At 63.8% G+C, this 57,671-nt stretch carries 47 protein-coding genes (1 of these 47 only partly in view); 19 read left to right on the top strand and 28 right to left on the bottom strand.

What is annotated here, in order from left to right:
- The first annotated feature begins 325 nt into the window (after positions 1-325).
- The 3 genes from NGM99_RS11330 to NGM99_RS11320 all read left to right on the top strand — a co-directional run bounded on the left by NGM99_RS11330 (position 326) and on the right by NGM99_RS11320 (position 6,239).
- Positions 326-538, top strand: coding sequence for a hypothetical protein (locus tag NGM99_RS11330; protein WP_252818965.1), 213 nt, complete (start codon positions 326-328; stop codon positions 536-538).
- A gap of 822 nt (positions 539-1,360) precedes the next feature.
- On the top strand, positions 1,361-5,869 hold the full coding sequence (locus NGM99_RS11325) for a PAS domain-containing protein (protein ID WP_252818963.1): 4,509 nt from the start codon (positions 1,361-1,363) through the stop codon (positions 5,867-5,869).
- A complete protein-coding gene (locus NGM99_RS11320) occupies positions 5,862-6,239 on the top strand; it encodes a response regulator (protein ID WP_252818961.1) in 378 nt (125 codons plus the stop codon). The genes NGM99_RS11325 and NGM99_RS11320 overlap by 8 nt, the downstream gene beginning before the upstream one ends.
- A gap of 96 nt (positions 6,240-6,335) precedes the next feature.
- Here the strand turns inward: NGM99_RS11320 and NGM99_RS11315 are convergent, their stop codons facing one another.
- The 10 genes from NGM99_RS11315 to NGM99_RS11270 all read right to left on the bottom strand — a co-directional run bounded on the left by NGM99_RS11315 (position 6,336) and on the right by NGM99_RS11270 (position 16,463).
- On the bottom strand, positions 6,336-7,019 hold the full coding sequence (locus NGM99_RS11315) for an HWE histidine kinase domain-containing protein (protein ID WP_252818960.1): 684 nt from the start codon (positions 7,017-7,019) through the stop codon (positions 6,336-6,338).
- A gap of 16 nt (positions 7,020-7,035) precedes the next feature.
- Positions 7,036-7,794 (bottom strand): Crp/Fnr family transcriptional regulator, encoded by a 759-nt coding sequence (locus NGM99_RS11310; RefSeq protein ID WP_252818958.1) that lies wholly within the window; start codon positions 7,792-7,794, stop codon positions 7,036-7,038.
- A gap of 467 nt (positions 7,795-8,261) precedes the next feature.
- Positions 8,262-9,071 carry an ABC transporter ATP-binding protein gene (locus tag NGM99_RS11305; protein ID WP_252818956.1) on the bottom strand — a complete coding sequence of 270 codons (810 nt, stop codon included), beginning with the start codon at positions 9,069-9,071 and terminating at the stop codon, positions 8,262-8,264.
- Entirely contained in the window at positions 9,068-9,868 is an 801-nt protein-coding gene (locus NGM99_RS11300; protein WP_252818954.1) for an ABC transporter permease, read from the bottom strand. Before NGM99_RS11300 ends, NGM99_RS11305 begins: the two co-directional genes overlap by 4 nt.
- Entirely contained in the window at positions 9,865-10,710 is an 846-nt protein-coding gene (locus NGM99_RS11295; protein ID WP_252818952.1) for a sulfurtransferase, read from the bottom strand. The genes NGM99_RS11300 and NGM99_RS11295 overlap by 4 nt, the downstream gene beginning before the upstream one ends.
- A 12-nt stretch (positions 10,711-10,722) precedes the next feature.
- Positions 10,723-12,138 (bottom strand): NtaA/DmoA family FMN-dependent monooxygenase, encoded by a 1,416-nt coding sequence (locus tag NGM99_RS11290; protein ID WP_252818950.1) that lies wholly within the window; start codon positions 12,136-12,138, stop codon positions 10,723-10,725.
- A 28-nt stretch (positions 12,139-12,166) separates the two neighbouring features.
- Positions 12,167-13,141, bottom strand: a complete 975-nt coding sequence (locus tag NGM99_RS11285; protein WP_252818948.1) for an ABC transporter substrate-binding protein — start codon at positions 13,139-13,141, stop codon at positions 12,167-12,169.
- A 263-nt stretch (positions 13,142-13,404) separates the two neighbouring features.
- Complete coding sequence (gene amaB / locus NGM99_RS11280) at positions 13,405-14,958, bottom strand: L-piperidine-6-carboxylate dehydrogenase (RefSeq protein ID WP_252818947.1); 1,554 nt, start codon at positions 14,956-14,958, stop codon at positions 13,405-13,407.
- A gap of 36 nt (positions 14,959-14,994) precedes the next feature.
- Complete coding sequence (locus NGM99_RS11275) at positions 14,995-16,287, bottom strand: NAD(P)/FAD-dependent oxidoreductase (RefSeq protein ID WP_252818945.1); 1,293 nt, start codon at positions 16,285-16,287, stop codon at positions 14,995-14,997.
- On the bottom strand, positions 16,281-16,463 hold the full coding sequence (locus tag NGM99_RS11270; protein WP_252818943.1) for a hypothetical protein: 183 nt from the start codon (positions 16,461-16,463) through the stop codon (positions 16,281-16,283). The genes NGM99_RS11275 and NGM99_RS11270 overlap by 7 nt, the downstream gene beginning before the upstream one ends.
- A gap of 157 nt (positions 16,464-16,620) precedes the next feature.
- On the opposite strand from NGM99_RS11270, the gene NGM99_RS11265 reads away from it, so the two are divergent.
- Positions 16,621-16,788 carry a hypothetical protein gene (locus NGM99_RS11265; RefSeq protein WP_252818941.1) on the top strand — a complete coding sequence of 56 codons (168 nt, stop codon included), beginning with the start codon at positions 16,621-16,623 and terminating at the stop codon, positions 16,786-16,788.
- On the opposite strand, the gene msuE is transcribed toward NGM99_RS11265, so the two are convergent.
- The 6 genes from msuE to NGM99_RS11235 form a co-directional block, all read right to left on the bottom strand.
- On the bottom strand, positions 16,769-17,323 hold the full coding sequence (gene msuE, locus NGM99_RS11260) for an FMN reductase (protein ID WP_252819205.1): 555 nt from the start codon (positions 17,321-17,323) through the stop codon (positions 16,769-16,771). The two genes, NGM99_RS11265 and msuE, sit on opposite strands and share 20 nt — an antisense overlap.
- Before the next feature lie 235 nt (positions 17,324-17,558).
- A complete protein-coding gene (locus tag NGM99_RS11255; RefSeq protein WP_252818938.1) occupies positions 17,559-18,215 on the bottom strand; it encodes a methionine ABC transporter permease in 657 nt (218 codons plus the stop codon).
- On the bottom strand, positions 18,196-19,302 hold the full coding sequence (locus NGM99_RS11250; protein WP_252818936.1) for a methionine ABC transporter ATP-binding protein: 1,107 nt from the start codon (positions 19,300-19,302) through the stop codon (positions 18,196-18,198). The genes NGM99_RS11255 and NGM99_RS11250 overlap by 20 nt, the downstream gene beginning before the upstream one ends.
- Positions 19,303-19,375: 73 nt before the next feature.
- Positions 19,376-20,227, bottom strand: a complete 852-nt coding sequence (locus NGM99_RS11245) for a MetQ/NlpA family lipoprotein (RefSeq protein ID WP_252818934.1) — start codon at positions 20,225-20,227, stop codon at positions 19,376-19,378.
- Positions 20,228-20,418: 191 nt separating this feature from the next.
- Positions 20,419-21,750, bottom strand: a complete 1,332-nt coding sequence (locus NGM99_RS11240; protein ID WP_252818933.1) for an LLM class flavin-dependent oxidoreductase — start codon at positions 21,748-21,750, stop codon at positions 20,419-20,421.
- 92 nt (positions 21,751-21,842) lie between these two features.
- Positions 21,843-22,481 (bottom strand): alpha/beta hydrolase, encoded by a 639-nt coding sequence (locus NGM99_RS11235; RefSeq protein ID WP_252818931.1) that lies wholly within the window; start codon positions 22,479-22,481, stop codon positions 21,843-21,845.
- Positions 22,482-22,883: 402 nt separating this feature from the next.
- Here NGM99_RS11235 and tauA point away from each other — a divergent pair, with 402 nt between their 5' ends.
- The 3 genes from tauA (at position 22,884) to NGM99_RS11220 (ending at position 25,650) form a co-directional block, all read left to right on the top strand.
- The gene (gene tauA / locus NGM99_RS11230) at positions 22,884-23,897 is read left to right on the top strand and encodes a taurine ABC transporter substrate-binding protein (RefSeq protein WP_252818929.1); all 1,014 of its coding nucleotides are present in this window, start codon (positions 22,884-22,886) and stop codon (positions 23,895-23,897) included.
- 71 nt (positions 23,898-23,968) lie between these two features.
- The gene (locus NGM99_RS11225; RefSeq protein ID WP_252818928.1) at positions 23,969-24,757 is read left to right on the top strand and encodes a taurine ABC transporter ATP-binding protein; all 789 of its coding nucleotides are present in this window, start codon (positions 23,969-23,971) and stop codon (positions 24,755-24,757) included.
- Positions 24,754-25,650, top strand: coding sequence for an ABC transporter permease subunit (locus tag NGM99_RS11220; RefSeq protein ID WP_252818926.1), 897 nt, complete (start codon positions 24,754-24,756; stop codon positions 25,648-25,650). The genes NGM99_RS11225 and NGM99_RS11220 overlap by 4 nt, the downstream gene beginning before the upstream one ends.
- A 94-nt stretch (positions 25,651-25,744) precedes the next feature.
- On the opposite strand, the gene NGM99_RS11215 is transcribed toward NGM99_RS11220, so the two are convergent.
- From NGM99_RS11215 to NGM99_RS11205, 3 genes are all read right to left on the bottom strand, one after another.
- Positions 25,745-26,359 carry a trimeric intracellular cation channel family protein gene (locus NGM99_RS11215; protein WP_252818925.1) on the bottom strand — a complete coding sequence of 205 codons (615 nt, stop codon included), beginning with the start codon at positions 26,357-26,359 and terminating at the stop codon, positions 25,745-25,747.
- A gap of 84 nt (positions 26,360-26,443) precedes the next feature.
- On the bottom strand, positions 26,444-27,994 hold the full coding sequence (locus NGM99_RS11210; protein WP_252818923.1) for a cryptochrome/photolyase family protein: 1,551 nt from the start codon (positions 27,992-27,994) through the stop codon (positions 26,444-26,446).
- Between the two features lie 13 nt (positions 27,995-28,007).
- Positions 28,008-28,907 (bottom strand): NAD-dependent epimerase/dehydratase family protein, encoded by a 900-nt coding sequence (locus NGM99_RS11205; protein ID WP_252818922.1) that lies wholly within the window; start codon positions 28,905-28,907, stop codon positions 28,008-28,010.
- Between the two features lie 177 nt (positions 28,908-29,084).
- Here NGM99_RS11205 and NGM99_RS11200 point away from each other — a divergent pair, with 177 nt between their 5' ends.
- The 6 genes from NGM99_RS11200 (at position 29,085) to NGM99_RS11175 (ending at position 35,638) form a co-directional block, all read left to right on the top strand.
- Entirely contained in the window at positions 29,085-30,020 is a 936-nt protein-coding gene (locus NGM99_RS11200) for a LysR family transcriptional regulator (RefSeq protein WP_252818920.1), read from the top strand.
- Between the two features lie 118 nt (positions 30,021-30,138).
- The gene (locus NGM99_RS11195; protein WP_435371423.1) at positions 30,139-31,311 is read left to right on the top strand and encodes an ABC transporter substrate-binding protein; all 1,173 of its coding nucleotides are present in this window, start codon (positions 30,139-30,141) and stop codon (positions 31,309-31,311) included.
- A 124-nt stretch (positions 31,312-31,435) separates the two neighbouring features.
- Positions 31,436-32,425, top strand: a complete 990-nt coding sequence (locus NGM99_RS11190; RefSeq protein WP_252818919.1) for an ABC transporter ATP-binding protein — start codon at positions 31,436-31,438, stop codon at positions 32,423-32,425.
- On the top strand, positions 32,422-33,378 hold the full coding sequence (locus NGM99_RS11185) for an ABC transporter permease (protein WP_252818916.1): 957 nt from the start codon (positions 32,422-32,424) through the stop codon (positions 33,376-33,378). The genes NGM99_RS11190 and NGM99_RS11185 overlap by 4 nt, the downstream gene beginning before the upstream one ends.
- Positions 33,368-34,180, top strand: coding sequence for an ABC transporter permease (locus tag NGM99_RS11180; RefSeq protein WP_252818913.1), 813 nt, complete (start codon positions 33,368-33,370; stop codon positions 34,178-34,180). Before NGM99_RS11185 ends, NGM99_RS11180 begins: the two co-directional genes overlap by 11 nt.
- 18 nt (positions 34,181-34,198) lie before the next feature.
- The gene (locus NGM99_RS11175) at positions 34,199-35,638 is read left to right on the top strand and encodes a gamma-aminobutyraldehyde dehydrogenase (RefSeq protein WP_252818911.1); all 1,440 of its coding nucleotides are present in this window, start codon (positions 34,199-34,201) and stop codon (positions 35,636-35,638) included.
- Between the two features lie 115 nt (positions 35,639-35,753).
- On the opposite strand, the gene NGM99_RS11170 is transcribed toward NGM99_RS11175, so the two are convergent.
- The 5 genes from NGM99_RS11170 to NGM99_RS11150 form a co-directional block, all read right to left on the bottom strand.
- Positions 35,754-37,046, bottom strand: a complete 1,293-nt coding sequence (locus NGM99_RS11170; RefSeq protein WP_252818909.1) for an amidohydrolase family protein — start codon at positions 37,044-37,046, stop codon at positions 35,754-35,756.
- Between the two features lie 16 nt (positions 37,047-37,062).
- Positions 37,063-38,001, bottom strand: coding sequence for an ABC transporter permease (locus tag NGM99_RS11165; protein ID WP_252818908.1), 939 nt, complete (start codon positions 37,999-38,001; stop codon positions 37,063-37,065).
- A 163-nt stretch (positions 38,002-38,164) separates the two neighbouring features.
- Positions 38,165-39,229 carry an ABC transporter permease gene (locus NGM99_RS11160; RefSeq protein WP_252818906.1) on the bottom strand — a complete coding sequence of 355 codons (1,065 nt, stop codon included), beginning with the start codon at positions 39,227-39,229 and terminating at the stop codon, positions 38,165-38,167.
- A 10-nt stretch (positions 39,230-39,239) separates the two neighbouring features.
- The gene (locus tag NGM99_RS11155) at positions 39,240-40,784 is read right to left on the bottom strand and encodes an ABC transporter ATP-binding protein (RefSeq protein ID WP_252818905.1); all 1,545 of its coding nucleotides are present in this window, start codon (positions 40,782-40,784) and stop codon (positions 39,240-39,242) included.
- Positions 40,785-40,844: 60 nt separating this feature from the next.
- Positions 40,845-41,855 carry a BMP family protein gene (locus NGM99_RS11150; RefSeq protein ID WP_252818904.1) on the bottom strand — a complete coding sequence of 337 codons (1,011 nt, stop codon included), beginning with the start codon at positions 41,853-41,855 and terminating at the stop codon, positions 40,845-40,847.
- A gap of 336 nt (positions 41,856-42,191) precedes the next feature.
- On the opposite strand from NGM99_RS11150, the gene NGM99_RS11145 reads away from it, so the two are divergent.
- On the top strand, positions 42,192-43,208 hold the full coding sequence (locus tag NGM99_RS11145; RefSeq protein ID WP_252818902.1) for an LLM class flavin-dependent oxidoreductase: 1,017 nt from the start codon (positions 42,192-42,194) through the stop codon (positions 43,206-43,208).
- A gap of 68 nt (positions 43,209-43,276) precedes the next feature.
- Here NGM99_RS11145 and NGM99_RS11140 read toward each other — a convergent pair whose 3' ends face one another.
- Positions 43,277-44,818 (bottom strand): cation:proton antiporter, encoded by a 1,542-nt coding sequence (locus NGM99_RS11140; protein ID WP_252818901.1) that lies wholly within the window; start codon positions 44,816-44,818, stop codon positions 43,277-43,279.
- Between the two features lie 26 nt (positions 44,819-44,844).
- Positions 44,845-46,071, bottom strand: coding sequence for a flavin monoamine oxidase family protein (locus tag NGM99_RS11135; protein WP_252818899.1), 1,227 nt, complete (start codon positions 46,069-46,071; stop codon positions 44,845-44,847).
- Positions 46,072-46,427: 356 nt separating this feature from the next.
- Between NGM99_RS11135 and NGM99_RS11130 the strand changes: the two genes are divergently transcribed.
- The 3 genes from NGM99_RS11130 to NGM99_RS11120 all read left to right on the top strand — a co-directional run bounded on the left by NGM99_RS11130 (position 46,428) and on the right by NGM99_RS11120 (position 51,225).
- Positions 46,428-47,735 carry an efflux RND transporter periplasmic adaptor subunit gene (locus NGM99_RS11130; RefSeq protein ID WP_252818897.1) on the top strand — a complete coding sequence of 436 codons (1,308 nt, stop codon included), beginning with the start codon at positions 46,428-46,430 and terminating at the stop codon, positions 47,733-47,735.
- Positions 47,735-50,881 carry an efflux RND transporter permease subunit gene (locus tag NGM99_RS11125; protein ID WP_252818896.1) on the top strand — a complete coding sequence of 1,049 codons (3,147 nt, stop codon included), beginning with the start codon at positions 47,735-47,737 and terminating at the stop codon, positions 50,879-50,881. Before NGM99_RS11130 ends, NGM99_RS11125 begins: the two co-directional genes overlap by 1 nt.
- 74 nt (positions 50,882-50,955) lie before the next feature.
- Complete coding sequence (locus NGM99_RS11120; RefSeq protein WP_252818894.1) at positions 50,956-51,225, top strand: hypothetical protein; 270 nt, start codon at positions 50,956-50,958, stop codon at positions 51,223-51,225.
- Between the two features lie 36 nt (positions 51,226-51,261).
- On the opposite strand, the gene treS is transcribed toward NGM99_RS11120, so the two are convergent.
- Positions 51,262-53,328, bottom strand: coding sequence for a maltose alpha-D-glucosyltransferase (gene treS, locus NGM99_RS11115; RefSeq protein ID WP_252818893.1), 2,067 nt, complete (start codon positions 53,326-53,328; stop codon positions 51,262-51,264).
- A gap of 151 nt (positions 53,329-53,479) precedes the next feature.
- Between treS and NGM99_RS11110 the strand changes: the two genes are divergently transcribed.
- Positions 53,480-55,480, top strand: coding sequence for an alpha-1,4-glucan--maltose-1-phosphate maltosyltransferase (locus NGM99_RS11110; protein WP_252818891.1), 2,001 nt, complete (start codon positions 53,480-53,482; stop codon positions 55,478-55,480).
- On the top strand, positions 55,480-57,009 hold the full coding sequence (locus NGM99_RS11105; RefSeq protein WP_252818890.1) for a putative maltokinase: 1,530 nt from the start codon (positions 55,480-55,482) through the stop codon (positions 57,007-57,009). The genes NGM99_RS11110 and NGM99_RS11105 overlap by 1 nt, the downstream gene beginning before the upstream one ends.
- A gap of 15 nt (positions 57,010-57,024) precedes the next feature.
- Here NGM99_RS11105 and NGM99_RS11100 read toward each other — a convergent pair whose 3' ends face one another.
- On the bottom strand, positions 57,025-57,671 hold the 3' portion of the coding sequence (locus NGM99_RS11100; RefSeq protein ID WP_252818889.1) for a DUF1684 domain-containing protein. Its footprint extends 136 nt past the window's final position; 647 of the gene's 783 nt are visible here — the last part of the coding sequence; its start codon lies beyond the right edge, outside the window; the stop codon is at positions 57,025-57,027.

Raw genomic sequence — 57,671 nt, 5'->3', positions numbered from 1 at the left:
TCAAGGTAAAGACACCCAAACCGACCAGAGTCAGGTTTTCACGTGTCCGCTTCGTCATCTGCCTGCACCTCTCCGAGCAATGTCTCGTTTCGAGACACGCTTCGGACCGGCTGCAAGTTTCATACAAAGCGTGAAGAGGGGCTTGTTGCAGCAAGGCTGGGGAAGGGGACGTTGACTACCGGCCATCTCACGTCGAGGCTGCCAAATTCGTCGCGAAGTGAAAACTCGTTTCGCCGCGAACCAAGCTGATGCGTCCTTGATCTATGTTGTGGCGCGATCACCGGGCCATGCGACCTTGCGGCTGAGAGTGGGAAGGAGGGAACCCATGGCAAGCAGACAGATTCCCGCTCACCTGGAAGACGCACAGGATCAGGTGCCTGAATATCTGCGTCGATCGATCGGTGTCTCACCATTCCAACAGCGAAGCCGCAAGGATGAGATCCTGCGCCTATCCGGCATGGGGCGTGGTCTGACGGAGATAGCCGCTCTGCTGAAGTGCACCTATGCCGAAATCACCGATGTTCTCGACGCACCCTAAGTGCATAGGTCGAAAGGACGTAGGATATTCGCAAGAGATCGAGCCTTTCCACGCGCCTCATATTGCGGAATGAAACGTTACGCCTTCCACACCCGAGACCGATCCTCGCGATGCGGCTTGCTAACGGAGCCGCGTCGGCCGGCGAGCCGAAAGCAGGTTGTCTTGTCGAGGTGAGCAATGGCCTGCACGGCAGGTCGCGTTCCTTATCGAGACCCCTTGACGCCGAAATCACATGCCATCCGGAAGCCAATTCCAGGGCCTGCGCCGCCATCATGGAATGATCCGACCCTGGGCTCTTGCCTGTCGCTTTCTTCCTTACGGCGAATAACGGCACAGTCTTGCGGCCAGCGCCCTCTTGAGCCGATTAGATGGGATCGAAATTCGATCCTTGAGTTCGGTCACCCTATTGCGGCCGACAAGGTTGTTCCGACCCTCGTCACGAGCGTGGGGTGCCCTTGCATGACGCCCCTTCCGGTCTGGAAACCTGTCGCGGTTTCAGGACGCGGCAGTGCGGGACGCCGAACATCCCCGTCAAGATGACGCGTTTATGAGAGATCCCAGAAGAAGATCAGCGATCCTGGTCATCAACTCCGAACTTGCGGTGGGCTCGTCATCCAGCGACACTGAGCAAGACGGATCGTCGCCGGCGTCGTTCGGAGACGGCTCTACACCGTGCGATCTTGGTGTCGGTGTCTTGATGAATGTTGGTGCGGCGACACCGTGATCGTGCTCTCCGCCAAAGGCGGAGCCGTCCGCATCTGGCTGAATTGGACGGTCGAGCGCTGTCGATGATTCCAGAATCCGCTTCTGATGGGAAGGGTGATGGCGAGCAGCGAAGCATGGCCGATCGGCGATGGAGAGATGGCTCGCCGCGTACGCGGGCAGGATTGGTCAGCGACCCCGCTCGGGAGCGTTGGAACTTGGCCGCAATGCCTGAAGACGATTGTCGATCTCTCGCTCGCATCCCGCCAGGCGATGATGCTTGCCTGGGGACCGGAGCGCATCCTTTTCTATAACAATGCCTGCGCCGCTATCCTGGGAGACTATCATCCACACGCGCTCGGCATGCCGCTCGATATGGCGTGGCCCAGCCTGTGGAACGAGATCAAGCGGCTCGCCGAGAGGATCCAGGCTGGCGAGGCCATCGCCTTCGATGCCCTGCCGCTGGTGACGACGCGGGATGGGCATAGTGAGGGAGGTTGGTGGACCTTCTCCTTCTCGCCATTGCGCGACGAAAGCGGCGCAGTCGCCGGCCTTTTGGGCGTTGTGGTCGATGCCTCTGATAAGCTCCGCGCCGACCGGGCGGAAGCGACACTGCGTGTGCGCGAAGCGGACTTGGAGCGGGTGCAGCGCATCGGCGAGGTTGGCGGGCTCGACATCGATATCGCCGACAACATGACCAGCTGGCGGTCGCCCGAATATCTGCGCCTCCACGGATTGCCGCCGACCCCGCGGCAGGAAACGCACGAGAAGTGGCGCGAGCGGGTGCATCCTGCGGACCGCGCGAATGCCGAAGCACAATTGCGCGTTGCGTTGAACGGCGACGGGACGAGCTACGACAGCGAATATCGCATCATTCGCCCATCGGATGGCGCGGTCCGCTGGATCCGCGCGCGTGCCGACATCACGAGAGACACGGACGGCAAGGCGGTGCGGCTGGTCGGTGCTCACCTCGACATCACCGATCAGAAACGCGCAAACGAGGTGTTGCGACAGAGTGAGAGGCGGCAGGCGTTTCTCCTGGAGCTGAGCGACAGGCTACAACCCCTCAGCGATCCCGGCGCGGTTGCGGAGGCAGCCTGCCGGGTTCTGGTCGAAGAATTGCAGGCGAGCCGCGCTCAGTATGCGGCGATCGTCGACGACCTTCCGGGCGCGGAGATTGCCGAACTGCGCGGAGAATCCGTCCGCTTCGGATCGCCGATGGTCCGCCGCTTCCCGGTGAAGGTCTATGGCGACAGGCTGGCAGGCCTGATCCGTTCCGGCCACACGGTGGTGCTGACCGAGGTCGCGCATGATCCCAGGATATCGGAAGAAGAAAAGGAATTCCTGCGAAGTACCGGGTTGCAAGCGGCGATCACCGTGCCGCGCGTCAAAGCTGGCCGGCTGGTTATGACGCTCAGCGTGCATGACAGGCGCAGGCGCGAGTGGACCGCGCAGGACGTCTCGCTCGTTGAGGATGCCGCCGAGCGCATCTGGACTGCTGTCGAGCGCGCCCGGGCCGAGGCGGCCCTGCGCGAGAGCGAGGCAAGACACCGCCTTTTGATCGACAGCTGGACCCAGACGATGTGGGAAACCGATGCCGATGGCGTGATCACTGCCGACAGCCCAAGCTGGCGTGCCTATACCGGGCAGACTTTCGAACAGTGGCGTGGCGAAGGATGGTTGGATGCCATCCATCCCGATGATCGCGCCTATGCCGAGCGACGATGGCGCGAGGCAATCGCCGCTCGCGAGCCGGTCAACGCGGAATTCCGTCTTCGGTCCCCAGATGGCGGATGGCACTGGACGAACATTCTCGCAGCGCCAGTGCTCGATGCAAGCGGCAAGGTCGAGAAGTGGGCCGGGATGAATATCAACATCGACGCCCGCAAGCATGCCGAGGCGGCTTTACGCGCAAGCGAAGAGAAATATCGTGCCCTCTTTGAATCCATGGACGAGGCGTATGCGGTCGTTGAGATGCTCAAGGACGACGCCGGCCATTGGGTGGATTTTCGCTTTCTTGATGCGAATCCCGCCTTCATGGAACACACATCAATGCCTTACCCTGTCGGCAAGACAGCGACAGAACTGCTTGGGACGCCCAATCAGCGCTGGACTGAGCTTTACGGCAAGGCGCTGGATACGGGGGAGCCGATCCGTATCGAGGAAACGGAGCATATGCTTGGCCGTACCTTTGACCTGAACATCTTCACGTTAGATCGAGACGGCAACCGCGTTGCGATCCTCTTCACCAACATAACCCGCCGCAAGCAGATCGAAGCGGCTCTTCGTGAAAGCGAGGAGCAGTTCCGCACCTTGGCCGACACGGCGCCTGCACTGATCTGGCGCAACGATGCCAAGGGAGAGAACCTGTTCATCAATCGCAACTTTCTCGACTTTACCGGCAAGTCCGCGGATGAGATCCGTGGCGGTGGCTGGCAGAGGCTATTCCATCCCGACGAAGCCCCGGCCCACGTGGCCGACTATCTCGCGGCCGTCCAAGCCGAGCGGGCGTGGCAAAAAACCAGTCGCATCGAACGCCATGATGGGACTTGGCGCTGGTTCGAGAACCATGCGCGGCCGCTTCTGGACGCCAATAAGAACTACGCTGGCCATGTCGGCGCTTCCATCGATATTACGGACCGGGTCGAAGCCGAGCGGGAACTGCGGGAACTTCAGGAACGGCAGGCCTTTCTGCTCAAGCTCAGCGACGCTCTGCGCCTGATCCCCGACGCGTACGACGTTCAAACGACCACCACGCGGCTGGTGGCGGAGCACCTCGGTGTCGACCGTACGATGTATGCCGAAGTCGAGGGCGAACATGGCACCGAGGCGGGAAGGATACGCGTCCAGTTCGTCCGCCAATCGGCTGACGATCAGCCGCTCGTCGCCAGATTCCCGGACCGCTTTACCTTCGACCCGTTCGGCGCGCACACGATGGCTGCCCGCTATCGCGGCGAACCGCTTGTGGTCAGGGACGTCGATCGCGATCCGGCTTTTGGCGCGGCAGAGCGAGCCGCGTGGCAAAAGGCCGGTGTGCGCGCCGCCATCGTCGCGCCCCTTGCCAAGGGCGGGCGGCTCATGGCCGAGTTCGGCGTGCATTGCATCGAGGCGCGAGACTGGTCCGACGATGAGGTGGTGCTCGTCCAGGAGGTCGCCGAGCGCACTTGGGCAGCGGCCGAGCGGGCGCGTGCGGAGGTGGCGCTGCGTGGGAGCGAGGAGCGTTTTCGCCAGTTCGGTAAGGCTTCGCAGGATGTGCTGTGGATTAGGGATGCCGAGACACTGTCCTGGGAGTACCTGACGCCGGCTTTCGAAACGATCTACGGCCTGTCGCGGGAGGACGCGCTGACGGGCAATAATTTCCGTAACTGGGCCGAGCTGATCGTGCCGGATGACCGGGAACGCGCTCTCGACATGATCCGAAAGGTCGGGGGTGGCGAGCGCGTTTCGTTCGAGTACCGGATCCGGCGGCCGGTCGATGGGCAGGTGCGCTGGCTGCGCAACACCGATTTTCCGATCTATGACGGCACGGGCCGCATCATCCGCATCTGCGGCATCGGGCGCGACATCACCGAAAGCAAGGCGGTCGAAGCACGGTTGATCGAAAGCGAGGGGCGCCTGCGCAGCGCGATGGATGTCGCGCAGGTCGGCTTGTGGGACTGGAACATGCGGACGGGCGAAATCGATTGGTCTGCGGAGCACTTCCGCATGGAAGGCTACCCTGTCAACGGCGTCACGCCGAGCTACGAGACGTGGGCCGCGCCCATTCATCCAGAGGATCGTGCCGAAACCGAAGCCGCGCTTCATCGTGCCATGGAAACGCGTGAGGAATATGTACGTGAGTTCCGCGTGCTCCATCCCGATGGATCGGTCCACTGGCTGAACGCCCGAGGACGCTTCTTCTACGATACCCAGAACCAGCCGATCCGCATGATCGGTGCCATGGTCGAGACCACGGCGCGCCGCGAGAGCGAGGACCGCATGGCGGTTCTCGTTGCCGAGCTTCAGCACCGTACGAAGAACCTGATGGGCGTGGTGCGTGCGGTCAGCGAACAGATGTTGCGGACTAGCGAAAACCTTTCCGACTTCGCGCCGCGGTTTCGCGACCGGATGGCGGCCCTGACCCGTGTGCAGAACCTCCTGTCGCGCCTAAGCGGGGAAAATCGCATCACCTTCGACGAACTGATCCGGACGGAGATCGAGGCGCTCGGGCCCTTGGCGAAGGAAAAGGGGCGCGTAACGCTGAACGGGCCGGGCGGCGTACTCCTGCGCTCGTCGACCGTGCAGACCTTCGCGCTGGCACTTCACGAGCTTGCGACCAATGCCGTGAAGTATGGCGCGCTCAAAGAGCAGAACGGTGAAATAAGCGGTCGGCTGAGCGTCGAATGGAGCCTCGGCCGGGAGGCGGGCCAGCCCTGGCTCTATGTCGATTGGCGCGAGCATGGCGTGGCGATGCCACCCAAGGATGCTCCTGCTCAAGGTGGCGGCGCGGGACGGCAATTGATCGAGCGTGCCTTGCCTTACCAACTGGGCGCCAGAACAACATACGTCATGGAAGACGACGGCGTTCGCTGTACGATCGCGCTCGCCGTTTCGGAAAAATCCGCAGGAAAGGCAGAAGACGATGACTGAACCATCGCTTCGTGGCTCGCGCGTCCTCATTGTCGAGGACGAATACTTTCTTGCCCAGGAACTCCGCCGCATGCTCGTCGAGGAGGGCCTCACCGTCGTCGGCCCTGTTGCCTCGGTCTCGGACGCGCTCGCTCTGATCGACAAGGAGCCCAGCCTCGATGCGGCCGTTCTCGACATCAATCTCGGCGGCGAATGGAGCTATCCCGTGGCGGAAAAGCTCGACCGCCGCGGCATCCCCTTCCTGTTCAGCACGGGCTACAACGAAAGCGACCTGCCATCATGCTGGCAGCATGTTCGCCGGGTGGAGAAGGGCATGGACGATCACCTGCTGGTGGCAAGCGTCGAGGATATCCTGAAGATCAGAGCATAGTGCGAATGCCAGGGCCGCACGATTTCGAGGACCCATGCCGACGGCGCTTGCCCGGTGTCACGCCTGCCCCGTGTCTCGGTGGCGTTCCGAGACCTTTCATGGGTGTTCGGCGGCGTGGCCGATACGTTCGGTCAGCGGGAACTCGACCGTGCACCGAAGCCCGTCTGGCTCGAAAGTGAGCGTGGTTCTGGCCTTCAACTCGTGGGCGAGCATGTTCTGCAGCACTTCCGTTCCAAAACCGCGATGCGCCGGTGCCTGAAGCCGCTTCGTCCCGCGTTCTTTCCAGACAAGTCTAAGCTGGGGAGAGTTTCCGTTTCCGGAGACGTGCCAGGTCACATCCACTTTGCCGTCCTTGCCGACGAGCGCACCGTGCTCCACCGCGTTGACGGCCAGTTCATGCACGGCCAGCGACATGACTTGCGTGGCGCGCGGTTGCAGGAGAACATTCGGACCCGACAGCGTCACCTGCTCGCCTTCCGATGCGTCGTAGTGGTGAAGCTCTTCCGCGATGATGCGGTGGAGTTCGACTTCGCCGAGATCGTCGATGGCGCGCTGCGCCCGCATCAGCGCTTCCATCCGGTCTTCCAGATGGGCGACATAGGCGGTGACGTCCTCCTTGGCCTTGCCGGACTGCCGGATCACCGCGCGCAGCATGGCGAGCGTGTTGCGCAGCCGGTGCCGCAATTCACCCGGTGCATCGCCTTTATCGAGCAGACGTCGCAGCCTTGCATTGTCCGCTTCGAGTTCTGCCAGGCGCGATTGCACTGTTTCTTCGATCATGGCGTCTCTCATTCGCCTATCGCTCCACCGCAGAGGGAGCGCTCCACGCCCCGTCATGCAGTGGCTGACCATTGAAACGAAGATAGGCGGGATCGAAAAGCGAAAACTCCTTGAGAGCATTCAAATCGAGGAGATCGAGCCGCCGATGGCGCAGGTTCACGAACCCGAGCGACCGGAGTTCCCGCAGCGACCGGTTCACATGCACCGCGGACAAGCCCAGAGCGTCGCCGAGTTCCTGCTGGGTGACCGGCAAGGAGAAACCCGTTCTGTCCGCCAAGCCGACAACCGCAAGGCGCATGTGAAGTTCGCAGAACAGGTGACCCAACCGCTCCACGGCCTGCCGACGGCCGAGGCTGACCACGTGCTCGTGCTGAAGTTCCATGGCAGCGAGCGCATCCCACCACAGCGCCTGCTCGATCGAAGAGTTCTCCTGCGCCATGGCGCGCAGCTCGTCAGGCCGCAGACGCGCATAGGTGACGGGCGTCAGGGCCGTGATGGAATGGTTCATGAATGGCGGAAGGATTCCGAACGGCTCGCAAAGATCGCCCGGCAGGAAGAAGGCGATGATCTGCCTTTGCCCGTTCTCCAGGATCTTGTCGCGGCAAGCCCAGCCTTTGAGGATAAGCGTGAGCGAGCCCGGACGATCGCCCTCGCTGTAGATGTCATGCCGCGCCTCGGCATAGTGCAGCGATCGAGACAGGCCCATCAAAAGGATCTCGTCCTCGGTGGACAACTGTGCGCCTTGGCGCAACTTTCGAACGAATGGGCTCGTCATGCCTATGGTCTGCACCGCCAGTCCAGGAAGCGCGTGGAGAAAGATAGGTTTGTTTCACCTCCGCTCACGCATCCTGCAGGCTCCATCACCGCCCAGATTATGCACTAACATTTATCAGTGGGGTCGAACCTAACCCGCGATAATTCTCTGATTTCGCAAGCCATCGCGGAAATGCTTGAGTCCCGTCAAAGGTCAGCGCGTTGCTTTTCGGACCAGCGGGGCACTCCCGATGCCGAGCGCCATCGCGCCTCATGGCCTGGATTGACGGCACCAGACGCCTGAAATGCACGCGTTTCAACGAAATGAAACGCCTCGAACGCATTCGGCCAGGCTACTAGCCCGAACCAAGCGGAAGATGGCCGAAAGGAGCGATCGGAGAAAGTCCGCCAATTCTCCGTTGCACGAGGCTATCCCGGTGCCACGCGTTCGAGCGTCATCTTGCTTTCGGTTTCGATGATGCAAGACGTTCAGTGTCCTGCGTCGAGCTCCGACCAAATGGCGTCCACAAGATCGGCGAAGCGGGCGTCTTTACGAAGCTGCTTAGGGTCACGCGGGCGGGGCAGGTCGACCGCTATGTCGCGGACGATGTGTCCCGGTCGCGGGGACATCACCAGCACACGGTCGGACAGCGTGACGGCCTCCTCGATATCGTGAGTGACGAAAATCACCGAGCGCTTGTATTCCGACCACACGCGCAGGAGTTCGCGACCCATGGCGATCTTGGTCTGGGCATCGAGCGCCCCGAAGGGCTCATCGAGAAGGTAGATGTGCGGCTCGAAGGCAAGCAAGCGGCCGAGTGCAACCCGCTGGCGCATGCCACCCGAGAGCTGGTGCGGCCGGTGCTTCTCGAAGCCTGAAAGGCGCAGGAAACCGATCAGTTCCGCCACGCGCGCATCGCGCCGCTCATGCGCAATGTTGGCGAGCTCGGCACCGATGCGGATATTGTCGGCCACGCTCGCCCACGGCAGAAGCGTGTCGCGCTGGAACATGAAGCCGATGCGCTCGCGGTTCTCCTCCAGGCTGCGGCCATTGATCCGCACCGTGCCCTTCTCATGGGCGAGAAGCCCCGAAAGCACGCGCAGGACCGTGGATTTGCCGCAGCCCGACGGACCGACGATCGACACGAACTCGCCTTTACCGACTGCGAAACTCGCCTCCGAGACGACCGGGATCCTGCCGCCTTCAGGCGTAGGATAGGCGACATCCACGCCTTCGAACCCGATCTTGGGCTTGGTCGGTGCCGCGTCATGATGGAGGTGGCGGGCGACGGCATTCATGCCGCTCTCCATCCGCTGATCCTTTTTTCAAGCCGCGCGACCAGAAGGTTGCCTCCCGCCGCGATCGCGGTGAGCGCAACGAGCCCGGCAAAGACGCCGGTTGTGTCGAGCCGGCCGGCAGAGTTCTCGATATACCAGCCCAGACCCGCGCTCGAGCCGATCAGTTCCGCCACCACGGCCCCGATCAGCGACAGGCCGATGCCGATGCGCAAGGACGCGATCACCCATGGCGCGAGCCAGGGCAGGATCACCTTGCTCAGCATCAGGGCGCGCGGCGCGCGCATGGTTCGGAAAAGATCCACCAGATCGCGATCGATGGTCTTCAAACCCTCATGGATGTTGAGCATGAAGATGAAGATCACGGTCGAGAACGCCATCATGACCTTGGAAAACAGGTCGATGCCGAACCAGATGATGAAAAGCGGCGCGAGTGCGACCCGCGGCAGGCTGTAAAGTGCCATGATGAAAGGCTCAGCCACCTCGTTCGCATATTTGTAGCGCGCCATGGCGATGCCGATCGGCACGCCCACGGCAAAGGCCAGGGCCAAACCCAGCGCGGCCTCGGTCAAGGTGCGTTGCATGTGAACGAAAAGCTCGCCACTCAGCGCCAGCGTCCAAAGCCGTTCACCGACAGCCGAGGGGCTCGAGATCCAGATCTCGCTAACCCCGAGATGCCCAGCCGACTCCCAAGCAGCAAGGATCAGAACCAAGACCAGCAGCCGGTCGCGCGCGAGTTTCAAGGAGCGGCGCGTGCCCGAAGCAGGCAAGGCCGGTGCGGTTTGCGCAAGATCGGTCATTGGCCGTTTGCTCCGACGCCGGTTTCCCTTGGACGCGCCGGATCGGCACTCCATGCCGACCATGAGCCTGGGAAAAGGCTCGCCTCGATCCCGATCGCAGCGAGTGCTGCGATCTGATGGGACGCCGCGACGCCGCCACCGCAATAAACCCCGACGGGCTTCGACCCATCGACACCGAGCGCGGCGAAGCGAGCTTTCAAAGTGTCTGCGCTGGCATAGGCGCCATTCTCGGGATCGATGTTGCCGGAAGTCGGGATGTTGATCGCTCCCGGAATGTGGCCGGCGGCAAAGAACGCCGCATCGCGAGCATCGATCAGCACGCCGTTGCGCACGAAGCCTGCGGCGTCATCGGCGCTGAAATGCGGCAGGCGACCGGATGACAGAACCACGTCCCCCCGCGCAGAAAGCGGCACTGCGGTTTCGAGCGCATGGCCGCGCGCCGTCCATGCGTGCAGCCCGCCGTCGAGCAGCCTCGCCTGATCGAGCCCGGCCCAGCGCAGCGTCCACCAGCCGCGCGCGGCTTGCCGGTTGCGATTGTCGTCGTAAAGGACGACGAGGCTGTCCGAGCGTATGCCCCAGCGGCGCGCATCGTGCTGGAGCCGCTCGATCGGCGGCAAGGGCCGCTTGCCGCTGAAGCCCTCGGGACGGCCGGTCAGTTCGTGGACGAAATCGACTGCGACCGCCCCCGGCAGGTGTCCTGCGAGATAGGCCGTGCGCGGATCATAGGCCTTATCCTGGCTGAAACGGATATCCAGCAGAACAACGGAACTGCTTTCGAGGCGCGCCTCGAGCTCTTCCGCCGTGATCAGAACGGAAGTGCGGCTTTGAGCTTGATCCGGCATCGCAGCGCTCCGTCAGGCTACGCCCGCCGCGCGGGCAGGGGTGTGAAGCGACGGCGTGGGTTTGGGCGATGCGCCGGCCTCCCTTGCCTTGCGCGCTAGCGCATTGGCCGGTTTCGGGAGACCGAATAGGCCGCGAAAGGTACGCTCCTCATACTCCTGACGCAACAGCCCGCGCCGTTGCAATTCCGGCACCACGAGCTCCACGAAGAGTTCGGCTGTGCCCGGCAGGTAGGGCGGAAACAGGATGAAGCCGTCTGTGGCGCGTTCGGTGAACCATTCCTCGAACACATCGGCGATCGTCCTGGCATCGCCCACGATTTCGGCCCCACCACCGGAACGGCGGAAATAGAGGTAAAGGTCGCGCACGGTGAGCCTGTCGGTCCCGAAGCTGTTCTTGGCCTGGGCCAGGATGCGCCGTGCGCCTTCCATGGGCGTTCCGATCTGTGCCTCGATTTCGTCGAGCGGCGTCTGCTGGCTTAAGCCGGCAAGATCGAGACCGATCGCGGTTCCCAGCGGCGTCAGATTGTCGTCGGTGACGGAAAGGTCCTGAATTTCCCGATACTTGCGATGGGCGGCTTCCTTGGTCCGCCCGACATAGACGGCGATGCCGCTGACCAGAGCCTGACTGTCCGGGTCGCGCCCGAACTTCGCAAGCCGTCCCTTGATGTCGGCATAGTAGGCCTTGGCCGCATCGAGGTGGAGCGCGGTGCCGAAGCGCACATCGGCGAATTCCGCGCCGAAATCCTTGGATCGCTCGGATGCGCCGGCAGTGAGAAGCGGGATCTGTCCCTGCGGCGGGCGCTCGATGTTGAGCGGCCCTGCCACCTGGAAGTGCTCGCCGCGGTAATTCAGGCGGTGCACCTTTGCGGCATCCACGAAGAGCCCGCTGGCCTTGTCGCCGACCAGCGCATCGTCTTCCCAAGAGTCCCATAGGCCCTTGAGGATCTGCACGAACTCGTGTGCATTGTCGAAGCGGTGATCGGTGCCCCAGTGCTCGGAACGGCCGAAATTGAGTGCGGCTTCCGGATCACGGCCGGTGACGATGTTGAGCGCGAGCCGCCCGCCGCTCAGGTGATCGACCGTGGCCGTCGCACGCGCCACGTTGAACGGGTCCGAATAGGTCGTGTTCACCGTGGTCACCACGCCGATGCGGCTGGTGACGGCCGCAACCCAGGCCGCGAGCGTCAGCGCCTCGGGACGCGTGACGAGATTGGGGTGCAGTGCCTGCGTTTCGGGCAGGCCGACGACGCGGTCGCCGATGAAGAAGAAGTCGAGTTTCCCTTTTTCGGCCAGCAGCGCCATATCGCGCATGAAGACAGGGTCGAAGGTGCTGTCGGCGCGCGCTTCGGGCAGGCGCCATCCGGCTGGGTGAAAGCCGGTGGCCCAGATCGAAAAGCCCAGCCGCAAATGTCTGCGTTCCGCAGTCATGGCATCGTCTCCATTGCGTGCGGGAAAGTCAGTTGAGGTAGGTGCCGGGATTGGCCGTCGCGAAATCGACCGTCGTCAGATCCGGGTCGATGACTGCGAGATCCTTCTGTAGACGCGCATAGGACGCCTCACTGAAGCGACCGCTTGCGACCAGCGAGCGCGACAGGCCTTCCGCAACCTTGCCTGCGATCTCATCGGACAGGTCGGGATAAATCTCCTTGAGCGCGGCAACGGTGGTCGCGCGGTCTTCGATCACCAGTTTCTGCGCCTTGAGCGTCGCCTCCGCGACGGCCTGAGCGATCTTCGGGTTCTCTTTCACGTATGAATCCAGCGCGAGAAGCGCGAGGCCGGGAATCTCCTGGGTTCGCCAATCATAAACGATGCGATAGCCCTGGCCGCTGAGCCGGATCGCGTCGAGATTGCCGAACATGCCGGCATCGATGCGGCCCGTGTCGAGGGCGGCTTTTTGCGCCGCACCGACGCCCGCGCCCAACACCTCGATGTCGCTGCCGACCGCGAGGCCGTTTTCATGCGCTTCGAGGCGAATGAGATTTTCGGTGAGGCTGCCCGCCGATGTGATGCCGACGCGTTTCCCCTTGAGGTCGGCAAAGCTCTTGACCGGTGAGGCTTCGGGCACGAGCAGAGCATAAGTATGCGTGCCTTGCAGTGCGAACGCGACAGCCGCATCCACGCCGCGTGTCTTCAACCGGATCACGTGTTCGGGGGCCGCGATCGCATACTGGATGCCGCCGCCCACCAGTGCCTGGATGCTCGGCGCACCACCTTTGAAATTGACGATCTCGGCGTCGATTCCAGCTTCTTTGTAGAAGCCCTTGTCGATTGCGATCTTCACCGCGAGCGAGTTGTCACTGAGTGCGCCCGGTGTGCCGAACACCACGCGCTCCTGCGCCCATGCGCCCGCCGCCGAGACGCCAAGCACGAGGGAGACGGCAAGTCCGTGAAAAAGAGATGGCAGCGCGCGCGGCTTCGCGAACTTGAACATGAGTTGCTCCGATCCAGAATAGCGCTGAGGCTATTTCCAACGGACCGAAGCCGACAGGAATAATCTGCCATTGTCTGGGCAGATGGTGAATTTTGGTTCGATGAGCCGCCGTGAATGCAAACAGCGCGGTCGGGGACCACTGATCACAGCCGGAAACCGGCATCCCATTGAGCGCTATGCATTTGGTGGCTCCCCGGCACGCGTGCCGCGGCTTCCTTGATGAGGAAAGCCTGCGTCGTGTCGTGTGGGTGCGTTCATGGTTCTTACGCCACGTCGAACTTGACGCCTTGGGCGAGCGGCAGGGTGCGGCCGTAATTCACCGTATTGGTGGCGCGGCGCATATAGGCCTTCCAGGCATCAGAGCCCGATTCACGACCCCCGCCCGTTTCCTTCTCGCCGCCGAACGCGCCGCCGATCTCGGCACCCGAGGGCCCGATATTGACGTTGGCGATGCCGCAATCCGAACCGCGCACGGACAGGAAGGTTTCGGCTTCGCGCAGGTCGTTGGTGAAGATCGAGGAAGACAGGCCCTGCGGCACGTCGTTCTGCAGATGGAGCGCCTCGTCGAAGCCCTTGTAGCGGATCACGTAAAGGATGGGTGCGAATGTTTCCTCGCTCACCGGACCGGTCTGGGCGGGCATCTCGACCAAGGCAGGGCGGGCATAGAAGGCGTCGGCCGCACCCTCGACCTCGACACGCTCGCCGCCCGTCACCGTGCCGCCTGAAGCTTTAGCGGCTTCCAGCGCGGCCTGCATGCCCTCGAAGGCCTTTGCATCGATCAGCGGGCCGACGAGGTTGCCGTCGAGCGGGTTGCCGACGCTGACGGATTGGTAGGCGCTCTTCAAACGGGGCACGAACTGCTGGTAGATGCTTTCATGCACGAACAGGCGGCGCAAAGTGGTGCAGCGCTGACCGGCCGTGCCCATGGCGGCGAAGGCGACGCCGCGCAGGGTCAGGTCGAGATCGGCGGACGGGGCGACGATCGCGGCATTGTTGCCGCCAAGCTCGAGAAGCGCGCGGCCGAAGCGTGCGGCAACACGAGGCCCCACCGCCCGGCCCATGGCGGTGGAACCAGTGGCGGACACGAGCGGCACAAGCGGATGATCGACCAGGGTCTCGCCGACATCGCGCCCGGCAATGAGAAGGGTCGAGAGACCATCGGGCGCTTCCCCACCCTCAGTGCGGAAGCGGGCAAGCGCACGCTCGAACAGCTTCTGCGTGGCGAGCGACACGAGCGGGGTCTTTTCTGACGGTTTCCAAGCGGTCGCATTGCCGCAAACGAGCGCGAGAGCCGCGTTCCACGACCATACGGCCACAGGAAAGTTGAAGGCCGAGATGATGCCGACCACGCCCAGCGGATGCCAGGTTTCCATCATCCGATGCTCGGCCCGCTCGGTGGCAATCGTCAGGCCATAGAGCTGGCGTGACAGGCCGACCGCGAAGTCGCAGATATCGATCATCTCCTGCACTTCGCCCAAGCCTTCCGACGGGATCTTGCCGACCTCGATCGAAACGAGGCGACCGAGCGCTTCCTTCTCGGCGCGCAGTTCCTCGCCGAGCAGGCGTACCAGTTCGCCGCGCTTGGGCGCCGGAACCAGACGCCAGGCGAGAAAGGCCTTGTGGGCCGCTTCGATCGCTGATGCAGCATCCGACGCGCTGATCGTCTTCACGGCCGCCAGTGTTTCGCCGGTTACCGGCGAGCGCACGGAAAGATCGCCGCCCGATAGCGAGGCGGCGTCCAGGCCAAGGCTCGACAGGATCGCGGCCGCCTCGTCCTTGAGCGTTTTCCCGGTGCTCGCCGTGTGGTGGATGTTCATCTTGGATCCTTTCAGAATAAGGGAAACGCAAAGCGCTCAGATGCGCGACGACAAATGCGCCACTTGCGCGCCGACCTCGTAATAGGCTTCGCGCACGCTGCGGAAACTCTGAGCCTTGGGCTCTGTGATGGCCAAAGGCATGTCATCCTCACCGATCTCGCCTGCGATCAGTTGGGCCAGCGCCTTCCCGAACACCGTGCCCGGCCCGATGCCGCGCCCGTTATAGCCCGAGAAGGACACGACGCGATCCGCCAGCCGGTGAAAGCGCGGCACGGCGTCGGTCGTCATGCCGATCTTGCCATGCCATTCGGATTCGAGGGCCACACCGGCAAGCTGTGGGAAGAGCCGTTTGAGCGAGCGGCGCACCCATCTTTTGTGGATAGCGGCACCGCTGCCGCGCAGCGCACCCACGCTGCCGAAGACGAGCCGCCCTTGTCTGTCGAAGCGGAAGGAGGACAAGACATCTTTGGTGTCCCAGCAGCCCTGCCGCTCAGGCAGGATCGAGCCGCGCAGATTATCGGACAAGGGCACGGTCGCCATCTGGAAATAGGGCAGGTGCACGATCTCCTCGCGGATGGCGGGCCACGGTGCCCCTTTGTCCGCCGAGGTATAGGCGTTGGTAGCGACCACGATCCAGCGGGCCCTCACCGAGCCCTTCGGTGTTGTGACGCGCCAGTTCTCGCCGGATCGTTCGTATCCGGTCACCGGCGATCCGGTGTGGACCGTGGCCCCTGCTGCCGTCGCAGCAGTGGCGAGCCCGCGCACATAAGCGAGCGGCTGGATCGTGCCCGCGCGACGATCAAGCAGCGCCGACGTGTAGTGGGCCGCACCGACCTTTCGCTGTGTCGACGCGCGGTCGAGCAGTTCCACATCGGCCCCGCGCGCCTGCCACTGCCGCGCGCGCTCGGCGAGTTCCGCGGCGCCCTTCGCGCCCACTCCCAGATGCAGCGTTCCGGTGCGTGTCGCTTCGCACTGGATGCCGTGCTTTTCGATCAGCTCGAACACCACGCGGGGCGCATCACCGAGCATGCTCAGAAGACGCTCGCCATGGGTCGCGCCCAGCACGTTCGGCAGCTCGTCGGGCATCACCCAAAGCCCGGCATTGACGAGGCCCACATTGCGGCCCGAGCCGCCGAAGCCGATTTCGGCGGCTTCAAGCACTGTGGCGCGAACCCCGCGTTCGGCCAGATGCAGCGCCGTCGATAGCCCGGTGAAGCCCGCGCCCACCACCACCACATCGGCCGTCACATCGCCGCTCAATGCCACGGTTGCGGGTGCTGCCGGTGCGGTGCGCTCCCAAAGGCCATGCGAGCGGGGATCGTTCAGCATGGCGCATGTCCTGCGGCGGAACGGTGTCCGAGAAGCGCCTCGACCGGATGGCGTGGTCGAAAGCCGGCGAAGCGTTTCGTCTGGCAGTAGTATGAGAAGCCCATGGCAAGCACCCTGCGGGCATCCGTCTTTTTGATCGGCTTGCGCCAACCCATGTCGAACAGTTCGCGCGACATAGCCTCATGCTCCGTCTGATAACCGAACGCTTCAGCTATGCCGCAGCAATCGACAGAAGGAAACTACGCTTCGAGTTCAGATGTCGCCCAGCCTAGGCGACGTTTCGCAATCCTATGGTCGAATTTCTATCCCTTCGGCATAGTCGATCATGCCGCATTGGACGGTCTTTACGAGCCGGGCAGGACCTATGGCGCGTTTGCGGGGCAAGGGCTTCTGGGCACGATCGACTCCTGTTCCGGCGAGATCACATGGCCAGGCGGCGCATGGCTGACCCATGCCGCCGTGATGCCTGTCGTGCCCGACCTCAGGCCGCGTCGCGTTTGATGGCGGGACGTCCGAGCGCGAGCCCTGCTTCCGTGACAGCCTGGGCGATGCGGGCCTGGATGATGGGCGAGGCCAGCTTGCCGTCAACATAGTCACGCTCGGATACGAAGGTCGCGGTCGGCAGCACGAGCGCTTCGAAGAACCCGAACAGCGGGCGCAACTGGTGCTCGACCACCAGCGCATGGCGTTCGCCGCCGCCGGTGGCCAGGATCAACACCGGCTTGCCGCGCAGGGCATTGGGGTCGAGCAGGTCGAAGAAGTGCTTGAAGAGCCCGGTATAGGAGCCTTTGTAGGTGGGGGAGCCGACAACCAGGAGATCGGCCTGGGTCACCGCATCGAGAACCATCTTGGCCTGTGCGTCGAGCTCGCCCGCCCAGCGAGCTGATCCAAACGACGGCCCGAGATCGGCCACGTCGAAGCTTTGAGCCCGCAAGCCATATTGCCCGCCCACTTCGCTCGCGACACTTTCCACCAGCGCCCGCGTCTTGGACGGTTGCGTAAAGTTGCCCGAAAAGCCGACGACCTTGCCTGTCATGTCACTCAAACCCGTATTCTCTTTCATGTCGGTACCGAGCATGTCGCAAGGTGGAAGCGGGGGAAAGAAACCCGAAGCGAGGTCTGAAACCTCAACCGGAACAGTTTCGCGCCGAAACGGCCGAGAGGCGAAAAATAAGCTCCGTAACGGCGCTGCCATGCATGGGAACGACGCCAGATCACAGAATGCGTAGCCAAGCTTTCACTCCTTCCGCGCTGTTTCGCTGTCCTGTTTGTCATGCGCGGTGGTCAAGCCGTGCCGTGATGCGGTCGCCGAGCCACTGGATTCCACAGACCATGACGATCAGAACGGCGACGACGGCGATCATCACGCCGGTCTCGAAGCGCTGATAGCCGTAGCGGATGGCGAGGTCGCCCAGGCCCCCGGCGCCGATGGCGCCCGCCATGGCGGAGGCGCCGACCAGCGTCACGAGCGTCACCGTGAAGCCCGACACGATGCCGGGCAGCGCTTCGGGCACCAGAACCTCGCGGATGATCGTCCAGCGATTGCCACCCATGGCGCGCGCGGCCTCGATCAGCCCGCGATCGACCTCGCGCAGGGAAACTTCGGCGATGCGCGCATAATAGGGGGTGGCGGCGATCGCGAGCGGCACGATGGCCGCATTGGTGCCGAGCGAGGTGCCGACGATCAGCCGCGTCACCGGAATGAGGGCGACGAGCAGGATGATGAAGGGCACCGAACGAAAGGCGTTGATGACCGCGCCCAACACCCGGTTGATCCAGAGATTTTCCGCGATGCCGCCGCGGTCGGTGATAACGAGTGCCAAGCCGAGCGGCAGGCCGGCGAGGAGTGAGATGAGCCCGGAGGCTCCCGTCATCAGCAATGTTTCCCAGGTGGAGCGCCAAAGCAGTTCAAGCATGATCGGCGACATGGCCGAGGACCTCCATCTGTGCGCCGCGTCGCTGCAGGAATTGAGTGGCGCGCTGAAGCGCACCGGCGTCTGAACCTTCAAGGCGCAGGAAAAGCGTGCCGACCGGCTCGTCCTGAATCGTGTCGATACCGCCATGAACGAGCTGCACGCCAAGGCCCGTTTCGCGTGCGAGATCGCCGATCAGACTGCCGCGGGCGGTATCACCTGCCACATCCACGCGCAGGAGAGCATCGCCTGGCCCGTCCGCCGAGAGCATATTCGCGAGGCTCTCGGGCAGTTGAGGGCGGATGGTGGAGAGAAGTCGCCGGGTGACCGCCGATTGCGGCTGGGCGAAGACATGCCATACCGCACCCTCCTCGACGATCCTGCCTCCTTCGATCACCGCCACGCGGTCGGCTACCGAGCGCACCACTTCCATCTCATGGGTGATGAGCAGGATGGTGAGACCGAGCTGGCGGTTGATGTCCTTCAGAAGTGCCAGGATCGACTGCGTGGTTTCGGGATCGAGAGCCGATGTCGCCTCGTCCGACAGGAGCAGGGCAGGCTTGGCGGCAAGCGCACGCGCGATGCCCACACGCTGCTTCTGCCCGCCCGACAGCTGGTTGGGGAACTGGTTGCGCTTTTCGGCCAGGCCCACCAGGTCGAGGAGTTCGCCCGCGCGGCGCAGGCGCTCACTCTTCGGCACGCCCGCGATCTTGAGCGGCAGTGCGACATTGGCCTCGACGGTCTTGGCGGATAACAGGTTGAAATGCTGGAAGATCATGCCGATGCGCCGACGCAAAGGCTGCAATTGGCGCTCGCGCAGGCGCGCGATCTCGCGCCCCTCGATGAAAACCTCGCCGCTGTCGGGGCGTTCCAGGCCATTCAAGCAGCGGATCAGCGTGGACTTGCCCGCGCCCGACCGGCCGATCAGGCCGAGCACCTCGCCTTTGTGGATCGTGAGCGACACGCCATCGAGCGCCGGCGTCTCGCCGAAGCGACGGCGGACATCGACCAGGCGCACCACGGCGTCGGTCGCGGAGGACTCGGTCGCTGAAAGTCGAGAGGGCGTGGATCGGGCCAAGGGAAGCGGACTGTGTTGGTTCATCGTGTGTGGCTCATAGCAAAAGTCCGCGCATCGGGCGATGCGCGGACCCTTTCGGTTGCTGAACGGCGAATGCTCAATAGGCGCTGATGCCCGTGCCCTTGTAGACGCGATCGAACTCGGCCTTCACCGTGTCGTTCTGGTAAGACGACACCAGAGTCTTTACCCAGGGCGCGTTCTCATTGCCTTCCTTGACCGCGATGAAGTTGCGGTAAGGGTTGTCGGCGACCGGTTCCTGCGCGACGCGGTCATCGGCCGACAGGCCGCTCTTCAGCGCCCAATCGGTGTTGACCACTGCTGCATCGAGATCGGTGATGGAACGGCCGACCACGCCGGCGTCGAGTTCCTTGATCTCGAGCTTCTTGGGGTTCTCGGTCACGTCCGCAAGGGTCGCCAGAATGCCGGTACCATCCTTGAGCTTGATCAGCCCTTCGTTCTGCAGCACGCGCAGCGCACGGCCTTCGTTGGACGGGTCGTTCGGCACGCCGACCACGGCACCCTCGGGCAGGTCGGCGACGGTCTTGTGCTTCTTGGAATAAAGGCCGATCGGCCAAACGCCGGTATAGCCGACAGCCTTGATGTGATAGCCCTGCGACTTGATCTGGGCATCGAGATAGGGCTGGTGCTGGAAGGCGTTGGCATCGATCTCGCCGCGCTCGAGGGCCTCGTTGGGCTGGGTATAGTCGTTGAACACCACGGTCTCGATCGCGAGGCCCTTCGCCTTGGCTTGGTCGACAACCACGCGCCACACGTCTTCGTCCTCACCGCTTATGATGCCGACCTTGATCGAGGACTTGTCCTGCGCCTGCGCGCTCAACGGCGCGGCGAAGTTCGTCAAGGCGAGTGCCGAGGCGAACAACGCTGCGAGGCCTGCGCGCCGCGTGATCGTGGAGAACCGGGTTTTGAAGCCAATCGGTGTGTCGGTCATGATAGGAGTGCCGTTGTTTCGAATTGAGCAGGCCGTGCGGTTCGCTTGGGCCTTTTGCCTAAAGATGAGGCAAGTCGTGCGGAATTGCGAAGCTGTTTGGTTTGCGCCCTTCGGAGAAAGTTAGAAAATTATTCTAATGTTCAAAAGGCAGTTGAGAGAGGCGTATGCGGCCCTTGTGGGCAAGGCCTATCTCAAGCCGTCTCGAAGAAGCGGTTGGCGGGGCGCTCAAGGCCCAGATTCTCGCGCAGGGTCTTTCCCTCGTATTCAGTGCGGAAAAGGTTTCGGCGCTGAAGCTCCGGCACGAGCTTTTTGACCACGTCATCGAGGCCCGCAGGCAGGTCGGGAAACATCACGTTGAAGCCGTCCGAGCCTTCCGCGAAAAGCCACTCCTCCATCTGGTCGGCGATCGTCTCGGCCGTGCCGACGAAAGCGAGACCGGCATAGCCGCCAAGCCGCTGGGCGAGCTGGCGGACGGTGAGGTTCTCTGCTCGCGCCAGTTGGTAGACGCGCTCGCGTCCGCTCTTGCTTTGATTGGTTTCAGGTGTCTCGGGCAGGGGTGCATCGGGATCGAACTTCGAGGCATCGTGCCCGAGCGCGACCGAAAGCGAGGCGATGGCGCTCTCGTAGTGAACGAGACTGTCGAGCTTGGCCCGTTTGGCTTTGGCTTCCTCCACCGTGTCGCCTACCACGATAAACGCACCCGGCAGGATCTTGATCGCATCGCGCGAGCGACCGAGCTTTTCCGCGCGCGCCTTCACGTCGGCGAAGAATTCCTGTCCGGCCTTCAGCGTGTTGTGGGCGGCAAAGATCACTTCCGCCGTTTCCGCCGCCAGTTGCCGGCCTGCCTCGGACGCGCCCGCCTGCACGATCACCGGCCAGCCCTGAACGGGGCGCGCGATGTTGAGCGGCCCGCGCACGGAAAGATGCTCGCCTTTATGGTCGAGCACATGCATCCTGGCGGGGTCGAAATATTCTCCGCTTTCGCGGTCGCGGGTGAAGGCGTCGTCGGCGAAACTGTCCCACAGACCGGTGACGACATCGTAGAATTCGCGCGCACGGCGGTAGCGCTCGTCGTGATCAACATGCTCGTCGAGCCCGAAATTCAGCGCCGCGTCAGGGTTCGAGGTGGTGACGATGTTCCAGCCAGCGCGGCCCTGGCTCAGATGGTCGAGCGAGGCGAAGCGGCGGGCGATGTGGTAGGGCGCGTCGAAGGTCGTGGAAGCGGTGGCGATCAGGCCGATATGCTCCGTCACGGCGGCAAGTGCGGAGAGCAGCGTGAAGGGCTCGAACGAGGTCACCGTATGCGAGCGTCGCAACGCCTCGATCGGCATGTTTAGCACGGCCAGATGGTCGGCCATGAAGAAGGCATCGAACTTCGCTGCCTCGAGTTTCTGCGCAAAGCTCTTCAGGTGTGCGAAGTTGAAGTTGGCATCGGGATAGGCCCCAGGATACCGCCACGCGCCCGTGTGAAGGCTGACGGGACGCATGAAGGCACCCAGGCGAAGCTTGCGGTCATGGTTCATGGGGGGCTTTCGGATGGTGGCGCGGCCGGAAGAGGCTCGATGTGTGGCGGCACGCGCAGCACTTCAAGGCCGGCAAAAAACGTGCCGTAAGGTCATGCCGAAGCAGCCCGCAACGTTTCTCCCGATACGGCACCATTCTGCCCCCGCAACGGCGCGTGAAAAGCAATCGGCTCTTCGCAGAGGCGTCCGTGCAACCCTTCCGCGAGAACGAACCCGTCTTCCCAGCGCCCGAAACCGCTGGCAATGTTGATGTGGCCCGCCTCGCCCAGATCGAAAAACGCCGAGCCCCATCGAAGAGCCTGCGCCTCTGCCGCTTCGAACGCCATGAATGGGTCGTTGCGGCTGGCGACCAGGATCGAGGCAAACGGCAATGCGAGCTCATGGGCGGAGGCGAACTCGCGCGTTTCGGGGAAGCGGTCGGACAGGGTCTCAGGATCGGCCGGCGCCACGAGCAGGGCGCCGCTCACATGCGCAGCGGCAGGACGGCCGGCAAGGGCCGCGACCAGCGAGCAGCCGAGGCTATGCGCCACGAGCACCACGCCCGGCGGTGTCGCCTCGAGGCGTGCTTCGAGGGCGTGCAGCCAATCGGCCAGGCGGGGCTCCGACCAGTTTTCCTGCTCGACCGTCTCGGCCCCTGCGACCTCGCTCGCCCAGATATGCTGCCAGTGACCTTCGGGCGACCCATTGAGGCCCGGAACGATCAAAGTATGAATGTTCAAGGTATCAGTCACGATGCCTTTCCACTTCACCGAATGGTCGAAGACTAGAGATTTGCGTGATGCAGGAAAAAGAACGTTCTGCCGAAATTATGGCGCATAGGAGAAAGCTGGACCTCACTGCTGACACACGGGGAATCGCCGTGCTTTGCAAGCTCTGCTGCGGCCCGGCTGAGCTCGGCGTGTAAGGCGAGGCGAACATGGGGCCCACGCATCGCACACTGGACAATGGCGATGCATCTTCGTGCCATGCTCGACCCGCCCGCAGTCGAACGCTGGAATGCCGGCCCGTCACCTTCGGCTTTCTCGGGCAAGGATATTCTCTCCTTTGCCTCAAGATTGGCAAAACCTCGCTCCCCTCGCGTCATGCGCTGGCCGAACATCCGGATGTTAGAAAAATTTTCCGGGGTGACCACGATGACCAAACTGACGCGACGAATCCTGCTCCTGAGTTCCGTGGCCTTCGCCGGCTTCGCCACGCTCAGCCCTTCCATGGCCGAAGACCTCAAGATCACGGTCGGTTACCAGACGGTGGTCGAACCATCCAAGGTGCCGCAGGCCGATGGCGCTTACGAGAAGGCGGCCAAGGCCACCATCGACTGGCGCAAGTTCGACTCGGGCGCCGAAGTGATTGCCGCAGTCGCATCCGGCGCGCTCGACATCGGTTATGTCGGCTCGAGCCCCCTAGCGGCGGCAGCCAGCCGGGAATTGCCGATCCAGACGATTTTCGTGGTCGGCCTGATCGGGGAATCCGAGGCGCTGGTCGTGCGCAACGGCGCGGGCATCGAGAAGGTGGCTGACCTTGCGGGCAAGAAGGTCGCGGTGCCTTTCGTGTCCACCACCCATTACAGCCTGCTTGCTGCCCTCAAGCATGAGAAGGTCGATCCGGGCAGCGTGCAGATCCTCAACCTGCGCCCGCCGGAGATCGCAGCCGCCTTCGAGCGTGGCGACATCGACGCGGCCTATGTCTGGGATCCGGCGCTCGGCAAGGCCAAGGAAACCGGCAAGGTGATCCTGGATTCCGCCACCGTCGCCGAATGGGGCGCGCCCACTTTTGATGCCTGGATCGTGCGCAACGAGTTCGCGCAAGAGCATCCCGAGGCCGTGCGTGATTTCGTGAAGGTCACGGGCGAGGCCTATGCCCAGTATAATGCCGACCCGGCCAAATGGAGCGCGGACTCGGCCGAAGCCGGCAAGATCGCCAAGCTGACGGGCGCCAAGCAGGAAGAGGTGCCGGCACTTCTGAAGGGTTACGTCTATCCGTCGCTTGCGGATCAGGCTTCCACCAAGTTCCTGGGCGGCGATACGGTGAAGGCCATCGCGGCGACCTCCGCCTTTCTCAAGGAGCAGGGGAAAGTCGATACGGTGCTGTCCGACTACGGGCCGTATGTGACGACCAAGTTCGTTTCCGAAGCGCTCAGCTCGAACTGATACCGAGCGAAGACACCATGGCCCGCCCCGTCTTCGATGGGGCGGGTTTTCCCTGAACAAGGCCACTTCCCATGTCACTGCTCGAATTGGATCATGTGAGCGTGCGCTACCAGAACGCCGTGCGGGACGCCGTGGCGGATGCTTCGCTACGCCTGTCTTCCGGGGATTTCTTGGTTCTCACCGGCCGCTCGGGCTGTGGCAAGACCACATTGCTGAACGTTGCCGCGGGCTTCGTCTCGCCGAGTTCGGGCATGGCGCGGGTGGATGGCCAGCCGATCGCCGCGCCGGGTGCGGACCGTGCGGTGGTATTTCAGAGCGACGCCCTTTTCCCCTGGGCGAGCGTGCGCGAGAACGTCGCCTTCGCGCTTCGCATGAAAGGCGTGCCACGCCGTGAACGCGATAGGCGTGCCGATGCGCTGCTTGCCCGCGTCAAGCTTTCCGGCTTTGGCGATAAACCGGTCTGGGAATTGTCGGGCGGCATGCGCCAGCGGGTGGGGTTGGCGCGCGCACTGGCTGCCGAGCCGCGCTTCCTTCTGATGGACGAGCCGCTCGGCGCGCTCGATGCGCTGACCCGCGAACGCATGCAGACGCTGCTTCTCGACATCTGGGCCGAAAGCGGCACCGGCATCCTGATGGTCACGCACGGCATCGAGGAGGCGCTGCTGCTCGGCACGGAAGTGATCGTGATGACACCCAACCCCGACACAGGCCAGCAAGGGCGGATCACGCGTCGCATCCCCGTTTCCTTCGGCCGTCGCTATCGCGCGGGCGAGCCGGTGCGTGCGATCCGCGCCGATCCCGCTTTCGCTGCAGCGCGCGCGGAACTCGCCGACGCCATTTTCGAAGGGGAACTGCAATGAGCCTCTTCACCCAGAGCATTTCCCCTGAAACGCTTTCGGTCGCCACTTTGGCACGCATCGAAAGCCAGGGCGGGATCGACCCCTTCGCGAGCCCCAGCCATCCCCCACGTGTCTCTGCGCCCAGCTTCCGCCTGCCCGCACGTGCGATCAGCGCCATCACTCTTCTGGCGCTGATCGCGCTCTGGTGGCTCGCCGCGCAGTACAAAATCGTATCGCCGGTCTTCCTGCCCGGACCGGAAGCCGTTTTCCGCAAATTCATCACTGTTGCACGCGATGGTTTCGTCGACGCGACGCTGTTTCAACACCTTCTGATCAGCCTGGGACGCGTCTTTGCTGCCCTTGCCGCAACGCTTCTGATCGGCGTGCCGGTGGGTCTTCTGATCGGGCTTTCGACAGTCGGGCGCGGGGTCTTCGATCCCTTGCTCGAATTCCTGCGTCCCCTGCCGCCGCTCGCCTACCTGCCTTTGGTGGTGATCTGGTTCGGCATCGGCGAGCCGTCAAAAGTGTTGGTGATCGGGCTTGCGATGCTCGCGCCCATCGCGCTCTCCACGGCGGCGGGCGTGCGTGCCGTCAACGAGGAGCGTATCCGTGCCGCCCGTGCGCTGGGGGCCTCGCGTCTGCGCACGGTTCTCCATGTCACGATCCCCAGCGCCCTGCCGCAGATATTCACCGGCCTGCGCATCGCGCTGGGCGCTGGCTGGAGCACGCTGGTCGCGGCCGAACTGGTCGCGGCGACACGAGGGCTCGGCTTCATGATCCAGTCGGCCGCGCAGTTTCTTGTCACCGATGTGGTGCTGGTGGGCATCTTCACCATCGCACTCGTGGCGTTCGCGCTCGAATGGGCGATCCGCACACTGGATCGCCGACTGGTGCCATGGAGCGGACGGGACTGATCGATGTCTCAACCGCCAATTCTCGTCAGTGAATGGCGAGCCGGATCGATGATAGAGAAATGTTTCGCGAGGCCTTGTTGGCGCCTCTACCCCTTCAGCGCTCATAGTGCGGAAGGGCGAGGCCGCGGGTAATGGCCAGCGCCCGCACGACGAAAGCCAGCGCAAAGGCGACCATCGCAGCGATCGCGGCTGGAACCCCCAGCGAAAGCAGGATCACGAACGAGCCGGAGCCGGCTGCAACGGCAGTGACATAGATTTCGGGCCGGATCACGATCGAAGGCACGCCAGCCAGCACATCGCGGAAAATGCCGCCGAGACACGCGGTGATCACGCCCATCACGGCGGAAGGCAAAGCGGGCACGCCATATTCCAAAGCCTTCGCCGCGCCGTACACGCCATAGGCACAGATGCCGATCGCGTCGAACCATTCGAGCGCGCGCTCCGCCCACCAGCCGCGCGGGGTGCACCAGACGACGAGTGCTGCGCCGAGGCAGACCACGAGCGGCACCGGGTTTGCGATCCAGAAGACCGGCGCGCCGATGAAGAGGTCGCGCACCGTTCCGCCACCGACGCCTGTTGCGACCGCGAAGAAAGCGAAGGTCACCATGGTTTGACGCGCCCCGGCGGCCACCAGTGATCCGGAAATCGCGAAGACTGCGGTCGCGAGCAGGTCGAGGATCTGGAGGGTCGGGATCGGAAGTGGTGGCATGAACGCACTCTGGCCTCTGGGCAGAGCCCCACATGGCATTGCCGACGTTTCGAGTCGATCCATAGCTGGATCGAGTGGCGTCGCTCAGTAGTCTCCTGAAACAGGCAGAGCATCGAGAAACCGCTGGGCGTCCTGACGCATGGCGGCAAGCTTCCCGGCATCCATGCGCTTCATCGTCGAAAGCGTCTGCGTCATGCGCGGGTTGGTTTCGAAGCGGGTGGCATGGCGCGCCACGAAGTCCCAATAAAGGGCGTTGAAGGGACAGGCATCCGGGCCGCTGCGGCTCTTCACGTCATAGCGGCAGTTCCGGCAATAGTCCGACATGCGGTTGATGTAGTTGCCCGACGCGACATAGGGCTTGGTGGCGAAGAGGCCGTTATCGGCATAAAGGATCATGCCGACCACATTGGGCATCTCCACCCATTCATAGGCGTCGTGATAGACCACGAGATACCATTCCTGCACCGCGCGCGGGTCGAAGCCGCCGAGCAAACAGAAATTGCCGAGCACCATCAGGCGCTGGATGTGGTGGGCATAGGCGTTGCGGCGGGTGTCACCGATGCACTGGCGCAAACAGTTGAGATCTGTCTCGCCGCTCCAAAAGAAGTCCGGTAGCGGCCGCTTGGCATCGAGCGCGTTGCGGTCGCCATAACCGGGCATCTCGCGCCAATAGATGCCGCGCACGAATTCGCGCCATCCGATGATTTGGCGGATGAAGCCTTCGGCCGCATTGAGCGGTGCATGGCCTTGGCGAAAAGCGTGTTCGGCCGCCTCGCAGCATTCGGCCGGGTCGAGCAGCCCGCAATTGATGAGCGCCGACAAGTGCGAGTGGAAAAGCAGCGGCGCGCCTTCGCGCATCGCATCCTGATAGGTGCCGAAGTCAGGCAGCGCCTTGGCCACGAACCAGCGCAGATAGCCATGGGCCTGCCTGCGCGTGACGGGGTAGTCGAAGTCTTCGAGCGAGCCGAAATGATTGCCGAAGCGCCGTGACACGAGAGCGAGCACGTCCTTCGTGATTTCATCGGGCTCGTAGAAGGGGCGTTCGGGCGGCTCGACATCCTTTGGCAGTGTCTTGCGATTCTCGTGATCGAAGTTCCACCGCCCACCCTCGGGCGTGCCGTTGGACCGCATCAGATAACCCGTACGCCGCCGCATGCGCCGATAAAAATCTTCCATCAGAAGCGGCTGGCTTTCGCCTGTCGCATCACCTGCCATCATGGCGAACTCATCATGCGAGCAGAGAAAGCGCGTATCGGCGCGGATCTCGACCGGCACGCTGAGCGCATTCTGCCAGCCGAGAAGCATCTGCTGCACGCGCCACTCGCCGGCTTCGGTGACGACGACACCTCCGACCACGTGTCGCTTCAAGGCGCGTTCGAGCTCGCCCGAGAAGCTGCCGGTGTTGTCGGGGTCATCGAGCTTCACGTAATCGACAATGATGCCCGCCTGACGCATGTCGCCGGCGAAATGGCGCATGGCCGAAAACAGGAAGGCGATCTTGCGCTGGTGATGACGGACATAGGTGGTCTCATCCGCCACCTCCGCCATCAGCACCACGTCGCCACGCTTGAGATCGGAAAGGCTGGAGATATGGCGCGACAGCTGGTCGCCCAGGATCAAGCGCAGGCGTGCCAAGGAACCAGCCCTGTCAGCCGAGGCGCTTCACCTCCTCGCGCCAGTCATGTTCCTGCCTGAAGCCCAGCACGTCGCGGATCTTGCGGTTGGAGAGTGGCGCTTCCCATTCACCCATCGGACGGGTGATCGGCACTTCCGGGCACCAGCGCTTGAGGAACTCTTCCGTTGGCTCGTCGGCCGTGATCGTATCGTTGGTGGCGTTGAAGACCTCAAAGCCCAGGCCGTCCTTTTCGAGGCACAGATGCACGATCTGGCCGAGATCGCGCGCATCGATCACGCTCCATGCATTGCGCTTGCGCGACATCGGGTCGGCGAGAAAGCCGGGGAAGCGGTGATACTCGTCGGGCTCGATCACATTGCCGATGCGCAAGGCATAGATGTCCGCACCGTAGCGCGCGGCAAAGGCACGCGCGGTGTTTTCGTTGACCTGCTTGGACAGACCATAGGAATCCATCGGGTCGATCGGGTAGTCTTCCTCGAGCGGAAAGCGATGGAAGTCGCGGTCGCCTTCCGCGAAGCAGACGCCATAGGTGGTCTCGCTCGACGCGACGATCACCTTGCTGATGCCGAGCTTCACTGCCGCTTCGATCACGTTGTAGGTGCTCATCACATTGATGCGGAAGGTTTCGTTGTCAGGCTTGATGAGAACGCGCGGCACGGCGGCGAAATGCACCACGGCATCGACGGGTGCCGGCGGGTGGCCTTTCTCGAAGCCCTCGAAGCCGAAATGCGTGGTGAGCGCATTGAAGACCTGCGCGCCGTCCGCGAGATCCGCGTAAAGCGTGTTGACGCCTTCGCAGTCGAGCGGGGCCAGATCGACGTTCAGGACTTCGTGCCCCTTGGCTTTCAGCCACGGTACGACATGCCGCCCGGCTTTGCCCGACCCACCCGTGAACACGATCCGCTTCGGCATACTGTTTTCTCCAACACCGGAAGTGCCGATCTAGGGCCGGCCTCGCATGGGGAAAGGCAGGGCGCACCTCATACGTCGTCGTCGCGGCAAGACCGGTATGCGTCGAGGCCGCGCCGAACTTGCGAATGGCGGTGCCTGCCGTCTTTCTGTTTGCTCGTGGCACCGCTACACACCCTCATGGCCTTCACGCTTCGCCAGCTTCAGTTCTTTATCGCGGTTGCCGAGCGCGGCACGGTTTCGGGCGCGGCGCAGGGGCTCTCGATCTCGCAGTCTTCGGTGACGGAGGCTATCAAGGAACTCGAAGCCGATCTTGGGGTGAAGCTCTTCGAGCGACGGTCGCGCGGGCTGGAACTGACCCATCAGGGCCACCAGTTCCAGCGCCATGCGACCAAGATCTTGGCCGGCGTTTCGGACGCAAGGCGGACCTTCCACGATGATGCTCCAAAGCCCGGCGCGCGGCTGCATCTGGGGGTGACCTCGCTTGTCGCCGGCTACGTGCTGTCCGATCTGCTCGCCCGGTTTCGCCGTGCCTATCCCGCGGTGGAAGTCTCGGCCATCGAGGACAATGGCGACTATCTCGAACATCTCTTGGTCGGCGGCGAACTGGATGTGGCCGTGATGGTGCTGTCCACCTTGCGCGACCGGATGGCGCTGGAAGCCGAAGTGCTCGACGTTTCGCCCTATCGGCTCTGGCTGCCGCTCGGCCATCCGCTGACGCAGGAAACGGCGGTGGAGATCGCGGCCGTTGCGCGCGAGCCTCTGGTGATGCTGACCATCGACGAGATCGAGGAAAACACCGGCAAGGTCCTGGCGGCACTCGGCGCGCGGCCCCATGTGGCGTTCCGGACCCGCTCCGTGGAGGCCGTGCGCAGCCTTGTGGCGACGGGCGCGGGCGTGGCCCTTCTGCCCGAACTCGTTTACCGCCCCTGGTCGCTCGAAGGCGACCGCATCGAGCGCCGCCCGGTATCCGGCCCGCTGCCCGCCGTCGAGGTCGGCATGGTTTGGCGGCGCGGGTCGGGATTGGCGCCTGCCGCGCGCGACTTCATCGATGTCGCGCAATCGCGTGCCCGCGCGCTGGCGGCGGAGAACGGTCGGCGTTCTGATATCGGTTGAGCCGATATCGCTATTCGACCGAATGCGTTTGCCGAAACCACCATTTGTTGCAACCTTGCTGCCCGGGAACAGCACTGACCGTGAACCACGCGGCAGGCCAACAAACGGGAGCACGGGCATGGGACTCTTCTGCGGAACCACTTTGCGCGCGGGCACTGCCTTGCTGATGGCGGGTGCCTTTGCCACGCAGGCCCTCGCGCAGGACGCGATCACCGCGATCGGCAAGGGCGAGGGACAGGTCAACATCGTCGCCTGGGCCGGCTATATCGAGCGGGGCGAGACCGACAAGAACTATGACTGGGTTTCCGGTTTCGAGAAGGAAACCGGCTGCAAGGTCAATGTGAAGACAGCGGCCACTTCCGACGAGATGGTGGCGCTGATGAACGAGGGCGGCTTCGACCTCGTCACCGCATCGGGCGATGCCTCGCTGCGCCTTGTCGCCGGCAAGCGCGTTCAGCCGATCAACACCGATCTCATCAAGAGCTGGTCCACCGTCGACGACCGTCTCAAGGACGCACCCTGGTTCACGGTGGAGGGAAAGCATTACGGCGTGCCCTACCAGTGGGGGCCGAATGTGTTGATGTACAACACGGAGGTCTTCAAGGAAGCGCCGAAAAGCTGGAGCGTGGTGTTCGAAGAAACGAACCTGCCCGATGGCAAGACCAACAAGGGCCGCGTGCAGGCCTATGACGGCCCGATCCATATCGCCGACGCCGCCAACTATCTGATGGCGCACAAGCCGGAACTCGGCATCAAGGATCCCTATGAGCTGAACGAGGACCAGTACAAGGCGGCCCTCGACCTGCTCCGCGCCCAGCGCCTGCTCGTCGGCCGCTACTGGCACGATGCGATGATCCAGGTGGACGACTTCAAGAACGAGGGTGTCGTGGCCTCGGGCTCATGGCCGTTCCAGGTGAACCTGCTCGCCTCGGAGAAGCAGCCGGTGGCGTCCACGATTCCAGAGGAGGGCGCGACGGGCTGGGCCGACACGACGATGCTGGCGACCGATGCCGCCAATCCGAACTGCGCCTATATGTGGATGGAGCACTCGCTGTCGCCCAAGGTGCAGGGCGATCTCGCCTCGTGGTTCGGCTCCAACCCCGCCGTGCCCGCCGCCTGCAAGGGCAATGCGCTCCTGACCGACGAAGGCTGCAAGACCAACGGCTTCGAGAACTTCGACAAGATCAAGTTCTGGCGCACGCCGGTTTCCAAATGTGCCTCGCAAAACGACCAGTGCGTGCCGTATTACCGTTGGGTGTCGGACTATATCGGCGTGATTGGCGGTCGCTGACGTAGCTGGACCGAGCCCAAAGGCGTCGCGACCGAGGTGGCGATGCCCATAATCAGCCGACAAGCCCTGTTCGGGGTCGATCAAGCCGTCGATCTCCCCGACAGCGGACGCGCGAGACAACGCCATGACCGCAGCCGTATCCTTTCAGAACGTTTCGCGCCATTTCGGGACGGTGCGCGCGGTCGATGACGTGTCCCTCGACGTGCGCCCCGGCGAGTTCTTCGCCATGCTTGGCCCTTCGGGCTCGGGAAAGACCACCTGTCTTCGCCTGATCGCCGGGTTCGAGCGGCCGACCGGAGGCACGGTGTCGATCTTCGGTGAGCGCATGGACACCGTGCCGCCCTATCGCCGGCCGGTGAACACGGTCTTTCAGGACTATGCGCTCTTTCCGCATCTCGATGTGCTCGGCAACGTCGCCTATGGGCTGATGGTGAAGGGTGTGAACCGCGCCACGCGCGAGGCCAGGGCGCGTGAGGCTCTGGCGCTGGTGCGGCTCGACGGGTTCGGTGCGCGCCGCCCGGCCCAGCTTTCGGGCGGCCAGCGCCAGCGCGTGGCGCTGGCCCGCGCACTCGTGAACGAGCCCAAGGTCCTGCTTCTGGACGAGCCGCTCGGCGCGCTCGATCTGAAGCTGCGCGAAAGCATGCAGGAGGAACTGAAGCTTCTTCAGCGCAGTCTGGGCCTCACCTTCGTTTTCGTCACCCACGACCAGGGCGAGGCACTGTCCATGGCCGACCGCGTGGCCGTCTTCAACGAGGGCCGCATCGTGCAGGCGGGCACGCCGGAAGAGATCTACGAGCGCCCCGCCACGCGCTTCGTCGCCGATTTCGTGGGCTCCTCCAATGTGCTCGCGCCGCCGCTGGTGGAAAGTCTCACCGGCCAGCACCGCTTCGCCTCGTTGCGTCCCGAAAAGATCGTGCTCAGTGGCGCGGGTGCGATCGCGGGCGAAGTCAGGAGCCATGCCTTCCTGGGCGCCACGCGCCGCCTTCTGGTTCAAACGCCCCAAGGTGCGCTCCATGTGACGCTGCCCTCGGGCGCTGCCCTGCCGCCGGTCGGAACCAGCGTCACCCTCCACTGGTCGCCTGCCGACCTCCATCTCATGGAAGATGCGCGGTGAGCACGGCCGCACTTTCCACTCTTGCAAGCGCCCGCGGAACTGGCGGCTTCACCGGCGCATTGTCTGATCTGTTCTGGCGGCGGCCGCGCTTTCTGCTTTTCCTTCTGCTTTTGCCGCCGCTGCTTTGGCTGGGCATCATCTATCTCGGCTCGCTCTTCGCGCTTCTCCTGCAGAGCTTTTTTTCGATCGACGAGTTTTCCGGCCTCATCGACCGCACCTTCACGCTTCGCACCTATGCTCAGCTGTTTCAGCCCGCGAACTACGACATCATTCTCCGCACGGTGGTGATGGCCATGCTCGTCACGCTGGCTTCCGTCGCGGTCGCCTTTCCCATCGCCTATTACGCGGCGCGATACGCCAAGGGCGCCGCGAAAGCCTTTTTCTACGTCGCGGTCACCCTGCCGCTCTGGTCGAGCTATCTGGTCAAAATCTATGCCTGGAAGCTGATCCTCGCCAAGGAAGGCATTCTCACCTGGGGGCTTGGCAAGCTCGGCCTCTTGCCCCTGCTCGATGCATGGCTGTCGCTTCCCATGGTGGGCGGCAACTCGCTCTCGCTCAGCGCGACGGGCACCTTCATCGTCTTCGTGTATGTCTGGCTGCCCTTCATGATCCTGCCGATCCAGGCCGCAATCGAGCGCGTGCCGCCGAGCCTCATGGAGGCATCCGCCGATCTCGGCGCCGATGCCGGCCAGGCCTTCCGCACCGTGCTCCTGCCGCTCGCGTTGCCGGGCGTGATCGCGGGCTCGATTTTCACATTCTCGCTGACGCTCGGCGACTACATCATTCCGCAGATCATCGGCACCTCGCGGCTCTTCATCGGCCAAGCCGTCTATGCGCAGCAGGGCACGGCCGGCAACGTGCCGCTGGCCGCTGCCTTCACCGTTGTGCCGGTCGTCATCATGGGCATCTATCTCTGGGCCGCCCGCCGCATGGGAGCCTTCGATGCACTCTGACGGGCAGAAGGCACCCCTGGCACTGAAACTCGCTGCGGGCGCAGGTATTCTGTTCCTGCACCTGCCGATCCTGTTGATCTTCGTTTACGCCTTTACCACCGAGGAAAAGAGTTATCAGTGGCCGCCGCCGGGCTTCACCACGCGCTGGCTGGGTGTCGCCTGGGACCGGCCCGATGTGTGGTCGGCACTCGGCCTGTCGCTGAAGGTCGCTTCCATCGCCACGCTGATCGCGCTGGTGCTCGGCACGCTGGCGGCGGCGGCCGTGTCGCGCTCGCGCTTCTTTGGCCGCGAAGCCGTGTCGCTGCTCGTGATCCTGCCCATCGCGCTGCCCGGAATCGTCACCGGCATCGCGCTCCGCTCGGCCTTTAACCTTGCCGAGATCCCGTTTTCGTTCTGGACCATCGTGCTTGGCCACGCGACCTTCTGCGTGGTGGTCGTCTACAACAACGCGGTCGCCCGCATGCGGCGTACCTCCGGCTCGCTCATCGAGGCATCCTACGATCTCGGTGCCGACGGCTTCCAGACCTTTCGCTATGTGATCCTTCCCAATATCGGCACCGCGCTTCTCGCCGGCGGCATGCTCGCCTTCGCGCTGTCCTTCGACGAGGTGATCGTCACCACCTTCACCGCCGGCCAGCAGCAGACCTTGCCGATCTGGATGTTGGAAGAACTCGTGCGCCCGCGCCAGCGCCCGGTCACCAACGTGGTCGCGATGGTCGTGGTGCTGGTGACGCTTCTGCCCATCCTTGCCGCCTACTGGCTGACCCGCGACGGCGACACCGTTGCCGGTTCCGGAAAATAGAAAAAGGGGAAACACGCCATGGACACCCGGTTCGAAACCGACATGCTGATCGGCAGCAGCTTTGCCTCCGGCACCGAAGCGCCCGAAACCATCTTCAACCCGCGCACCGGCAAGACCATCATGGATTTGCCCGAAGCCTCGCTCGGGCAGATCGAAGAGGCCGTGGCTGCTGCTGAAAAAGCCTTCACGACCTGGTCGCGCACCACGCCCGGTCAGCGTTCGAACTACCTGCTGCAGATTGCCGAACGCATCGAGCGCGAGGCGGAGGAGTTCGCGCGGCTCGAAGCGCTCAATTGCGGTAAGCCGATCAATGCCGTGCTCAACGATGAGATTCCTGCCATCGTCGATTGCTACCGTTTCTTCGCGGGCGCGGTGCGCACCATGCCGGGGCAGGTGGCGGGCGAATATCTGCCCGGCCACACCTCCATGATCCGCCGCGACCCGATCGGCGTCGTGGCCTCCATCGCGCCATGGAACTATCCGCTGATGATGATGGCCTGGAAGCTCGCGCCCGCGATCGGCGCCGGCAACACGGTGGTCTTCAAGCCGTCCGAGCAGACGCCGCTTTCAGCCCTCAAGCTCGGCAGGATTCTGGCCGATATTCTGCCTGAGGGCGTGGTCAACATCGTGCTCGGGCGCGGCGAAAGCGTCGGCAATGCGCTGATCAACCATCCGCGCGTCAACATGATCTCGATCACCGGCGACGTAGCGACCGGCAAGAAGGTGCTTCAGGCCGCCGCCAAGTCCGTCAAGCGCACCCATCTCGAACTCGGCGGCAAGGCGCCCGTGATCGTGTTCGACGATGCCGACCTCGATCTCGTGGTCAACGGTTTGCGCGCCTTCGGCTATTACAATGCCGGCCAGGACTGCACCGCCGCCTGCCGAATCTATGCGGGCGACAAGATCTACGAAAAGCTCGTGGCGGACCTCTCATCCGCCGTGTCCACCATCCGTTTCAACCGCGAGGACGACACCGAAAACGAGATCGGCCCGTTGATCTCCAGGCGCCAGCGCGACCGCGTGGCGAGCTTCGTGGAACGCGCGACGGAACTCAAGCACATTGAAATCACCACAGGCGGCAAGCCGGGCGCAGGCGGCGGCTTCTTCTACGAGCCGACCGTAGTCGCTGGTGCCAAGCAGGAAGACGAGATTGTGCGCCGCGAGGTGTTCGGGCCGGTCGTTTCCGTCACGCGCTTTTCAGATGTCGATCAGGCCGTGTCATGGGCGAACGACAGCGATTATGGGCTGGCTTCCTCGATCTGGACCCGCGACGTGTCGCGTGCGATGTCCACCGCCGCCCGCCTTCAATATGGCTGCACCTGGATCAACACCCACTTCATGCTGTGCAACGAGATGCCTCATGGCGGCCTGAAGCAGTCCGGCTACGGCAAGGACATGTCGCTCTATGCGCTCGAGGATTATTCCGCCGTGCGCCATGTCATGATCGCCCATGGCTGATCCACTCCTTGAACGCCGGTTCTTGGCGTTCAAGCGAGGTTGTAGGCAAGGATGGAGTTTGGCCGCGATCAACCCGGCAGGGAAACGCGCATTCATGAAATGCCGCGCGTTTCGCTCATGAAGCCGACGGTGCATAGCTCGCGGGATCGACCTCGGATGGGCGACCAGCAAGCGTGAGCGTGGAAATGCGGGGCGCTGTTTGGGCGATCACCTTGCCTCGGCGGATGACGAAAAGCCGGTTGGCGCGCAGGCGCACGGCTTCGATGCGGTCCTTGGCCTGCAGGATCACGAGATCGCCGTTCGATCCCACTTCGAGACCATACCCTTCGAGGCCCATCGCACGCGCGGCGTTCACCGTCACCGCGTCGAAGCAGTATTCCATCGCTTCGCGCGCGGAAAGCTGGCCGACATGAAGGCCCATATGGGCGACGTCGAGCATGTCGCCCCCCCCCAGGCTGTACCACGGATCCATCGTGCAGTCCTGGCCGAAGGCGACGTTGACGCCGTGCTCGCGCAACTCCTTCACCCGCGTCATCCCGCGGCGCTTGGGGTAGGTGTCATGCCGGCCCTGAAGCTGGATGTTGATCAGCGGATTGGCGATCACCTGCATGCCGGATTCGGCGATCAGGGGCAGAAGCTTCGACACATAGTAGTTGTCCATCGAATGCATGGAGGTGCAGTGCGAGCCGACCACGCGTTCGCCCAAGCCCAGCCGCGTCGCCTCATAGGCCAGCGTTTCGACATGGCGCGACAGCGGATCGTCGGTCTCGTCGCAGTGCATGTCCACGGGCAGCCCGCGCGCGGCGGCGATCTCGCAGAGCGCGCGAACGGAGCGGGCGCCATCCTCCATGCTGCGCTCGAAATGCGGAATGCCGCCGACCACATCGACGCCCAGATCGAGCGCGCGCTCGAGGTTCTGGGCGGCTGTGGCCGAGCGGTAATAGCCGTCCTGCGGAAAGGCGACGAGTTGCAGATCGAGATAGGGCGCAACTTGCTTTTGTACGTCGAGCAGGGCTTCAACGGCGAGCAGCCGGTCGTCGCAGATATCGACATGGGTGCGCACCGCAAGCAGGCCTTGGGCCACGGCCAGATCGCAATAGCGCAGCGCGCGCTCCTTCACGGCCTCATGGGTCAGGATAGGCTTGAGTTCGCCCCAAAGCGCAATGCCTTCCAGAAGCGTGCCCGAACGGTTGAGGCGGGGCAGCCCAAGCGAAAGCGTGGCGTCCATGTGGAAATGGCAATCGACGAAAGGCGGCGAAACGAGGTGCCCGCCTGCGTCGATAGTCTCGCCCGCTTCGGCCTGAAGGTTCAGTTCGATGGCTACGATCTTGCCGCCACCGATGCCGATATCGATGCCGCTCCGCCCATCCGGCAGCGTGGCGTTGCGAACGATCAGGTCGAAACTCATACGGTCCTCAAAAAAATCAGCGTTGGCCGCGCAGATAGGGCATCATCAGCGCCTTTGGCGCGCTGGCCTGGCGTGACCAGATCACGAGCGCCAGAATGGAAAGAAGATAAGGCAGCATCAAAAAGACCTGCCCCGGCACCACGCCGCCCGCCACCTGCTGCAGCCTTACCTGAAATGCGTCGAAGGCGCCGAACAGGATTGCCGCCAAAAGCGCCTTGCCCGGCTGCCACGAGGCGAAAACGGTGAGTGCGATGCAGATCCAGCCACGCCCGGCCACCATCTCGAAGAAGAAGGCGTCGAAGGCGGACATGGTGAGAAACGCGCCGCCTATCGCCATCAGCGCCGAGCCCGCGACGACGGCGCCCGTGCGCAGCCATGCGACGCTCAACCCTTGCGCCTCGACGGCCGCCGGATTTTCGCCCACAGCCTTGAGCGCCAGGCCCAGCGGTGTGCGGGCGTAAATCCAGGTAAGCAGGCCGACGAGAACGAAGGCGAGCAGCGTGAGCGCCGTCTGGCTGAACAGGATCGGGCCGATCACCGGCAGGTCCGACAGCACGGGAATGTCGAGCGGCTGGAACGGCGTGATGCGCGGCGGGGTGCTCTGGTTGGGCAGGATCACCCGATAGGTGAAATAGGCGCCGCTCGTGGCCAGCAGCGTCAGCCCGAGCCCGCTCACATGCTGCGACAGGCCGAGCGTCACGGTGAAGAACGACAGGAGCAGGCCGAAGGCTGCCCCCGAAAGGGCCGCGATCAGCACGCCTGTCCAAAGGTCGCAGCCGCTGTAAACGGCAAGCCACCCAGCCATGGCACCGACCGTCATGATCCCTTCGATGCCAAGATTGAGGACGCCCGCCTTTTCGCAGACCAGCGCGCCGAGCACGCCGAAGATCAACGGTGTGGCGATGCGGATCGCCGCCGCCCAGAAGGAGACGGTGAGGAGAATGTCCAGGATCATTTGGTGCAACCTCGTGGGTCGGTTGGCCGGTCCTTTTCGTTTCCACCCGCGTTGCCGGTGCTCGCCGATGCACCGCATCGACTGTGCCCGGCGCCTAGGTGGAAACAAAAAAACCTCGTCCACCCTCTGCCCCGAGGTTTCACCAAATGATCCACCAACGCGCTCATGCCGGCTTTCCTTCCCAGCGCAGCCGGAAGCGCAGGAGCACGCTCGACAAAAGCACCGACAACAGACTCAGTGCCACGATGAGGTTCGCGATATAGGAGGACACGGTGAGCGCGCGGCTCATCGAGTCCGCGCCGACGAACACCGCCGCCACGAACAGCGCGGAGGCGATCACGCCGAGCGGCGACAGGCCCGCCAGCATGGCGACTACGATGCCGGCATAGCCGTAGCCCGGCGAAAGATCGTTGGTGAGATAGCCTTTGAGGCCCGCCACTTCGCCCACGCCCGCAAGCCCTGCCAGCGCGCCCGAGAGTGCGCCCACCACGAGCATGGTCCGCGTGACGCTCATGCCCGCGAAACGCGCGGCGGCCGGGTTGTGGCCCACCGCCCGGATGCGGAAGCCCAGCACTGTGCGGCGCATCACGATCTCGGCCAGGAGCGCCGCACCCACCGCGATGATGAGACCGGCATGGACGCGGGTCCGCTCGATCAGGTTGGGCAGCACAGCACTCGACAGGATCGGCTCGGATTGCGGCCAGCCCATGCTCATCGGGTCCTTCATCGGCCCTTCGATCATCATCTGCACGAAGAGGGCCACGACGAAGTTGAGAAGCAGGGTGGTCACCACCTCGTCCGCGCCGAGCTTCACCTTCATCAGCGTCGGCCCGAGCATCAGCGCGGCGCCGGCCAGCGCGCCGGCAAGGCAGACCAGCGGAATCATCAGGACAGCAGGCCCGTCGATCAGTCCGGAACCCACTGCGACTGCCGCCAGCGCGCCGGCATAAAGCTGGCCTTCGGCACCGATATTGAAGAGCCGCGCACGAAAGGCGACGGCTGCCGCCAAGCCCGTCAGGATCAACGGCGTGGCGCGGGCTACCACTTCCGTGGCAGCGAATTGCGAACCGAAGGCGCCGCTCAGCATCACGCGATAGGCTTGAAGCGGCGAGACGCCGGCAGAGAGCAGCGGGATTGCAGCCAGCAAAAGCGCCAAAAGGGCAGCAAAAACCGGAACGGCGAAGCTCAGCCAGCGCGCAGGCGCGGTGCGGGTTTCCAGTCTCAGCATCGGCCCGCCCTCACGCCGCTTCGCGGGCTTGCCCCGCCATCAGAAGACCGAGCGCCTGTCGGTCGAGCCCTTCAGCCGGCATCGCCTCGGAAAGCCGTGCGCGGAAGATGACGGTGACCCGGTCGGCCAGCGCCAGGATCTCGTCGAGGTCTTCCGAGACGAGCACCACGCCTGCGCCGCGGTCGCGGGCGGCAATCAACCGGCGATGCACGTCGGCGACCGCGCCTACATCGAGCCCGCGCGTGGGCTGGTTGGCGAGCACCAGCTGCGGCTCGCGGTCGAGCGCGCGCGCCAAAATGACCTTCTGCATGTTGCCGCCCGAAAGCTGGCGGATCGGCGCATGGGGGCCGGGGCAGCGAATGTCGAAATCATGGATGGCATTGCGCGCATGCGCGTCGATGCGGGCCTTGCGCAGAAAGCCCCAGCGTTGGAAGCGGGGTTCGGACAGGTTTTCGAGAACCGTATTCTCTGCCACCGTCATCGCACCCACGGCGCCCTCATGGTGCCGGTCCTCAGGCACGCGACCGATGCCGGACTGGACGAAAAGCCCGGGGTCGAAGCGGGTGATCGGCTTTTGGCCCAGAAGCAGCGAGCCGTGCTTGGGCGTGAGAAGGCCGGACAGCAGATCGGCCAGCGCGCTCTGCCCGTTGCCGGAAACGCCCGCGATGCCGACGATCTCGCCGCTGCGGACTTGCAGGGAAACATCGTCAAGCCGCCGCCGCACCGTTGGGCTCTCGACCGAAACGCCGACGAGTTCAAGCACTGGCGCGCCCGGCTCGCGCGGGGTCCGCGCGGGGCTCGGCACCGAGCGGCCGACCATCATCTGGGCCAAGGCTGCCTTCGTGCTTTCACGCGTCGAGACTTCGCCCGCTTTGCGCCCGTGGCGCAACACGGCCACGCGGTCGCTTGCCGCGAGGATTTCGTCCAGCTTGTGCGAGATCAGGATGACGCTCAGCCCATCGGCGGTCAGCGCGCGCAGCGTTTCGAACAGGCTCGCGCTTTCCTGGGGGGTGAGCACTGCGGTCGGCTCGTCGAGCACGAGAATGCGCGCGTCACGATAAAGCGCCTTGAGAATTTCCACGCGCTGCCGCTCGCCCACGGACAGGCGCGATATCGGGCTGTCGAGATCGACAAGGAGCCCCGAGCGGCGCATCAAGCCATCGAGCTTGGTTCGCGCGCTGCGGTCACCGCGCGAGAGCCGCCACAGGCTTTCGGTGCCGAGCGTGATGTTTTCGAGCGCGGAAAGCTTGTCGGCCAGCGCGAAATGCTGGTGCACCATGCCGATGCCGGCTTGAAGGGCCGCCGCCGGGTTGGCGGAAGGCAGCGGCTGCAACACGCCCGCACGATCCGCCACCCACACCGAACCGCTGTCGGCCGCGTAATGGCCGAACAGGATGTTCATCAGGGTGGTCTTGCCGGCACCATTTTCGCCGAGCAACGCCAAGACCTCGCCGCGACCGAGCACGAGGTCGATGTCGTCATTGGCCTGAAGCGCGCCGAAGCGTTTGGAGATGCCGCGCAACTCCAGAACGGGCGTGTGTGGATTGGCTGTCACAGTGAAAACTCGAGAAAGGCAGCGGGCGGCACCCTGATCGCGCCGCCCGCGAGCCTAAGCCTACATGGTCGATTTCGGCTCTTCGTCGTTGATGGCCACCTTGAAAGCACCCGACTTGATCTCGGCTTCTTTGACTTTCACCATGTCGATCACGTCCTGCGGCACGAGTGCTGGATCGAGCGGCGCCAGCGAGCAGCCGCCCACGGCCAAGCCGCTCAATGGCCCGTAGTTCTCGGCCTTGAAGCTGTCGGACAGCACCGCGCCCACCGCCTTGTCGATGGAGGGCTCCATGTGCCAGAGCGCGGAGGCGATCACCGTGCCGGGATATTGCGCGGCCGTGTCGATCACGTTGCCGATGGCCTTCACGCCTTTTTCCTTGGCAGCATCCGACACGCCGAAGCGCTCGGCATACATCACGTCGGCGCCCTTCTCGATCATCGCGAAAGCCGTTTCCTTGGCCTTGGGCGGGTCGTACCAGCTGTTGATGAACGAGACGAGGAACTTGGCGTCCGGGTTGACCGAGGAGACGCCTGCCATGAAGGCGTGCATGAGGCGGTTCACCTCAGGGATCGCATAGCCGCCGACCATGCCGATCACGTTGGACTTCGTGGCTTTGCCGGCGACGATGCCGGTGAGGTAGGACGCGTCCTGGATGTAGTTGTCGAAAACCGCGAAATTCGGCTCCTGCGCGGGAAAGGACGAGCCCATCAGGAAAGCGGTCTCGGGATAGTCCTTGGCGAGGTTGCGCGCCGCGCGCTCGAGCCCGAAGGCCTCCGCGATAATCAGGTCCTTCTTGCCTTCCGCATATTCGCGGATCACGCGCTCGGCGTCGGTGTTGGCGACGTTCTCGGAATAGACATAGGTAATGTCGCCGCGCGCCTCGGCCGCCTTCAGCGCCAAGTGGATGCGGCTGATCCACTGCTGCTCGATCGGCACGGACGTGACCAGTGCGACCGCGATCGGCTTCGCCTTGGCCTGCGCCATCCCGCCCAGCATGGCGAGCACGGCCGCAGCACCGCCGAGCGTGAGGACGTTTCGTCTGGAAAGTGTGGTGCTGACGGTTTCCGTCATGATTCTTGAACCCCTCTGTTTGGCTGTTCCGGGCTCTTATCGCCTGCAGGAAAACGAAAGATTGCCGGAACCGGCTTTTTCATCCTTCGAGGGAGAAAGCCGAAGCGTCAAGGCGGGTAAGCCCAAATCTTGAGCAATTCCCAAGCCGCACAAATTTTAGCGCCGCCTTTTTGGGAGAGCTGCCTTGTGAACGAAGTGTCACCCGACCGGACAAGAACGGCTCCGTTGCGCTGGTCTGAACAGCACCATATCTGGCTCTCAGTTTCTCATTCATCGCGAGCTTCCGAGCCTTTGACCGCTCCGCAGCCGCCGGAGCGTGTGTTCCACGAGCGTATCATGAAGAAAATCGGTTTCCTTTCCTTCGGCCACTGGTCGCCCGGCTCTCAGTCCCAAACGCGTTCGGCATCCGATGTGCTTTTGCAGTCGATCGATCTGGCGGTTGCGGCCGAAGAGCTTGGGGCGGACGGCGCCTATTTCCGCGTCCATCACTTCGCGCGCCAGCTCGCTTCGCCCTTTCCGCTTTTGGCGGCGGTAGGGGCCAGGACCAGCCGCATCGAGATCGGCACGGGCGTGATCGACATGCGCTACGAGAACCCGCTCTACATGGCGGAAGACGCCGGTTCCGCCGATCTCATCGCGGGCGGCCGTTTGCAACTCGGCATCAGCCGTGGCTCGCCCGAGCAGGTGACCGAAGGCTGGCGGCATTTCGGCTATCAGCCTGCCGAGGGCGAAAGCGATGCCGACATGGGCCGCCGCCACGCCGAGGTGTTCCTCCAGGTGATCGAGGGCCGGGGCTTTGCCGAGCCCAATCCGCATCCGATGTTCCCGAACCCGCCCGGCCTCTTGCGGCTCGAGCCCTATTCGGAAGGCTTGCGCGAGCGCATCTGGTGGGGCTCGGCCTCGAACGCCACCGCCGTCTGGGCAGCTAAGCAGGGCATGAACCTGCAAAGCTCGACGCTCAAGCAGGACGAAAGCGGTGAGCCCTTCCATGTCCAGCAGGCGAAGCAGATCCGCCTTTATCGCGAAGCCTGGAAGGAAGCGGGCCACACGCGTAGCCCACGCGTGTCCGTGTCGCGCTCGATCTTCGCGCTCGTCAACGATCAGGACCGCGCCTATTTCGGTCGTGGCAAGGACAGCGATCAGGTCGGCATCATCGACAACATGCGCGCGGTCTTTGGCCGTTCCTATGCCAATGAGCCGGACCGGCTGGCGGAAGAGCTGCGCAAGGACGAGGCCATCGCTGAAGCCGACACGCTTCTGCTCACCGTGCCCAACCAGCTCGGCGTTTCCTACAATACCCATGTGCTCGAGGCGATCCTGAAACATGTGGCGCCGGCACTGGGCTGGCGCTGAAGCAGACCGGGTGAAGGGGCGCAGCGGTTCTGCGTTTGGGGTTGCAAAACGAGGAAAGGCCGGCGTGGTCAGCTTTCCTCGATCTGCCGGTCTTCCTCGCTGCTGAGCGCGACCTCGCGGAAGTCGAGTTCTTCCTGCACGACCATGAAGACATCCGCGCTGACGCGATCCTCGGCGCGGAGGGTCTCGAGGCGCTCCCGCTGGTGCCGAATGGCGGCCAGTCCGATCGTGCGCTTCTCGTCGAGTGCGCGCATGTCGCCGCCCGTTGAAAGGGCGGCTTGTGCGGTTTCATAGCCGTAGCGCCAATAGTCCGCGGCTGGCCCGCGCTGGTTGCCGATCAAGGCCAGTGCAGCTGAGGCTAGGTCGGCGCGCACCGCCAGTAATTCGTCGCCCAGGCCGTCTTCGCCATCGAGCTTGAGGAGCCGTACGAGTGGGGCAAGCGTCAGCCCTTGCAACACCAAAGTGCCGAGGACCACGCCGAAGGCTGCCAGCACGATCATGTCGCGCTGCGGAAAGTCGGCGGGCAGGGCGAAGGAGGCGGCAAGCGTCACGAGGCCGCGCATGCCGCACCATCCGACAAGCAGGCCTTCGCGCAGATTGGCCGGCTCGAGATCACCGCGCAGAGAGGGGAACTGTCGCGCCAGCCGGTTGTAAAGAAGCACCCAGGCCATCCGAACCGCGACGAGGCAGAGAAGCACGGCCAGAGCGAACCACGCGGCTTCCGCGAGATGGCCCGGCTCCATATTGCCGATGATGGTGCGCGCCTGCAGGCCCATCAGCAGGAAAGCCAGGACGTTGAGCAGGAACACGGCGCTCGTCCATACGGCATAGGAGTGGATGCGCATGCGCGGCTTGGTGGAAAGTCCGGCGGTGCGCGCCAAGGTCATCGCGAAGGCGACGAGGCAGAGGACCGCCGAAAGGCCCAGTCGCTCGGCAATCACCCACACGCCGAAGGATCCCACGAATTCGAGCAGGTTGCCGCCGAGCGTTCCTGCAACGAAAGGGCGAATGAGTTGCGTGAGCTTGGCGAACAGGATGCCCAAGACGATGCCGCCCGGCACCGCGAGCCCCAGTTCGAGCGCCAGACCGGCGCTGATGCCGTTTTCTGAATGCAGCGACAGGGCGGCGGTGAAGAGAAACAGGGCGGACGCGTCATTGAGCAGGCTTTCGCCCTTCAAGACCGTGACGGAGCGCCGGGGCATGCTGACGCTGTTGAGAATGGCGGTCGCCGCTGCCGCATCGGGCGGCGCGACGATCGCGCCGAATGCGAGAGCCGCGTAAAAGGGAAGTCCGGCCAAGAGCATGCCGAGAGCCGCCACCGCACCAGCGGACAAAAGCACCGCCACCACGGCGAGCGCGAAAAGCGGCCGCCACAGCTTGCGCACCGCGCCGAGCGGAAAGTCGAAGGCGGCATCGACCAGAACCGGGGCGATGAACAGCGCCAGCGCCGTTTGCGGCTCGAGCGTGATGGTCGGCATGCCGGGCAGAAGTGCGAGCGCCACGCCGGCCAGCGCGAGCATGGCAGGATAGGGCAGGGCCAGGCGACGCGCCACCTGAAGGAGCAGGATGGCAATGGCGAGCAGCAGGAGCAGGCTTTCAAAGAAGGTCATGGCCGCCCCCGCTTGCCTTGTTCAACTCACAAGGATTGATCGATCCACTCGGCCGCCGCAAGACCGGTTTCCCATGCGCCATGCGCGGTCGAAAAATCGCTCGCCGAGCAGGCCTCGCCGGCAAAGCAGAGCCGTTCGCTGACGGGCTTGGCGAGCGTGGCCCGCGCGGCGGCGTGGCCGGGCAGCGCATGGCTGTAGGAGCCGCCGATCGATCCTTCCTTTCCCCATTCCGAAACGGCGATCGGCGAAAGGCTCTTCGCGAAATCGGAGCCGAGCAGATGGCGCAGTTCCTCAACGGCGAAGGCGATTGCGGCGTCCTTGCCAGCCTTTTCCATGTCATAGGCATGGGCGCCGCCGAAATAGCTTTCCACCACAGGCTTACCCAGGGGGCGGATGTAATGGCTGGCGGTGGCCGCACGGTCGGGGTGCCCAATCAGATGCGATTCCGCCGGGACGAGTTCTGGGTCGCCAAGCCGGAGGAACACCTTGTTGGCAAGCCCAAGCGGCAGGGAAGCCGCAGCATGCAGATGGTCGTCGGCCTGCGGGTCGAAGCGGATGCGCCCGCTCGCCAGAATGTTGGACGAAACACAGACCACTGCCGCCCGCGCGGTGATTGGCCCCTGGTCGGTATCGAGCCGGATGCCGCCATTCTCCTGCTGGACCGATGAGACCCGGGTTCCGAGCATTTGAGGCAGCGCCGCACCGAGGCCTGCGATGAACGCGCCATAGCCGCTCGGCACGCGCCAGTTGTTGCTGCTCGACGCGCTGTCGTAATTGGAGAAATCCCTTGCCGAAAGCATGTCGAGTTCGGTGCCGTTGATGAAGCTGCTCAAACCGTCCATGAAGGGCCGCCACCGGCTCTGTGCTGCCATTGCGTCGCTGGCGCGGTCACTTGGCGGCGGCGCATCGCGAAGCTCGGTGCAGAGCGCTTCATAGGCGTCCCAGACCTGTTCCTGCTCATCCGCCGAGAAACCGAGGTCACGCAACTGATTGCCCCAGGCGGAGGGTCGGCGATCCACCGTGACGCCTTGCGCCTCCGCCACTGCGCGCAACGGGTTGCGTTCGGCGGAATGCAGCCAGCCGCAGCCGAGATCGAGCGGCATGCCTTCGACCACCGCCGTGCGCGCCCGCCCGCCGAGTTGCGGCAGTGCCTCGATGAGCAGAACTTTGCGCCCGCGTTCCAGGAGGCGTCGCGCGGCTGCGATGCCGGCCGCACCGCCGCCCACGATGGCGACATCCAATTCACTCGTCAAATTGTTCACCTTAAGCGATGCGCATTGGTTCCAGGCTTTCGGAAGATAGGCGATGCAGCACTGCAAGCCAGTCTCCGAGACCACATCGAACTTTTCCGCGCTGTTGCCTTGCAGCGAAGCTGCGCAATCTAATCATCCTCACTCACGGACCGAGCGTTGGGCGTGCCACATTTCGATACAATTCAGGTCTTCGGCTTTGCCCGAGCCGCTGATAATCGAGCGGCAGGCGAATGCGGGGGATGCCGGAACTCACCGCCTGTCCGGTCGTCACGACCGGCCCACGCGTCCGTCCTAACAGCCGGGCGTGCCGGTTCCGGGGCACGGTCCCATCTATCGACAGTGAAGGTCGCAGCCTGATGCGTCAGCCAATCGTTCGAAGCGCCATCATCCCGGTTCTGTTGATCGCGGCGCTCGCCGCCGGCTGTTCCGAAAGCAGCACATCGTCCGGCGCGGCCGGCCAGGGTGCTGCCCAGGGATCCGGGCAGGGCGCTTCGGCGCAAGGTGCGGCGGCACAAGGTGGGGCGGCACAGGGCGCCCGCCCGCCCGCGCAGGCCGGCTTCATCACGATCCGGCCGCAGCCGGTCGAGCTGTCTTCCACCGTCGCCGGCCGCGTCACCGCCTATCAGACCGCCGAGATCCGGCCGCAGGTGAATGGGCTGATCAAGGAGCGGGTGTTTCGCGAAGGCAGCGAAGTCAAGCAAGGTGACGTCCTTTATCGCATCGACCCGCAGAGCTATCAGGCCGAAGTGACGGCGGCGCAGGCGAGCCTCCAGAAGGCGCAGGCGGCGGAAGCCACGGCAAAGGCCAGCGCGGACCGCTACAATCGTCTGTCGGACACCAATGTCGTGTCCCAACAGCAGCGCGAGACTGCCCAGTCCACCTTTCTCCAGGCGCAGGCCGATGTGGCGGTGGCGCAGGCCAATCTGCAGACCGCCCAGATCAATCTCGGCTACACGACGATCACGGCACCCATTTCCGGCCAGATCAGCACCTCCACGGTGAACGCCGGTTCGCTTGTGACAGCCAACCAGACCAACGCGCTTGCCACCATCCGCCAGATCGATCGCGTTTATGTCGATATGAGCGAATCCGCCGGCAACCTCTTGCGTTTCCGCGAGCAGTTGCAGACGGGTGCCCTGCGCCTGCTGGTCGGTCCCGGCAAGGAAGCCAAGGTCAACCTGACTTTCGCCGATGGCTCGGCCTATGCGGGCACGGGCACCATCAATGCGGCCGACCGCTATGTCTCCGAGACCACCGGCACCTTCAGCGTGCGCTCGACCTTCGACAATCCGCAGCGCGAACTTCTGCCGGGCATGTATGTGCGCGCGTCCGTCAATGTCGCGGTCGCCGAGAACGGTTTTCTGGTGCCCCAGCGCGCGGTGTCGCGCAACAACAAGGGCGAAGCGACCGCGCGCTTCATCAAGGCCGATGACACGGTGGAAACGCGCGTGATCACCACCCAATCGGATATCGGCTCCAACTGGCTCGTGAGCGCGGGCGTGTCCGATGGCGACCGCCTCGTGATCGACGGCCTGCAAAGCGTGCAGGACGGGCAGAAGGTGACGCCGGTCGAGGTCCAGATCAACGAAGACGGCACGGCGAAGGTGGCGGCAAACGAAGCCGCTCCCGCACCGGCTGCTGGTCAGGCGACGGAGCAGAACTGATGGCCCAGTTCTTCATCCATCGCCCGGTCTTCGCCTGGGTCATTGCGATTGCGATCATGCTGGCGGGCCTGCTCGGGCTCAACCAGCTCTCCGTCTCGCAATATCCTGAAGTGGCACCGCCCACGGTGCGCATCTCGGCGACCTATCCCGGCGCGAGTGCCGAGACGGTCGAGAACTCGGTGACCAAGATCATCGAGCAGAACATGACGGGCCTCGACGGGCTCCTCTACATCTCGTCCAACAGCACCGCGCAGGGGGCGGCTTCGATCTCGCTGACCTTCGCCAACGGCACCGACCCCGATACCGCGCAGGTGCAGACGCAGAACAAGCTGTCGCTGGTGGAATCGCAGCTGCCCGAAGCCGTGCAGCGGCAGGGCGTGACCGTCAACAAATCGAATTCCGGCATCCTGATGGTGGCGGCCCTCACCTCGACGGACGGTCGCTACACGTCCGTCGATCTGGCCGACATCATCGGCACCAACATGGAAGACACGATCCGCCGTGTCACGGGTGTTGGCGATCTCAACATCTTCGGTTCGGGCTATGCGATGCGCATCTGGCTCGACCCCGACAAGCTCGCGCAGTTCCAGCTCACACCATCCGACGTGACGACCGCCGTCTCCGCGCAGAACGTGCAGGTCTCGGTCGGCCAGCTCGGCAACCAGCCGACGGCACCCGGCGCGCAGATGAACTTTACGGTCACCTCGCAAAGCCAACTGCAAACGCCCGACCAGTTCCGCTCGATCATCCTCAAGACCGAGACCGACGGTTCGCTGGTGACGGTGGCCGATGTCGCCCGCGTCGAGATCGGCGCCGAGAGCTATGCGAGCTCCGGCCGCTACAACGGCAACCCGGCCGCCGGCTTCGGCGTGAATCTGGCGACCGGCGCCAACGCCATCGACACGGCCGAAGGCGTGCGCGCGGCCATCGATCAGCTCAAGAACACGCTGCCGGCCGGTGTCGAAGTGGTCTATCCCTACGACACCACGCCCTTCGTGGAGGTCTCGATCGAGAAGGTCTACCACACGCTGATCGAGGCGGTGGTTCTGGTCTTCGTCGTGATGTTCGTCTTCCTCCAGAACTTCCGCGCGACGCTGATCCCCACCATCGCGGTGCCCGTGGTGCTGCTCGGCACCTTCGGCGTGCTCGCGGTCGCGGGCTATTCGATCAACACGCTGACCATGTTCGCCATGGTTCTCGCCATCGGCTTGCTTGTCGATGACGCGATCGTCGTGGTGGAGAATGTCGAGCGCGTGATGGCCGAGGAGGGTCTGCCGCCCCGCGAGGCGACGGAAAAGAGCATGAAGGAGATCACGGGTGCCCTGGTCGGCATCGCGCTGGTTCTGTCCGCCGTGTTCCTGCCCATGGCCTTCTTCGGCGGTTCGGTCGGCATCATCTACCAGCAGTTCTCGATCACCATCGTTACTGCGATGCTGCTCTCGGTGGTGGTCGCCATCGTTTTGACGCCAGCCCTTTGCGCGACGCTTCTCAAACCCACGCATGGCGAGAAGAAGAACGTCCTTTTCCGCAAGTTCAACAGCGGCTTCGACCGCGCGACGGACGGCTATGTCGGCGGCGTTTCGCGCATCCTGCGCCGGCCCATCTACATGATCGTGCTCTTCCTCATGATCGGCGGTGGCGCCTGGTGGCTCTTCCGCGACCTGCCTTCCTCTTTCCTGCCGCAGGAGGATCAGGGCGTCCTGATGACCATCGTCGAGCTGCCGACGGGTGCCACCCGCGACCGCACGGTGGCGGTGCTCGAGCAGATCGAGAACCATTATCTCAAGGAAGAAGGCCAGAACGTCGATTCCGTATTCGCGGCGCTTGGCTTCTCCTTCTCGGGCACCGGCCAGAACAATGCCATGGCCTTCGTCAAGCTCAAAGACTACAGCCAGCGCACGGGTGCGGATCAGACGGCTTCGGCGATTGCCGGCCGCGCCATGGCGGCCTTCTCGAAAATCCGCGACGCCACAGTCTTCGCGCTGTCGCCGCCCGCTCTTCAAGGCCTCGGCCAATCCAACGGCTTCGAGCTTTACCTCAAGGACACCGGCGGGGCAGGGCGCGAGAAGCTCTTGGCGGCGCAGGGGCAATTGCTCGCGAAAGCCAACAGCGACCCGATGCTGCAGGCCGTGCGCCGCAACGGCGCGGCATCGCAGCCTGAATTCCAGGTGAATGTCGATCATCGATTGGCCGGCGCGCTCGGTGTCGGCGTGTCTGACGTGAACAGCGCGCTTTCCACTGCCTGGGCGGGCTCCTACGTCAATGATTTCGACAATAACGGCCGCATCAAGCCGGTCTATGTGCAGGCCGATGCGCCCTTCCGCATGGTGCCCAGCGATCTCAACCGCTGGTATGTGCGCAACGGCGCCGGCGAGATGGTGCCCTTCTCGGCCTTCACCCAGACGAGCTGGACGCAAGGCCCGCCCCGGCTCGAGCGCTATAACGGAGCGTCCGCCTTCAACATCCAGGGTCAGTCGGCTGCGGGCGTTTCTTCGGGTGCGGCCATGGACCGGATGGAACAGCTCGTCTCCGAGCTTGGCGGCGGTTTCACCTCGGAATGGACGGGTCTCTCCTATCAGGAACGGTTGTCGGGCTCGCAGGCCGGGTTCCTTTATGGCATCTCGGTTCTGGTGGTGTTCCTGTGTCTGGCGGCACTCTACGAAAGCTGGTCGGTGCCCTTCTCGGTGATCTTGGCCGTGCCCGTCGGCATCTTCGGCGCGCTGGTCGCGGCGAGCCTCACGGGGCAGCTCAACGACATCTACTTCAAGGTCGGCCTACTCACGACCATCGGTCTGGCGGCCAAGAACGCGATCCTGATCGTCGAGTTCGCCAAGGATCTCGAGGCGCGAGGCCAAGGATTGGTGGAAGCCACGCTTCATGCGGCGCGCATGCGTTTGCGCCCGATCCTGATGACCTCCTTCGCCTTCATCCTCGGTGTCTTGCCCCTCGCAGTTGCCACAGGCGCGGGATCGGGGGCGCAACGCGCCATCGGCATCGGCGTGATGGGCGGCATGATCGCGGCCACCGCGCTCGGCATCTTCTTCGTGCCGCTCTTCTATGTCGGCGTGCGCAAGCTTGCCGGGTGGCGGAGTAAGACCAAGGATCAGCGCCCTGAACCCACACCTCAGGCGGAGGCCGTCCGCTGATCCAGCCGCCCACTCGCATGGCCGGAACATAAGCGTCGCGCGAGCACTTTTCCCGCATAAAGGAGGAGATGGTCATGCTGAAACGGATCGACAAATACCCGACAAACGAACTCAAACCGGGTTTTCGGGTGACGTTTCAGGACGCCGAGGATGAGCCCTATCCGCTTTCCTATGAGGGCGACGTAGTCTCCGAAACCGGCCCCACCTTATCGGTAAAACTGGTGGAGGTGCGTGCCATCAGTCCCGACCGCGATCCCGGTGCAGCGCCCCTGCCGCAAGCCGGGGAACTGATCAGCGTTGGTGTAGGCGAGGTCGCTGCCTGCAGGGAGTTGCCGCGCGAATAAAGGGCAGCGCCACCGCGCCGCCCTCGCGCGCCGTCATCATATCGAGGGCAGCGCACCGACGATACGCAGGGACTGGCCTTCATAGGCACCGAGCTTGATGGTCAGCTCGCCTGCGGCCGAGAGATCGCCGACGATGGTTTCAGCAACCATGTCCACCACCGGGCCCGGCACCGTGTTGGGGATCGTCACCACTTCTTCGACCGGTTCGGCCGAAAAATTCAGGGCGGTGATCTGCGTGCCGCGATTGTCCGGCAGTTCATGCACCATCAAAAGCAAGCCAGGATGCTCAGTATCCGGCACGAGGACCTGCTGTGCGGCAAAGATGCCGTGCGCCTGACGCACGGCCAGAAGACGCTTGAGCTGGCTCGCGAAAGAATCCGGGTCCTGCAACTGTTCGGGCAGCGGTCCGTAGAGCGTCTGCGCGCGTGGCAGGCCTGCTTCCGAATGGGTGGCATCCGGATTGGCGCCGGTGAGGTCATAGGCGCCGCGCTCGATCCAGCGTGTGTCGCCATCCCCCATCAGGTGCTCGACCGCGTCCACTGGCAAGGGCAGCGCGCCCACGAGGTCCCAGCCGGACAGCGCGAAGACGCCGGGCTGGAAGGCGTTGTACATCACCAAAAGCAGATGAAGTTTCTGGATCTGCTTCTTTTGCTCGTCCGTGATCGCGGACAGATCGCGGATGCCGAGCGCTGCGGTGATCACGGAAACAGTCGTGCAGGCGACGCCGTTGGTGACGAAGCGCAGATTGTAGGGTGCGGCCTCGCCCGTCAGCTTGCCATACATCGTGTCGCGGATGTGCTCGCGCATGATGCTGCCGGGCCAGCTCTGGCCTTCCAGCGTGTAAGTGTCGTTGGCATGTGCCGTCCAGAAATGAACGAGCTCGAGCGTCAGCTCGTCATGGTTCTGCAGCGCATGGATGAGTGAGGCCGGGTCGATCCCGAACTCGTGCACGGTGCGCAGCATCATGCGCAGGAACTCCGCCGAGCCGGTCAACAGCGCGTGGTGGTAGGCGGGGCGCGTGATGAAGTCGTAGGAGAGGTCGGCGCCGCCTTTCGACATGGCGGCGATATCGTCCACCGTCAGGTTGAGCTCCTGGAACGAGAACGCGCCCGCCTTGCGCACCATGCCGGCGATCAGCTGGTTGCCGACCAGAGATAGGGGGTGCCCTTCCGACCAGGCTGTCGTGCTCGGCTGGATTTCCACGCCGAGAAAGCCGTTGGCATCGAGCCTGAGCCCCCGCGCGCCGAGAACGTCGATGGAGTGGAGGGCATCGCCCACGATCATCTGGGGCGCGGCGAATGACGGGTCGAGCCAGTTGAGCGAGGGCTGGCCTTCCTTGAAATAATGCAGGTAGACCCATCGCCGCGTCTTGCCGTCCTGGCCGACGATCGCGTCGGTGGCGCTCCAGTCGGTTTCCTTGACGCCCGGCTCGAAGAAGATCACGCGGCGCAGCTGGCCGACGATATATCCCTTGGCCTTCAGCGCATCGACGCCGGCAGGTGAAATGTTGGCGGCCCGCCGCCCTTCCGAGATTTCAGGCAGCATCTCCCAGTCTTCTTCGGGTATTTCCACCATGTGGTAGAGGCCCGGATAGTCGCCATGGGCCATCTCGGCCAGACGGAAGTCGGCGCCCTTTCCGGTATGGGCGGGGATGATGTCGTCGATGACGATCGCATTATAGGCTGCCGCATTGCGGCTCATCGTCACGAACTCTTCCTGCGTGCCGAATTGCGGATCGATGTTGAAGGAGATGCGGTCGAAATTGCCGTCCACGGTGGGCGTCTTCTTGCCGTCTCGAATGCCGCCCGCTTCCTTCATCGGGCCGGTATGCACGCCCTGGACGCCGATCGACACCAGCGCGCGCCAGAACTCCGGATCGCTGAGCGTCTTCAGGACGCTCTCGCCCTCGCGGGTGATGATGGCGGCGGGATAGGCGGTGAACCAGACGGATGCGAGCGCGGATGCCGCGCGGGGTCGCGCTTCCGCGTAGGGCTGGCGCCAGAAGCGCCCCTGGCCGGAATAGGTGCTGGCGAGCTTGCGCGCATTGTTGAGCATCGACTGCTCGAGCAGCCAATCCACGTAAGCAGGATCCGGTCTTTCCATTGTTTCCCCAATGCCTGTTGCGGGTCGATGGGCACCCTGTTCGAACGCCCAATCTGCGAATGAACGATCCTACTTAGGGCGCGTTGCAAGGTTTGACTGCAAGCTTGTGCGCACTAGAACCCCAACCGTCGCGGATCACGGAGAGGACTTCATGTCGGAAACCAAGACGGGCGGAGCAGACCTGATCGCGAGCCTCGCCGCGAACCGTGTCGCCATCGAGGGCGTGTCGCCCGAGATCGATGGCGGACGCTTTCCGGCAAAGGTCGTGGCGGGCGAACCGGTGCTGATCGAGGCCGACATTTTCGGCGATGGTCACGACACGATCGACGCCGTTCTTCTGTTCCGTCCCGCAGGCACTGATGCCGGCTGGACCGAGCAACCGATGGAGTTCTTCGAGAACGACCGCTGGCAGACAAGGGTCACGTTCCCCGAGAACCGGATGTACGAATTCACCTTCCTCGCCTGGCGCGATCTCTTCGGCCAATGGCGCAAGGAAATTGCCAAGAAGCATGCGGCGGGATTGAACATCGACCTCGAACTCGAGGAAGGTCGGCTTCAACTGGACGGCGCGCGCAAGTCCGAGCGCGCGACACAGGCCGATATCGGCAAGCTTTCCGAACTCCTCAACGCGTTCGACGCGCTGCAAGGCGCGCCCGAGCGGCTCGCGCTCCTGTCCTCGGACGTGGTCTTCGACCTGATGAAGCGGGCCGCGGGCCGCATCAATCTCAGCCGCACCAAGACCTTCCCGATTTTTGCCGACCGCAAGACCGCGGCTTTCAGCGCCTGGTACGAGCTTTTTCCGCGGTCCCAGTCGGGCGACATCCACCGCCACGGCACTTTCGACGATGTGATCAAGCGCCTGCCTTATGTGCGCGATCTGGGCTTCGACGTGCTCTACTTCACGCCGATCCACCCGATCGGCAAGACCAACCGCAAGGGTCGCAACAACAGCCTGACGGCCGGGCCGGACGAGCCGGGCAGTCCCTATGCCATCGGCTCGGCAGATGGGGGCCACGACGCGCTGCACCCCGAACTCGGCACTTTCGAGGATTTCGAGCGCCTGGTCGGTGCCGCCCGCGACCACGGGCTCGAGATCGCCATCGACTTCGCCATTCAGTGCTCGCCCGACCATCCCTGGATCAAACAGCATCCCGAATGGTTCGACTGGCGGCCCGATGGCTCGATCAAGTTCGCCGAGAATCCGCCCAAGAAATACGAGGACATCGTCAACGTCCATTTCTACCGCGAGGCGCTGCCTTCGATCTGGCATACGCTGCGCGACATCGTGCTGTTCTGGGCCGAAAAGGGCGTGAAGATCTTCCGCGTCGACAACCCGCACACCAAGCCGTTTCCGTTCTGGGAATGGATGATCGGCGAGGTGCGCGCCAAGCACCCGGACGCGATCTTCCTGGCCGAGGCTTTCACCCGGCCCAAGCTCATGAAGCGGCTCGCCAAGGTCGGCTTCAACCAGAGCTACAGCTATTTCACGTGGCGCAACGTGAAGTGGGAGATCGAGGAATATCTCACCGAACTCACCACCGAAGAGTGCCGCTGGTACATGCGTCCGAACTTCTTCGCCAACACGCCCGACATCAACCCGCGCTATCTCCAGACCAGCGGCCGTCCCGGCTTCCAGACGCGCCTCGTCCTGGCCGCGACGCTCGGCGGCAATTACGGCATCTATAACGGATTCGAGATCAGCGAAGCCCAGGCCGTGCCGGGCAAGGAAGAATATCTCAATTCCGAGAAATACGAGATCCGCACCTGGGACATGGACCAGCCGGACAACATCCAGTGGGACATCCGCTTCGTGAACCACCTGCGCCGCGAGAACCCGGCGCTGCAGGATTTCACCAATCTCAAATTCTACCAGTGCTGGAACGACAACATCCTTTATTACGGCAAGAAGACCGAGGACCTGTCGAGCTTCCTCCTGTTCCATGTCTGTCTCGACCCGCACAACGAGCAGGGCGCCGATTTCGAGGTGCCGCTCTGGGAATTCGGCCTGCCCGATGACGGCTCGGTCGAGGTCGAGGACATGGTAACGCGCCACCGCTTCACCTGGCACGGCAAATATCAGCACATCCATCTCAACCCGCATGCCAAGCCTTACGCCGTCTGGCGATTGATCGCGCCCGAGAGCAAGAGCTGATGAGCGTGACGGGCGAGGAAACGGCTTCGGCGTTTGCCGAGTTGAGGCTTGATGGCCGGAGTTTAAGCGCCATGCTCGGCGGCGCGCAAAACAGAGGCATCGAGGATGCGCTCAAACATCTTCTGCCGCGCCAGCGCTGGTTCGGCGCCAAGGACAGCACCATCCTGTCGGTCGAGCTTTCGCCGCTCGGTGATCTGGTACCCGGCGTCCACGCCCTTGCCGTGGCTGACGTCGATCTCAGCCATGAAGTGCAGCGCTATCTCCTGCCGCTCTCAGCCGTCTGGGGTGAGGCCGCCGAGAGGCGCGCGACCAAGACGACACCCGCGCTCGCCAGGATCTCTGATGGCGCGCGAACGGGCCTTCTGATCGACAGCGCGGCCGATCCGGAACTGGCCGCCGCCCTTCTGGCAGCGCTGCAGCATGACAGGCGTTTCCAGTCCGAGAGCGGCACGCTGGTGTTCGATGGGCGCGATGCCTTGCGCGTGCTGAACACGACCGGCGCGCCACGCGCTTTGGGGGCTGAACAGTCCAACCTGTCCATCGCCTATGGCAGCGAGATCATCCTCAAGCTCTACCGCCGCCTGCGCGCCGGCGCACAGCCGGATGTGGAAGTGGCGGAGTTCCTGTCGGAAGAAGGCCACTTCGCGAGCACGCCGCAGTTCCTGGGTGAAATCCGCTTCGAAGGAAGGGGCGAAGAGCCGACCACGCTCGCCGCAGCCTTTGCCTTCGTGTCCAATCAGGGCGATGCCTGGGCGCACCTGATCGAAGGCCTGTCGGACGATCTTTCCCGCGAGGGCGCTTTCGGCCCTGCGGTCTCGGTCGGCGCGCTGCTTGGCCAGCGCACGGCCGAGATGCACAAGGCGCTGGCGGTTGAAACCGATAATGCCGCCTTCGCTGTCGAACCGCTGACAGGGCAAGACATCGCCGTCTGGGTGGAAGAAGTCACAGCGGAAACGAATGCGTTGCTCGACCGGCTTGAAGCGGGACGCGGAAGGCTGCCGCCTCAGGCACAGGCACTTGCCGACGAAGTTCTGGCCGGGCGCGAGCAACTCATCGCGCGCCTCCAGACGGTGGCCGGCATGATGCCCTCGGGCGGCCGCTCGCGTATTCATGGCGACTACCATCTCGGTCAGGTTCTCGCTGCGAACGGCGATTTCATCATCATCGACTTCGAAGGCGAACCCAAGCGCAGCCTGGTCGAGCGGCGCGCGAAATCCTCGCCGCTGCGCGATGTCGCCGGCATGCTGCGTTCGTTCCACTACGCGGCGGTCACCGGCGTGTCTCGTGCGGGACCGGCAGCACAAGCCCGCGCGGATCAATGGCGGGAGCAGGTGAGCAACGATTTCCTCCACGCCTATCGCGAGCACATCGCGGATGCGCGTTCCTATCCGTCAGACGAGGCCTTCGCGCAGGCGCTTTCAGACCTGTTCCTGCTTCAGAAGGCCATATACGAAGTCGGCTACGAACTCGCGAACCGTCCCGACTGGGTGCAAATTCCGCTCAGCGGCGTGCGTGATCTCCTGCGATAGGCCGTTTCGCCACCGCTAGTGCTCGGGCTTCAGCTCGCCTGCCTCGACCGCCACCGGCAACACGTTCTCGGCCGGCGGCAGCGGGCACACGGCGAAGTCGGTAAAGGCGCAGGGTGGGCTCACCGCGCGGTTGAAGTCGAGCACGATCGTGTCCGCCGTGACATCCTCGCCGAACACGAAGCGGGCGGCAGGATAGGTCTGCGCGCCTGCCGTCCTGTCGCGGATCACGAATTGCGGCCGCTCCGGCGTGCCATGCGTCGCGAGCAGTTCGAAGCGCTGTCCGTCGCGCTTGAACACCGCGCAATGCGTGGCGGCGACGTCCGTGGCGATCCTTTTGCTCGTGTCGATGGTCAGCTGCTTGGGCGCTTCGAGTTCGCGCCACTCGGCGGTGATGCGCCAGGACGGATCGAACGGGAAGTAACGCAGCGGCTTGAGGTGCCGTGCGACGTCCGATGCCGTATGGCGCACGCGAAGCGCGTTCTCGCCGTTGAGCGTCGTGACTTCCAGAAGCAGGTCGCCGGCTGTAAAGCGCGGCGGTTTGCTCTTGCTCAAAGCAAGCTTCTGGGCGGGGCCGCCATCGACCGGCATGTAGGAAACGCCTTCATCGTCCTGCGTCAGCGTGCCGACATAAGCGGGTCCTTCAGCCAGCACGATGTCATTGT

This window comes from Mesorhizobium liriopis (assembly GCF_024053505.1).
GTDB lineage: Bacteria > Pseudomonadota > Alphaproteobacteria > Rhizobiales > Rhizobiaceae > Mesorhizobium_B > Mesorhizobium_B liriopis.
Note: the sequence above shows the minus strand (reverse complement) of the source record. Positions and strands in the feature narration are given on the sequence as shown.

What these genes read in the sequence shown, in the direction of transcription:
- NGM99_RS11180 (WP_252818913.1), top strand. Translation starts at nt 33,368, where the DNA reads ATGCACTCTGACGGGCAGAAGGCACCCCTGGCACTGAAACTCGCTGCG.
- NGM99_RS11320 (WP_252818961.1), top strand. Translation starts at nt 5,862, where the DNA reads ATGACTGAACCATCGCTTCGTGGCTCGCGCGTCCTCATTGTCGAGGAC.
- NGM99_RS11300 (WP_252818954.1), bottom strand. Translation starts at nt 9,868, where the DNA reads ATGACCGATCTTGCGCAAACCGCACCGGCCTTGCCTGCTTCGGGCACG.
- NGM99_RS11225 (WP_252818928.1), top strand. Translation starts at nt 23,969, where the DNA reads ATGTCACTGCTCGAATTGGATCATGTGAGCGTGCGCTACCAGAACGCC.
- NGM99_RS11205 (WP_252818922.1), bottom strand. Translation starts at nt 28,907, where the DNA reads ATGCCGAAGCGGATCGTGTTCACGGGTGGGTCGGGCAAAGCCGGGCGG.
- NGM99_RS11145 (WP_252818902.1), top strand. Translation starts at nt 42,192, where the DNA reads ATGAAGAAAATCGGTTTCCTTTCCTTCGGCCACTGGTCGCCCGGCTCT.
- NGM99_RS11295 (WP_252818952.1), bottom strand. Translation starts at nt 10,710, where the DNA reads ATGCCGGATCAAGCTCAAAGCCGCACTTCCGTTCTGATCACGGCGGAA.
- NGM99_RS11190 (WP_252818919.1), top strand. Translation starts at nt 31,436, where the DNA reads ATGACCGCAGCCGTATCCTTTCAGAACGTTTCGCGCCATTTCGGGACG.
- tauA (WP_252818929.1), top strand. Translation starts at nt 22,884, where the DNA reads ATGACCAAACTGACGCGACGAATCCTGCTCCTGAGTTCCGTGGCCTTC.
- NGM99_RS11125 (WP_252818896.1), top strand. Translation starts at nt 47,735, where the DNA reads ATGGCCCAGTTCTTCATCCATCGCCCGGTCTTCGCCTGGGTCATTGCG.
- msuE (WP_252819205.1), bottom strand. Translation starts at nt 17,323, where the DNA reads ATGACAGGCAAGGTCGTCGGCTTTTCGGGCAACTTTACGCAACCGTCC.
- NGM99_RS11315 (WP_252818960.1), bottom strand. Translation starts at nt 7,019, where the DNA reads ATGATCGAAGAAACAGTGCAATCGCGCCTGGCAGAACTCGAAGCGGAC.
- NGM99_RS11120 (WP_252818894.1), top strand. Translation starts at nt 50,956, where the DNA reads ATGCTGAAACGGATCGACAAATACCCGACAAACGAACTCAAACCGGGT.
- NGM99_RS11170 (WP_252818909.1), bottom strand. Translation starts at nt 37,046, where the DNA reads ATGAGTTTCGACCTGATCGTTCGCAACGCCACGCTGCCGGATGGGCGG.
- NGM99_RS11255 (WP_252818938.1), bottom strand. Translation starts at nt 18,215, where the DNA reads ATGTCGCCGATCATGCTTGAACTGCTTTGGCGCTCCACCTGGGAAACA.
- NGM99_RS11150 (WP_252818904.1), bottom strand. Translation starts at nt 41,855, where the DNA reads ATGACGGAAACCGTCAGCACCACACTTTCCAGACGAAACGTCCTCACG.
- amaB (WP_252818947.1), bottom strand. Translation starts at nt 14,958, where the DNA reads ATGAACATCCACCACACGGCGAGCACCGGGAAAACGCTCAAGGACGAG.
- NGM99_RS11330 (WP_252818965.1), top strand. Translation starts at nt 326, where the DNA reads ATGGCAAGCAGACAGATTCCCGCTCACCTGGAAGACGCACAGGATCAG.
- NGM99_RS11160 (WP_252818906.1), bottom strand. Translation starts at nt 39,229, where the DNA reads ATGCTGAGACTGGAAACCCGCACCGCGCCTGCGCGCTGGCTGAGCTTC.
- NGM99_RS11270 (WP_252818943.1), bottom strand. Translation starts at nt 16,463, where the DNA reads ATGTCGCGCGAACTGTTCGACATGGGTTGGCGCAAGCCGATCAAAAAG.
- NGM99_RS11140 (WP_252818901.1), bottom strand. Translation starts at nt 44,818, where the DNA reads ATGACCTTCTTTGAAAGCCTGCTCCTGCTGCTCGCCATTGCCATCCTG.
- NGM99_RS11195 (WP_435371423.1), top strand. Translation starts at nt 30,139, where the DNA reads ATGGGACTCTTCTGCGGAACCACTTTGCGCGCGGGCACTGCCTTGCTG.
- NGM99_RS11245 (WP_252818934.1), bottom strand. Translation starts at nt 20,227, where the DNA reads ATGACCGACACACCGATTGGCTTCAAAACCCGGTTCTCCACGATCACG.
- NGM99_RS11310 (WP_252818958.1), bottom strand. Translation starts at nt 7,794, where the DNA reads ATGACGAGCCCATTCGTTCGAAAGTTGCGCCAAGGCGCACAGTTGTCC.
- NGM99_RS11250 (WP_252818936.1), bottom strand. Translation starts at nt 19,302, where the DNA reads ATGAACCAACACAGTCCGCTTCCCTTGGCCCGATCCACGCCCTCTCGA.
- NGM99_RS11105 (WP_252818890.1), top strand. Translation starts at nt 55,480, where the DNA reads ATGAGCGTGACGGGCGAGGAAACGGCTTCGGCGTTTGCCGAGTTGAGG.
- NGM99_RS11275 (WP_252818945.1), bottom strand. Translation starts at nt 16,287, where the DNA reads ATGCTGAACGATCCCCGCTCGCATGGCCTTTGGGAGCGCACCGCACCG.
- NGM99_RS11200 (WP_252818920.1), top strand. Translation starts at nt 29,085, where the DNA reads ATGGCCTTCACGCTTCGCCAGCTTCAGTTCTTTATCGCGGTTGCCGAG.
- NGM99_RS11290 (WP_252818950.1), bottom strand. Translation starts at nt 12,138, where the DNA reads ATGACTGCGGAACGCAGACATTTGCGGCTGGGCTTTTCGATCTGGGCC.
- treS (WP_252818893.1), bottom strand. Translation starts at nt 53,328, where the DNA reads ATGGAAAGACCGGATCCTGCTTACGTGGATTGGCTGCTCGAGCAGTCG.
- NGM99_RS11305 (WP_252818956.1), bottom strand. Translation starts at nt 9,071, where the DNA reads ATGAATGCCGTCGCCCGCCACCTCCATCATGACGCGGCACCGACCAAG.
- NGM99_RS11285 (WP_252818948.1), bottom strand. Translation starts at nt 13,141, where the DNA reads ATGTTCAAGTTCGCGAAGCCGCGCGCGCTGCCATCTCTTTTTCACGGA.
- NGM99_RS11175 (WP_252818911.1), top strand. Translation starts at nt 34,199, where the DNA reads ATGGACACCCGGTTCGAAACCGACATGCTGATCGGCAGCAGCTTTGCC.
- NGM99_RS11130 (WP_252818897.1), top strand. Translation starts at nt 46,428, where the DNA reads ATGCGTCAGCCAATCGTTCGAAGCGCCATCATCCCGGTTCTGTTGATC.
- NGM99_RS11325 (WP_252818963.1), top strand. Translation starts at nt 1,361, where the DNA reads ATGGCGAGCAGCGAAGCATGGCCGATCGGCGATGGAGAGATGGCTCGC.
- NGM99_RS11165 (WP_252818908.1), bottom strand. Translation starts at nt 38,001, where the DNA reads ATGATCCTGGACATTCTCCTCACCGTCTCCTTCTGGGCGGCGGCGATC.
- NGM99_RS11110 (WP_252818891.1), top strand. Translation starts at nt 53,480, where the DNA reads ATGTCGGAAACCAAGACGGGCGGAGCAGACCTGATCGCGAGCCTCGCC.
- NGM99_RS11215 (WP_252818925.1), bottom strand. Translation starts at nt 26,359, where the DNA reads ATGCCACCACTTCCGATCCCGACCCTCCAGATCCTCGACCTGCTCGCG.
- NGM99_RS11220 (WP_252818926.1), top strand. Translation starts at nt 24,754, where the DNA reads ATGAGCCTCTTCACCCAGAGCATTTCCCCTGAAACGCTTTCGGTCGCC.
- NGM99_RS11240 (WP_252818933.1), bottom strand. Translation starts at nt 21,750, where the DNA reads ATGAACCATGACCGCAAGCTTCGCCTGGGTGCCTTCATGCGTCCCGTC.